Source organism: Paenibacillus phytorum (assembly GCF_013141715.1).
In the GTDB taxonomy this organism is placed as follows: Bacteria; Bacillota; Bacilli; order Paenibacillales; family NBRC-103111; genus Paenibacillus_E; species Paenibacillus_E phytorum.
Genome location: NZ_WHOA01000243.1, coordinates 1 through 57,671, shown reverse-complemented (window position 1 = coordinate 57,671; position 57,671 = coordinate 1). Strand labels below are relative to the sequence as shown.

The 57,671-nt window shown below is 44.9% G+C and carries 57 protein-coding genes and 1 tRNA gene; 18 read left to right on the top strand and 40 right to left on the bottom strand.

Going from position 1 to position 57,671, the window contains the following annotated elements:
• The first annotated feature begins 74 nt into the window (after positions 1-74).
• Entirely contained in the window at positions 75-905 is an 831-nt protein-coding gene (gene dat / locus GC098_RS36330) for a D-amino-acid transaminase (RefSeq protein WP_171649197.1), read from the top strand.
• Positions 906-1,006: 101 nt separating this feature from the next.
• Here dat and lipM read toward each other — a convergent pair whose 3' ends face one another.
• The gene (lipM, locus tag GC098_RS36325) at positions 1,007-1,846 is read right to left on the bottom strand and encodes an octanoyltransferase LipM (protein WP_171649196.1); all 840 of its coding nucleotides are present in this window, start codon (positions 1,844-1,846) and stop codon (positions 1,007-1,009) included.
• A gap of 567 nt (positions 1,847-2,413) precedes the next feature.
• Here lipM and GC098_RS36320 point away from each other — a divergent pair.
• The 3 genes from GC098_RS36320 to GC098_RS36310 all read left to right on the top strand — a co-directional run bounded on the left by GC098_RS36320 (position 2,414) and on the right by GC098_RS36310 (position 6,280).
• Entirely contained in the window at positions 2,414-4,204 is a 1,791-nt protein-coding gene (locus GC098_RS36320) for a DEAD/DEAH box helicase (protein ID WP_171649195.1), read from the top strand.
• Positions 4,201-5,205: a YqhG family protein gene (locus tag GC098_RS36315; RefSeq protein WP_171649194.1), complete on the top strand. Its 1,005-nt coding sequence runs from the start codon at positions 4,201-4,203 to the stop codon at positions 5,203-5,205. Before GC098_RS36320 ends, GC098_RS36315 begins: the two co-directional genes overlap by 4 nt.
• Before the next feature lie 124 nt (positions 5,206-5,329).
• Complete coding sequence (locus GC098_RS36310; protein ID WP_171649193.1) at positions 5,330-6,280, top strand: hypothetical protein; 951 nt, start codon at positions 5,330-5,332, stop codon at positions 6,278-6,280.
• Positions 6,281-6,316: 36 nt separating this feature from the next.
• Here the strand turns inward: GC098_RS36310 and GC098_RS36305 are convergent, their stop codons facing one another.
• The 3 genes from GC098_RS36305 to GC098_RS36295 form a co-directional block, all read right to left on the bottom strand.
• Positions 6,317-6,967 (bottom strand): SGNH/GDSL hydrolase family protein, encoded by a 651-nt coding sequence (locus GC098_RS36305; RefSeq protein WP_171649192.1) that lies wholly within the window; start codon positions 6,965-6,967, stop codon positions 6,317-6,319.
• A gap of 129 nt (positions 6,968-7,096) precedes the next feature.
• Complete coding sequence (locus tag GC098_RS36300; protein WP_171649191.1) at positions 7,097-7,294, bottom strand: YqzE family protein; 198 nt, start codon at positions 7,292-7,294, stop codon at positions 7,097-7,099.
• Between the two features lie 79 nt (positions 7,295-7,373).
• The gene (locus tag GC098_RS36295; RefSeq protein ID WP_171649190.1) at positions 7,374-7,655 is read right to left on the bottom strand and encodes a hypothetical protein; all 282 of its coding nucleotides are present in this window, start codon (positions 7,653-7,655) and stop codon (positions 7,374-7,376) included.
• 164 nt (positions 7,656-7,819) lie between these two features.
• On the opposite strand from GC098_RS36295, the gene GC098_RS36290 reads away from it, so the two are divergent.
• Positions 7,820-8,062, top strand: a complete 243-nt coding sequence (locus GC098_RS36290) for a hypothetical protein (RefSeq protein WP_171649189.1) — start codon at positions 7,820-7,822, stop codon at positions 8,060-8,062.
• Positions 8,063-8,141: 79 nt separating this feature from the next.
• On the opposite strand, the gene GC098_RS36285 is transcribed toward GC098_RS36290, so the two are convergent.
• The 3 genes from GC098_RS36285 to GC098_RS36275 all read right to left on the bottom strand — a co-directional run bounded on the left by GC098_RS36285 (position 8,142) and on the right by GC098_RS36275 (position 10,879).
• The gene (locus GC098_RS36285; protein WP_171649188.1) at positions 8,142-8,795 is read right to left on the bottom strand and encodes a Bax inhibitor-1/YccA family protein; all 654 of its coding nucleotides are present in this window, start codon (positions 8,793-8,795) and stop codon (positions 8,142-8,144) included.
• 77 nt (positions 8,796-8,872) lie between these two features.
• Positions 8,873-10,645, bottom strand: a complete 1,773-nt coding sequence (locus tag GC098_RS36280) for an eCIS core domain-containing protein (protein WP_216625550.1) — start codon at positions 10,643-10,645, stop codon at positions 8,873-8,875.
• A gap of 150 nt (positions 10,646-10,795) precedes the next feature.
• Positions 10,796-10,879, bottom strand: a tRNA-Leu gene (locus tag GC098_RS36275).
• A 149-nt stretch (positions 10,880-11,028) separates the two neighbouring features.
• Between GC098_RS36275 and GC098_RS36270 the strand changes: the two genes are divergently transcribed.
• Positions 11,029-11,208 carry a hypothetical protein gene (locus tag GC098_RS36270; RefSeq protein WP_171649186.1) on the top strand — a complete coding sequence of 60 codons (180 nt, stop codon included), beginning with the start codon at positions 11,029-11,031 and terminating at the stop codon, positions 11,206-11,208.
• Between the two features lie 28 nt (positions 11,209-11,236).
• Here GC098_RS36270 and GC098_RS36265 read toward each other — a convergent pair whose 3' ends face one another.
• Together GC098_RS36265 and GC098_RS36260 are read right to left on the bottom strand one after the other, a co-directional pair.
• Entirely contained in the window at positions 11,237-12,007 is a 771-nt protein-coding gene (locus tag GC098_RS36265; RefSeq protein WP_246359157.1) for an adenosylcobinamide amidohydrolase, read from the bottom strand.
• On the bottom strand, positions 11,997-12,260 hold the full coding sequence (locus GC098_RS36260) for a hypothetical protein (protein ID WP_376774060.1): 264 nt from the start codon (positions 12,258-12,260) through the stop codon (positions 11,997-11,999). Before GC098_RS36260 ends, GC098_RS36265 begins: the two co-directional genes overlap by 11 nt.
• A gap of 153 nt (positions 12,261-12,413) precedes the next feature.
• Here GC098_RS36260 and GC098_RS36255 point away from each other — a divergent pair, with 153 nt between their 5' ends.
• Complete coding sequence (locus tag GC098_RS36255; protein ID WP_171649184.1) at positions 12,414-12,731, top strand: hypothetical protein; 318 nt, start codon at positions 12,414-12,416, stop codon at positions 12,729-12,731.
• 100 nt (positions 12,732-12,831) lie between these two features.
• Here GC098_RS36255 and GC098_RS36250 read toward each other — a convergent pair whose 3' ends face one another.
• Positions 12,832-13,158, bottom strand: coding sequence for a hypothetical protein (locus GC098_RS36250; RefSeq protein WP_171649183.1), 327 nt, complete (start codon positions 13,156-13,158; stop codon positions 12,832-12,834).
• Positions 13,159-13,238: 80 nt separating this feature from the next.
• Positions 13,239-13,808: a xanthine phosphoribosyltransferase gene (locus GC098_RS36245; protein WP_057306883.1), complete on the bottom strand. Its 570-nt coding sequence runs from the start codon at positions 13,806-13,808 to the stop codon at positions 13,239-13,241.
• A gap of 268 nt (positions 13,809-14,076) precedes the next feature.
• Here GC098_RS36245 and GC098_RS36240 point away from each other — a divergent pair, with 268 nt between their 5' ends.
• Positions 14,077-14,793 carry a hypothetical protein gene (locus GC098_RS36240; RefSeq protein ID WP_171649182.1) on the top strand — a complete coding sequence of 239 codons (717 nt, stop codon included), beginning with the start codon at positions 14,077-14,079 and terminating at the stop codon, positions 14,791-14,793.
• Between the two features lie 81 nt (positions 14,794-14,874).
• On the opposite strand, the gene GC098_RS36235 is transcribed toward GC098_RS36240, so the two are convergent.
• Positions 14,875-15,480: a DedA family protein gene (locus tag GC098_RS36235; protein ID WP_171649181.1), complete on the bottom strand. Its 606-nt coding sequence runs from the start codon at positions 15,478-15,480 to the stop codon at positions 14,875-14,877.
• A gap of 141 nt (positions 15,481-15,621) precedes the next feature.
• On the opposite strand from GC098_RS36235, the gene GC098_RS36230 reads away from it, so the two are divergent.
• A complete protein-coding gene (locus tag GC098_RS36230; RefSeq protein WP_171649180.1) occupies positions 15,622-16,662 on the top strand; it encodes a YkvI family membrane protein in 1,041 nt (346 codons plus the stop codon).
• Here GC098_RS36230 and GC098_RS36225 read toward each other — a convergent pair.
• The 5 genes from GC098_RS36225 to GC098_RS36205 are packed head-to-tail and all read right to left on the bottom strand — an operon-like array spanning position 16,594 to position 23,069.
• Positions 16,594-17,031: a hypothetical protein gene (locus GC098_RS36225; RefSeq protein ID WP_171649179.1), complete on the bottom strand. Its 438-nt coding sequence runs from the start codon at positions 17,029-17,031 to the stop codon at positions 16,594-16,596. The genes GC098_RS36230 and GC098_RS36225 overlap by 69 nt on opposite strands.
• A 36-nt stretch (positions 17,032-17,067) precedes the next feature.
• Positions 17,068-17,346 carry a hypothetical protein gene (locus GC098_RS36220; RefSeq protein ID WP_171649178.1) on the bottom strand — a complete coding sequence of 93 codons (279 nt, stop codon included), beginning with the start codon at positions 17,344-17,346 and terminating at the stop codon, positions 17,068-17,070.
• A 26-nt stretch (positions 17,347-17,372) separates the two neighbouring features.
• Complete coding sequence (locus GC098_RS36215) at positions 17,373-20,606, bottom strand: AAA family ATPase (RefSeq protein WP_171649177.1); 3,234 nt, start codon at positions 20,604-20,606, stop codon at positions 17,373-17,375.
• Positions 20,603-21,880 carry a metallophosphoesterase family protein gene (locus tag GC098_RS36210; protein ID WP_171649176.1) on the bottom strand — a complete coding sequence of 426 codons (1,278 nt, stop codon included), beginning with the start codon at positions 21,878-21,880 and terminating at the stop codon, positions 20,603-20,605. Before GC098_RS36210 ends, GC098_RS36215 begins: the two co-directional genes overlap by 4 nt.
• 19 nt (positions 21,881-21,899) lie before the next feature.
• Positions 21,900-23,069 carry a glycosyltransferase family 4 protein gene (locus GC098_RS36205; RefSeq protein WP_171649175.1) on the bottom strand — a complete coding sequence of 390 codons (1,170 nt, stop codon included), beginning with the start codon at positions 23,067-23,069 and terminating at the stop codon, positions 21,900-21,902.
• Between the two features lie 172 nt (positions 23,070-23,241).
• On the opposite strand from GC098_RS36205, the gene GC098_RS36200 reads away from it, so the two are divergent.
• Positions 23,242-24,378 (top strand): GGDEF domain-containing protein, encoded by a 1,137-nt coding sequence (locus tag GC098_RS36200; protein ID WP_171649174.1) that lies wholly within the window; start codon positions 23,242-23,244, stop codon positions 24,376-24,378.
• 109 nt (positions 24,379-24,487) lie between these two features.
• Here the strand turns inward: GC098_RS36200 and GC098_RS36195 are convergent, their stop codons facing one another.
• Positions 24,488-24,841, bottom strand: coding sequence for a DUF1304 domain-containing protein (locus tag GC098_RS36195; RefSeq protein WP_171649173.1), 354 nt, complete (start codon positions 24,839-24,841; stop codon positions 24,488-24,490).
• A 228-nt stretch (positions 24,842-25,069) separates the two neighbouring features.
• Here GC098_RS36195 and GC098_RS36190 point away from each other — a divergent pair, with 228 nt between their 5' ends.
• Complete coding sequence (locus GC098_RS36190) at positions 25,070-26,011, top strand: aldo/keto reductase family protein (protein ID WP_171649172.1); 942 nt, start codon at positions 25,070-25,072, stop codon at positions 26,009-26,011.
• Positions 26,012-26,278: 267 nt separating this feature from the next.
• On the opposite strand, the gene GC098_RS36185 is transcribed toward GC098_RS36190, so the two are convergent.
• The 7 genes from GC098_RS36185 to GC098_RS36155 all read right to left on the bottom strand — a co-directional run bounded on the left by GC098_RS36185 (position 26,279) and on the right by GC098_RS36155 (position 35,080).
• Positions 26,279-26,575 (bottom strand): DUF6509 family protein, encoded by a 297-nt coding sequence (locus tag GC098_RS36185; protein ID WP_171649171.1) that lies wholly within the window; start codon positions 26,573-26,575, stop codon positions 26,279-26,281.
• Positions 26,576-26,658: 83 nt separating this feature from the next.
• On the bottom strand, positions 26,659-26,910 hold the full coding sequence (locus tag GC098_RS36180) for a transporter suffix domain-containing protein (RefSeq protein WP_246321092.1): 252 nt from the start codon (positions 26,908-26,910) through the stop codon (positions 26,659-26,661).
• 753 nt (positions 26,911-27,663) lie between these two features.
• Entirely contained in the window at positions 27,664-28,227 is a 564-nt protein-coding gene (locus tag GC098_RS40565) for a polysaccharide lyase domain-containing protein (protein WP_246359156.1), read from the bottom strand.
• 87 nt (positions 28,228-28,314) lie between these two features.
• Positions 28,315-29,952, bottom strand: coding sequence for a discoidin domain-containing protein (locus GC098_RS40560; RefSeq protein ID WP_246359155.1), 1,638 nt, complete (start codon positions 29,950-29,952; stop codon positions 28,315-28,317).
• A 262-nt stretch (positions 29,953-30,214) separates the two neighbouring features.
• Positions 30,215-31,336 (bottom strand): alginate lyase family protein, encoded by a 1,122-nt coding sequence (locus GC098_RS36165; protein WP_246359154.1) that lies wholly within the window; start codon positions 31,334-31,336, stop codon positions 30,215-30,217.
• A 110-nt stretch (positions 31,337-31,446) separates the two neighbouring features.
• Entirely contained in the window at positions 31,447-32,556 is a 1,110-nt protein-coding gene (locus GC098_RS36160; protein WP_171649203.1) for a glycoside hydrolase family 88 protein, read from the bottom strand.
• A 70-nt stretch (positions 32,557-32,626) separates the two neighbouring features.
• Positions 32,627-35,080 (bottom strand): glycoside hydrolase family 2 TIM barrel-domain containing protein, encoded by a 2,454-nt coding sequence (locus GC098_RS36155; RefSeq protein WP_312880564.1) that lies wholly within the window; start codon positions 35,078-35,080, stop codon positions 32,627-32,629.
• A gap of 198 nt (positions 35,081-35,278) precedes the next feature.
• Between GC098_RS36155 and GC098_RS36150 the strand changes: the two genes are divergently transcribed.
• Positions 35,279-36,148, top strand: coding sequence for a helix-turn-helix domain-containing protein (locus tag GC098_RS36150; protein ID WP_246359153.1), 870 nt, complete (start codon positions 35,279-35,281; stop codon positions 36,146-36,148).
• A 63-nt stretch (positions 36,149-36,211) separates the two neighbouring features.
• Here GC098_RS36150 and GC098_RS36145 read toward each other — a convergent pair whose 3' ends face one another.
• From GC098_RS36145 to GC098_RS36135, 3 genes are all read right to left on the bottom strand, one after another.
• Complete coding sequence (locus GC098_RS36145; RefSeq protein WP_171649168.1) at positions 36,212-37,135, bottom strand: spermine/spermidine synthase domain-containing protein; 924 nt, start codon at positions 37,133-37,135, stop codon at positions 36,212-36,214.
• A 207-nt stretch (positions 37,136-37,342) separates the two neighbouring features.
• A complete protein-coding gene (gene cdaS / locus GC098_RS36140; protein WP_171649167.1) occupies positions 37,343-37,966 on the bottom strand; it encodes a sporulation-specific diadenylate cyclase CdaS in 624 nt (207 codons plus the stop codon).
• 222 nt (positions 37,967-38,188) lie between these two features.
• Positions 38,189-38,404 (bottom strand): helix-turn-helix domain-containing protein, encoded by a 216-nt coding sequence (locus GC098_RS36135; RefSeq protein ID WP_216625547.1) that lies wholly within the window; start codon positions 38,402-38,404, stop codon positions 38,189-38,191.
• A gap of 232 nt (positions 38,405-38,636) precedes the next feature.
• Between GC098_RS36135 and GC098_RS36130 the strand changes: the two genes are divergently transcribed.
• Positions 38,637-38,999 (top strand): helix-turn-helix domain-containing protein, encoded by a 363-nt coding sequence (locus tag GC098_RS36130; RefSeq protein WP_246359152.1) that lies wholly within the window; start codon positions 38,637-38,639, stop codon positions 38,997-38,999.
• A 7-nt stretch (positions 39,000-39,006) separates the two neighbouring features.
• Here the strand turns inward: GC098_RS36130 and GC098_RS36125 are convergent, their stop codons facing one another.
• The 5 genes from GC098_RS36125 to GC098_RS36105 all read right to left on the bottom strand — a co-directional run bounded on the left by GC098_RS36125 (position 39,007) and on the right by GC098_RS36105 (position 42,938).
• Positions 39,007-39,729, bottom strand: a complete 723-nt coding sequence (locus GC098_RS36125) for a metallophosphoesterase family protein (RefSeq protein ID WP_171649165.1) — start codon at positions 39,727-39,729, stop codon at positions 39,007-39,009.
• Between the two features lie 23 nt (positions 39,730-39,752).
• Positions 39,753-40,061: a Dabb family protein gene (locus GC098_RS36120; RefSeq protein WP_246359151.1), complete on the bottom strand. Its 309-nt coding sequence runs from the start codon at positions 40,059-40,061 to the stop codon at positions 39,753-39,755.
• Positions 40,062-40,088: 27 nt separating this feature from the next.
• Positions 40,089-40,778, bottom strand: coding sequence for a metal-dependent hydrolase (locus GC098_RS36115; RefSeq protein WP_171649164.1), 690 nt, complete (start codon positions 40,776-40,778; stop codon positions 40,089-40,091).
• Between the two features lie 92 nt (positions 40,779-40,870).
• The gene (locus tag GC098_RS36110; protein ID WP_246359150.1) at positions 40,871-41,752 is read right to left on the bottom strand and encodes an ATP-dependent DNA ligase; all 882 of its coding nucleotides are present in this window, start codon (positions 41,750-41,752) and stop codon (positions 40,871-40,873) included.
• A gap of 79 nt (positions 41,753-41,831) precedes the next feature.
• A complete protein-coding gene (locus tag GC098_RS36105; protein WP_171649162.1) occupies positions 41,832-42,938 on the bottom strand; it encodes a threonine aldolase family protein in 1,107 nt (368 codons plus the stop codon).
• 90 nt (positions 42,939-43,028) lie between these two features.
• Here GC098_RS36105 and GC098_RS36100 point away from each other — a divergent pair, with 90 nt between their 5' ends.
• Together GC098_RS36100 and GC098_RS36095 are read left to right on the top strand one after the other, a co-directional pair.
• Positions 43,029-43,322: a Rieske (2Fe-2S) protein gene (locus GC098_RS36100; RefSeq protein WP_171649161.1), complete on the top strand. Its 294-nt coding sequence runs from the start codon at positions 43,029-43,031 to the stop codon at positions 43,320-43,322.
• Positions 43,323-43,398: 76 nt separating this feature from the next.
• Positions 43,399-44,796 carry an amino acid permease gene (locus GC098_RS36095; RefSeq protein ID WP_171649160.1) on the top strand — a complete coding sequence of 466 codons (1,398 nt, stop codon included), beginning with the start codon at positions 43,399-43,401 and terminating at the stop codon, positions 44,794-44,796.
• A 2-nt stretch (positions 44,797-44,798) separates the two neighbouring features.
• On the opposite strand, the gene GC098_RS36090 is transcribed toward GC098_RS36095, so the two are convergent.
• Complete coding sequence (locus tag GC098_RS36090) at positions 44,799-45,437, bottom strand: LysE family transporter (RefSeq protein WP_246359149.1); 639 nt, start codon at positions 45,435-45,437, stop codon at positions 44,799-44,801.
• Between the two features lie 147 nt (positions 45,438-45,584).
• Here GC098_RS36090 and GC098_RS36085 point away from each other — a divergent pair, with 147 nt between their 5' ends.
• On the top strand, positions 45,585-46,349 hold the full coding sequence (locus tag GC098_RS36085; RefSeq protein ID WP_171649159.1) for a MerR family transcriptional regulator: 765 nt from the start codon (positions 45,585-45,587) through the stop codon (positions 46,347-46,349).
• Positions 46,350-46,526: 177 nt separating this feature from the next.
• Here the strand turns inward: GC098_RS36085 and GC098_RS36080 are convergent, their stop codons facing one another.
• Positions 46,527-47,894 (bottom strand): MATE family efflux transporter, encoded by a 1,368-nt coding sequence (locus tag GC098_RS36080; RefSeq protein ID WP_171649158.1) that lies wholly within the window; start codon positions 47,892-47,894, stop codon positions 46,527-46,529.
• Between the two features lie 164 nt (positions 47,895-48,058).
• Here GC098_RS36080 and GC098_RS41035 point away from each other — a divergent pair, with 164 nt between their 5' ends.
• Positions 48,059-48,181, top strand: coding sequence for a hypothetical protein (locus GC098_RS41035; RefSeq protein ID WP_281367174.1), 123 nt, complete (start codon positions 48,059-48,061; stop codon positions 48,179-48,181).
• A gap of 244 nt (positions 48,182-48,425) precedes the next feature.
• On the opposite strand, the gene GC098_RS36075 is transcribed toward GC098_RS41035, so the two are convergent.
• Both GC098_RS36075 and GC098_RS36070 read right to left on the bottom strand, forming a co-directional pair.
• Complete coding sequence (locus GC098_RS36075) at positions 48,426-49,445, bottom strand: Gfo/Idh/MocA family protein (RefSeq protein ID WP_171649157.1); 1,020 nt, start codon at positions 49,443-49,445, stop codon at positions 48,426-48,428.
• Between the two features lie 5 nt (positions 49,446-49,450).
• On the bottom strand, positions 49,451-50,293 hold the full coding sequence (locus GC098_RS36070; protein ID WP_171649156.1) for a sugar phosphate isomerase/epimerase family protein: 843 nt from the start codon (positions 50,291-50,293) through the stop codon (positions 49,451-49,453).
• Positions 50,294-50,452: 159 nt separating this feature from the next.
• Between GC098_RS36070 and GC098_RS36065 the strand changes: the two genes are divergently transcribed.
• On the top strand, positions 50,453-51,352 hold the full coding sequence (locus GC098_RS36065; protein ID WP_171649155.1) for an AraC family transcriptional regulator: 900 nt from the start codon (positions 50,453-50,455) through the stop codon (positions 51,350-51,352).
• Between the two features lie 59 nt (positions 51,353-51,411).
• Here GC098_RS36065 and GC098_RS36060 read toward each other — a convergent pair whose 3' ends face one another.
• From GC098_RS36060 to GC098_RS36050, 3 genes are read right to left on the bottom strand one after another with little or no spacing between them, the layout of a single operon-like run.
• Positions 51,412-53,124, bottom strand: coding sequence for a hypothetical protein (locus GC098_RS36060; RefSeq protein ID WP_171649154.1), 1,713 nt, complete (start codon positions 53,122-53,124; stop codon positions 51,412-51,414).
• 36 nt (positions 53,125-53,160) lie between these two features.
• A complete protein-coding gene (locus GC098_RS36055) occupies positions 53,161-54,459 on the bottom strand; it encodes an efflux RND transporter periplasmic adaptor subunit (protein ID WP_171649153.1) in 1,299 nt (432 codons plus the stop codon).
• 12 nt (positions 54,460-54,471) lie between these two features.
• Complete coding sequence (locus tag GC098_RS36050) at positions 54,472-57,585, bottom strand: efflux RND transporter permease subunit (RefSeq protein WP_171649152.1); 3,114 nt, start codon at positions 57,583-57,585, stop codon at positions 54,472-54,474.
• Positions 57,586-57,671 lie beyond the last annotated feature (86 nt).

The window sequence follows — 57,671 nt, the reverse complement described above, 5'->3', positions numbered from 1 at the left end:
GATAATTTTTCAATGGTCAAGTAAAAGCTTTTAATGCTAGTTTTCATAAGAAAACACTTGAGGAGATGTTGGATATGTATTTCTTTAAAAATGAATTCGTCAACAAGAAGGACGTTCTTCTTTCACCAGATGATCGTGGATACTATTTTGGAGATGGGATATATGAAGTATTCCGAGTATATAACGGGAAAATTTACGAGCAAGCTGCTCACATGCAGAGACTCCAAAGAACCGCTAGTGAAGTACGGATGGAACTACCTTTTACTATTGAAAAAATGGGTCATATTCTCACACAGCTTATTGAAAAGAATGGTCTTAATGAGGGTACTGTTTATATGCAAATCACCAGGGGCGAAGCTCCCCGGGCACATCCGTTCCCTGCTCAAGTCGAGCCCATTCTGCTAGCCTACTGCACAGAGGTGCGCAGACCCATCGCTACGATACATAATGGCATTAACGCAATCACGTTGGAGGATATCCGCTGGCTGAGATGTGATCTCAAAACGCTCAATCTTCTCCCAAATGTCATGGCTAAACAAGCAGCACTCGATCATGGGGTGCAAGAAGTCGTGCTGCATCGTAGTGGCACTGTCACAGAATGCAGCGCCTCTAACTTGATGATGATCAAGGATACCGTGCTTTACACGCACCCTGCTAACAATTTGATTCTTCATGGTATTACTCGGGCTGTCGTTTTGAGATTAGCTCACTCACATGAAATCACAGTTAAAGAAGAACCCTTTACGGCAGAGCAGCTTCTGCTGGCTGATGAAGCTTTTATCACGGGAACTACCGTGGAAATTACACCTATCTTACAAATTGATGGCAAAGCAATTGGAACTGGCGCGCCGGGTCCGATTACTCGCAGTCTGCAGAGTGAGTTTGAACGTACTTTTGCCCAATAATGTTTGAATGAATATATGATGTCCCAAATGCCTAAACAAAAAAAGCACGATCCTTTCTTAGAAAGGTCTGTGCTTTTTTGCACTTTCACGCGCACTTTCGCTTAACGACGCAAATTCCACTCATCCGTGCCATATTTCTCACGCACAAGTTGCTCAGAAAGCTCAATTTCATAAGGAGTTAGCGATTCCTCAACAAGCTCCACGCCAAGCCCCAGCGCGATCTCACGACGAAACGCTTCCTCCACTTGTCTGAGTGTTACCGCTTCTTTCCCTTGCGCCCGAAGCAGCTCATTAATCGCAACAGCTTTCTTCAAAAAGCTCGTCTTCATCCGATCCGCAACCTTCTCGTTGGAGAAACGCAGCATCCGAAATAGCTGATCGGTATCCATGTCGAGCAGGATGGATCCGTGCTGCAGCACGACATTTTTTTGCCGAACCTGCGCACTGCCGGCGACTTTACGTCCCTCAACAACCAGCTCATACCATGAGGGGGAATCGAAGCAGGCCGCTGATCCGGCGGATGCATACTTCTCCTTCTCCTCATCACTCGCGAGCTGCACCATTTCTGCGCCCAGCCCAAGCGCCCGAAATCCTTGCAAAAGCCCCTCGCTCAGCACGCGATAGGCTTCTGTCACATTACGCGGAATGCCTGGATAATCCTCGGCAACGATAATGCTATACGTCAATTCCTTATCGTGCAGCACGGCTCTCCCACCGGTTGGGCGCCGCACGAAGCCAATTCCCTCCTTTGCTACCGCTTCCTGATCGACTTCCGATGCCTTTTGGAAGTAGCCAATCGACAGCGTTGCCGGATTCCACCCGTAGAAACGCACTGTTGGAGGAACGATTCCTTCACTGTGGGCGGTCAATATTGCTTCATCTAATGCCATATTTTCAGCAGGAGAACGATCTCCTGTATGTATGAATCGCCATGTCGTCATCTCTTTCTGCACCCTTTCCCACTTTGCTATCCGAAGACAACCTATATCATATCATAAAATCATACATACTTACGATGTTAGTGTCGGTGGAGTGCCAAGCTGTTTGATAATGATATCCGAAACAAGTACATATAACTCCAAATGCATAAAGCTAGCTACTCAGAGTAATCAAACCTCCACACGTGGAGCTATAATTAGACGTTTTGTGCAGCAAATATCCGAGTTCCAACGCGAAATGAGCAGTAATTGCCAGATTAGCCGTATTTGCAGCATTTCTTTCAAATACGCTGCTACAGGCTGAATTTGATGTACTTTTTACATCATTTCAGGTTTCACGCCACTTAGTGGACTTGTATCTGCGATACAGTTCACATCAACTTCCAAGGAAAAGTTATGAAAGCGCCTCTTCTGGACATACTAACACGTATTCGACGTAAAACTAGTGAACTTGGAGCTATTTTCCTGCTCTGAAACACAGTATTGTTTTACTCTCAATTTTTTAACGTAAACTCAGCTCATTCTTACGAAGATAGTTTTCCTACGCAAAACTTTAAGGAGGGCACATCGATGCGTCAACATGAACAGCAAGAGAACATTCGCCCCATTCATAATCAGCTTGATATGCACTTTGAGAGGGACTGGTTTACTGAGCTGGATAATCGTGTGCGCGGCGGTGGTCCTTGGGACGACTGGACACTGTACCAGCTAGCCTACGAATCGGAAGAATCGGGGCTTATTTCTACGTTTGACGAGATGCAGTGCCTCGTTCATCTGGGGCAGCTTGAACCTATGGCTCATCAGATTGATACAGCGAAACGAGTGCTTAACGAGATGCGTGGTCGGGCTATTTTGGCCGATGAAGTTGGGCTTGGGAAAACGATTGAGGCTGGTTTGATTTTAAAAGAATACATGATCCGCGGCTTGGTCCGCAAAACGCTCATCCTCGTACCCGCTTCCCTTGTGCTGCAATGGGTCCGGGAATTGAATAGCAAATTCGGCATTCCAGCTGTTGCTCATAAAAAAGCCTATATGTGGAAGCAAAGCGACGTCATAGTTGCCTCCATGGACACCGCCAAACGTGATCCGCATCGCGAAATTGTCATGGGTCTTGAATATGACATGCTGATCGTCGACGAGGCGCACAAGCTCAAAAATAAGAAAACGACCAATTACACCTTCGTGAACGAGCTGCGAAAAAAATATTGCCTACTGCTCACCGCCACACCGGTGCAGAACGACCTGAAAGAGCTTTTCAATCTCATCACTCTGCTCAAACCAGGTCAACTTGGGATTCATAGCAGCTTCAAAACCAATTATGTGGTTGGCAAAAGGATCCCGAAAAACGAGGGTCAGCTTCAACAGGAGCTATCCAAGGTTATGATTCGCAACCGTCGCGGCGACGGCGGTGTTCATTATACGAAAAGGGTTGTTCGGAATATTCCTCTCACGCTCTCGAATGATGAACAGGCACTCTACGATGGGGTAACGAATTTCGTTCGAACCAGGTACCAAGAGAGTGCTGGTGATCTCAGCAGTATGCTCTCGCTTATCACTCTGCAGCGCGAAGTTTGCAGTTCTCGGGATGCCGTATTCATTACGCTCGTCAATTTGTTCAAGAAAACAGCTGAGGACTCGCCGCAACGCGCCAAAATATGGGAGCTTGTTGAGCTGATTCGCAGTATTAAAGCGAACACCAAAGCAGAGACCACGATGAAGCTTGTACAAGATATTAATGATAAAGTCATCATTTTCACCGAATACCGCGCTTCCCAAGAATATCTTCTCAATTATTTGAAGGAGCATAAAATAACAGCCGTCCCTTATCGAGGCGGTATGAATCGCGGTAAAAAAGATTGGATGATGGATTTATTCCGCAATCGTGTACAAGTCCTTGTGGCAACTGAGGCTGGCGGCGAGGGGATTAATCTACAATTTTGTCATAACATGATTAATTTCGATCTACCTTGGAATCCCATGCGGGTTGAACAGCGAATTGGCCGTGTACATCGACTCGGACAAACGCATGATGTCAACATCTATAACCTATCAACCAGAAACACGATTGAAGAGCATATTCTTTCTTTGCTGCACGAGAAAATCAATATGTTTGAGCTGGTTATCGGCCAACTCGATACCATCCTTGAGAAAATCGAGAAAAAAGGCTCACTCGAAACATCGTTGTTCCGCATGGTCATGGAGGCAGGCTCAAGCGAAGATATACGCAGAAAGATCGATGAGCTAGGTCATTCGTTTACCGAGGTCAAATCGGAAATTGAACAAAATCCAGTATACGGGGCAGCTTTCCAAGGCATTCTTGATGCTGTTGGCGGCACGCAAAACATTGAGGTAAGGCCATGAACAAACGCAACATTCACACGTTCGTCATGCGTTTTCTTGAAGCTTATAACTGCACGATTTTAGAGAAATCACCAACATACGTCACCGCAAAGCTTTCTCCTGAAGCAGACAGAGAGATGACAGGTCGCCCTTACTATTGGAGCTTCGTCGAACGAACAGGGGCTGCTGCCGAAACGATGACCTATAAGTTCATCTTCGATCCTGAACAGATGAAGCTAGAGACTAAAGCGAAGACCACGGCAACAGCTGTCAAAAGCCCACCTAATGTGGGGGCGCCTAGTCAGGGCCAGGGCCAGAGTCAAGCTCCCCAGCCACCTGACGGAAACTCAGACAGCATTCTCGGCCGCTATTTCGGCTTCGTACCTACAACAGTCATCTCCCAGCGGCTTCCACAGGACGAAGTGACCTTCGGCAGTAGACGTTTGGAGCAAATGTTCACTATTGTCCGTGAGCGCGGTCGATTCGTTCATTTGTTTGAGGAACCATTCCCAATGAGTGCTACCTATCATGCCCCACTTGTCTATGACACCTGGTTCTGCGTGAATTACAAGGTAGAGCTTGCTTGCGACCGCAAACGGAGCGAGATTCATTCTCTCGCTATTCATCTGAATAGCGGCGAAGTTCGGGAACATTTTCATAAACATATGCTTACCAAGAGCCTCTCTCCTAAGCTTCCTGCGAATAGTCACATTTTACCTGACACGATTTCACTGCCGAAAGCCATTAACGCCCTAGAAATGATGCTCGAGCGTAAAGTTAGTGCATATGATCATACTTGGGCCGATGAAGCTAACGAGCAGCACCGCAGCGAAATCGATCGTGTGGAAGCTTATTACAACGGTCTCCTGCTGAGCGCAGAGCCTGACAAAAGAGACGAAATCGAAACCCAATGCCGCAACCGCCTGCAAGAGATTGACTGGCAGCACAAACCACGTATTGTCGTATCTGTCATCAATTGCGGTTTGTTTCATTTGAACGCTGGACGAACACCCAGGAACTGACTTCAGTCGCTAAAACATCGCAAAATTAACACTACAGGTTCTAACAATCTTTTTAAGGCATAAGAATTACAATAGGTTAATAGGTTCATACCACTAGAGGTTAACGATAGGTAGGTGAACGAGGATGAAGCTGTGGACAACATGGACGGCGGCCTGCTTCATTAGTGTGGGCAGTTTATTATTCATACCGCTCCAAACCTCTGCAGGTGACTCCGTAGAACGGACAAGCTATACGCAGACGGCAAGGGAAACAATAGCTATTAACACAGAGACAAAGCCATTACCAGATTTGCGGAGCGAATCCTCTTTGACCGCTACGATCAACACATGGCGAACAACTCTCGCTCGAGAATCTGGTTTCGAAAGCTGGCAGACGGCAGTCTGGAACAGTTATCCACTCGGGCCAGGCACACATGGCTGGGTGGTTATCCTCACCGATCATGGACAGGATGTTGGCTACATGATCGTACATGCCACTGAGAACGGGTCCTTCCGATTAACCGAATACGGAACAGGGAACAATCCGCTATTCAGCTTGACCACGCTGTACCGTTCTTTGGTACAGCAGGAACTCATTCCAACTACTACTTCTTACTCTGATTTTGTTCAAAATGAAACGATTATTTTAGACCGACTTTATATGGACCAACTAACCGCTGTGTGGAAAATAATTCTCCAAGACCAAACCTATTATTTGGATGCCAAATCAGGGGAGCTGCTCCCGCTCAAAGAGGACCCTATCCCGAGGATAACTGAGGATCACCCAGAAGCAACCGATCTGTCGAGCAAAGCTCAAACGGCGTTATATCCCGCCTTTGATCCTTATGATCGACTCCCATGGGTCCAAGGAAAACCGCTTCCGGTGACCAAACTAAGTGAACTCCAAAAGGTTTTGAACCCTCAAGCAAAGTTAACTTATGTCACAGAGCTCTATGATGGTCAAGTCACGCTGCCGCTGGCCATTCTGGGTTATCAACAATGGGTATCTGGGGATACCTACCTGACCTTAGATCATGTTGGACCACGTTATGTGCTGCTGGAGAATGCTTTAAAGTTAGGACATATTTTTCCGTAAAAAAAGCCTTAGACCGCTGGTCTAAGGCTTTCCGCATTATTTCCAAGTAAAATCAATAGCTTTAAGAAAAGCTTTAGCTAAAATGGTATGACCAACGTTATTCGGATGGACACGATCCCAAGCGATGTAGGCAGGGTAGTATGCCTGAAGAACAGGTTCGAAAGCCGCTTGTGTATCCACGAAAAGGGAGCCCGTTTCTTCGGCTATCTGTTTCACGATTGCCCCGTATTGATCCATCTTGGAACGCATGGCATCTTGAGGATTCGGCTCTATGTAAAAGGGTGTCATCAATACAAGCCCTTTGACAAGAGGACGTGTCTGTTCGACTAGCTCCCTTAACGTCTTTTCATAAATTTCAATGCCCACATGCCTTTCCTTTTGATGCGGTACGTCAAAATGCCTCCATACATCATTAATACCGATCATGATAGATAACCAGTCCGGCTTCAAATCGATGACATCCGTTTGCCATCTGGCTTTAAGATCAGGTACGGTATTGCCGCTGGTACCCACGTTAACGGTACGAATTTGAAGCTCTGGATACGTTGCATTGATCAGCCCGTCCACGATAGAAACATAGCCTTTACCTAAAGCTCCGAATAATCCTTCGCCAATCGGTCTTGATCGTTCGCAATCCGTAACGGAATCACCAATCATGACAAGCTTATTGTTTTTTTCAAGTTTCATTATGACTTCTTCCCCCAATTTTTGGTAGTACGTTCGTCCCCTGACTATATTCGATATACAAACAAAAAAACCTCTCGCACCAATCATCAGGATGAAGTAAATCTCCCGATTATAGGTGAAGAGGCTTTGTTATTTTACCTTTTTGGGTTTTGCCTGATCAATCAGCATACGTGTGGCCAGCGGCAGCATGCCGAACCAGCGTGTTTGCCAGCTTTCCCGCTGTTCCTTGCTTATGGCTTTGACCTGCTGTCGAACTTCCCTTGGTGTTTCTATATACGTGACGACTTGCTGTGTTATGTACTTAACCAGATCATCGCTTTTTGCCATATGTCCACCTGCCTTCTATCCCTATTTTAACCACAGAGATAGGAGCTTAAACTTGCAAAAGACAGGTGGAAATAGGGGATTAACCGAGTTTGCCGCCACTCTCCGCAATAATTTTGTCTGCAAAAGATTTAATCGTGCTGCAACCGAGCAGCATCGGTTTATTATCACACTGCAATAACAAGGTATGAGCGTTTGTATCCCACGCATATTGGAATCCGACATTCATGCCAACCACCGTAATCATGAACTTGCCTTGTGCTGCATTAGGAATCGTAAAGCCCTGCTTTCTGCCGACTTGTTGTAAGGATTTGAATACCGAAGACGAAATCCCTCTATACGTCCATGTGCTGCAAGCCGCCATAGGTCATCTCCTCTCTCCCCTTATAGGATCATTAAATTGTATGAACTGAGAAAGCAAATCGTGCTTGTTTCTTTAAAATCCACTGATCATAGCTTAGTTTTACACTTCTATTCACGTTATCCAAGCATACACTAGAGCAAGTAGAGAGAGAGGTGTTGGCTTGGATGTGGAAACAGATGCTGCTGACGGAGCAGCTAGAGATTCAAATGGACGAATCCAATCATCTACTCGAGGTGAGATTGAGCAGAACCGAGCAGGAGGAGACAGCCATCGTTCGATTGAACCATGCTGAACTCATCCAAATCCTGCATACTCTGCTCGAAATTAATCGAAGCTTCCGCGGAGATATCTCCTATTTTCATTCCGTACAAGATCAGATCAAGCCTGAGCTCGATCTCCTAAGATAGCTTTCAACAAAAAAAGCACCTTCGATTCCCACCCTAGGGTGAGATACGATAGTGCTTTTTGATGTTTCAGACGATCTGTTTAATCCCTGTTTAACCCTACAATTGAGGCTAGGAACTTCAAGATATACAAGAAGAGATTAATGAAATCTAGATAAATATTTAATGCTGCGAGTGGAACCTCTTCTGCGGATACACCGTTTCGGTATTGAGCCACATCGTAGAGAACCCAACCACTGAATATCAAGATTCCGATCATCGACCATACTAGATTCATCGCGGAACCAAAGTTAACGAACATACCGACCACACTCATGAGCACAAGCCCAATCGTTCCTGCAAACAAGAAGCCGCCTAAAAAGCTGAAATCACGCTGCGAACGATGAGCATAGAAAGCAAGTCCGCCGAAAATGGCTGCAGTCGCGAAGAACGCGCCAGATACAGCTTTTGCACCCAGTATACCACCATACGCCATAATAACTGGGTACAGAGTAACCCCTGAAATCGCAGTAAATGCATAAAGAAAGCCGTATCCGATATGTTTGCCGCGAACACGAATGATGATTGCTGCCACCAGCATGACTACCTCAGCAATGATGAAAAGCATAATCATCGACGGTGGAACGACAATTGCACCGATCAATGTCCCTAAGAAGGAAACTAGCAGGGAAATAGCAAACGTTTGAAGCACATGAGCAAAACTACCAGAATGTGTAACTGTAATCGTTCTATCCATGAAACATCAGCCCCTTTGTAATGATGTACAATCTATACTATGTATTATACCTAGTTTTCATGAAAGCCGCTATACACCTATGAATTCAAAACATTAGGCTCAATACCATATCCCAAATTTGAATCTTGGGGAGCAATGGATTTGAGAACAGCGTCCACCGTAAACGCTCCATAAGAGTAGGTTGCCCCAATGGATCCTTGGAAAAATAATTGATTGACAAATTCATTTACATTTTCTGTTATATTTTCATTGTTAATCATATTTCGCAAATTGATTTTTCGGTCTAACAGCAGATTAATCTCTGGCTCCAGCAGCTCAGCACTGATAGCAGTTAGAGGGTCTTCTTTCCAAAAAGTATTAATCGCCTGAACGTCTCCCTTAAAGGTCGGTATATAATGTCGGTCATAAATATGCTCCCAGCACTTAACGGGTATCTTCACCGATACGTAGACATCCATATCTTCCTCGTAGGTATCCTCTCCTTCAATTTGATTCTCATCATTTAATTCCGTATTTTTATCAGAGATTTTAAAATTAGGAAGTTTGAACTCCCACTCAAAATCCGTTTCTGCTAGTGTAGGATATTGACCCTCCTCTTCACCTAAATTATCAGGCTTGGCATCTTTCCATTCCGCCCCAACGCGCTTCACGTATTTATCACTTGCGCCCTCGCCATTGCGGTACCAAATGTCTGGATCATATTTGGGTTTATCCCCATCTTTAATTGCGGCTAGACTCTCCGTAATTGCATCTAGTGTATTGGCAATTTCATCATCCAGCTTTTTATTATAGCTTTCTATACGAACAACCTCATGTTGATAAGGGATAGGGAGTCTCTCCAGCTTACGCGCATTCGTATCCAGCTTCAATAAATGTGCGCTAAGCTCGTTTTGCACCGAGTTTTCTCCATCCATTTCGATTTGAGGATCAAAGCCCGAGCCAGGATTGCCTGTTGTTTCTTGAAATCCTGGCGTAATATTATTTCTCAAATTAAGAAGCATGGTTCTCAAATTACCAGCATGTGTCGCGGCTTCATCCATGTCACCACTTTGAACCATGAATCGGTCATAGGCTTCTTTCGTTTGCGTAAATAAATTTTTGGCAGGTGTCATCGCAAGCTTTAATTTCTGGATATTGGTATCTAGTTTTTTCATCGTATCTTGAGAAACGGAATGATCCAGCTGCATTTTTTGTACGCCCGAAGCTGTACGAGCATCTTTCAATCTATCTTCATTATGCTTGTCCGCAAAAAGCTGTGCAGTCCCGTTAGATGAAGAAGTTGGCGGGGTTAACGGAGTAGCTGCACTTGGTGTTTCACCTGCTTCAGGTATCTCGTTCCTATTCAATTCCGCCAAAGCCCCAATCTCATCAGCTTCTTGTTCCAGATCGGGATTGTCGTTCACATCCGTACCTTTGAATTGTCTAGAGGGCTGCACTCTGCCTTGTTTTTGCTGCACAACGTGCCAAGCTTCATGTGGCAGATGCTTCTCATGTCCAGGCCCGATATGAATATCACTGCCCTGTGCATAAGCTAAAGCATTGAGCTCGGAAGGTTTAGAAGAATTATAGTGCACCTTGACATCGTCCATAGACAGTCCAGCAAGGTTTTCGATACCAGATTTTAAATTTGCTGGCATGCCCGTCTGGTTGCTCCCCGTTGACGGAGGAGTCTCTTTCTTCTGTAGAGGGTCTCGCATCTGCATCATTTGCGCAACAGCGCGATTTCCAATCGTTTTTTGGAGCTGCATCATATAAGAAAGTGTCTTAGGGCCCGCAGGGTTATGCGATGATTTGCCTTGATCCGTGTTATGTATCGAGTTATTCGTAACTTTTGATGGATGATCGTGCATTAGAAAACACTCCTTTATCATTAAATGAATAAATCAATTTATGTAAGGGTTCAAATTATTGTAACATATTATGGAAAAAGACGAACAGGGTTTCTTAAAAACAAACCAACCCCTTCAGACGTATCTGAAAGGGTTGGTTTTTGTTTGGTATGCGATCAAGAGGACTCGAACCTCCACGGGGGTAAGCCCACACGGACCTGAACCGTGCGCGTCTGCCAATTCCGCCATGATCGCGTATACGGCTGCTCTATGAACGAAGTCATATTAGCTGCGACAAAACTTAATATAACATGGGAAATGAGAGCTAGTCAACGATACTTTTTACAATTCGTGAATAATTCCTCCCTTCACTCCTAACCCTATTCGCAAAGGAGGAATGACCTATGAATGAGGAAGAAATCAACGCTTTGGAACCGAAATATACAGGCAATCAAAGGCACCTTACAGAAGGTGAAGCTGAAGCCATTGTGCATGATCCGAACTACAAAAGTGAAGATGAGGATGAATCTGGACTAGGATCCATTGCAACCGCAGCTGCCTACGGAGTTTTCCGTAGAACTTAACTAAAATTGCCCTACTTATCCACACGGATTAGTAGGGCGTTTGTTCATACAATTGACCTGAATACATGATAGCTTCGTATACCGTTCTTCCGATCAAGTAACCTAACGCCGTCGCTGTACCTGCGTAACGGTAGGTCTGGCCGCGGCACGTTGAAGCAATAAGTACGGCATCGGTTGTCGTTCCTGTCGCAGGCTGACCCTCAACGAGGATACCTAATGCTTGTAGAGCTGCAGCTTTGGCCTCAGTTGCCGTAATGACAGCATTAACCATGGCCGCATCGGTTAAGCAACCATTGATAACGACAATCGTGTTAATCGTTCCAGGGTAAAAGGAAGCCGCAGGGAGTTCAGCTCCTGCTCTTGCTTTATTCCCCAACCCCACCGTAACCCACGAGCAAACTTGAAGGGGCTCATGCACTGGCTTCATCGCAAGTTTCTGGCCGAATTCGCTGATATCACCGTCTTCGCCCGTTTCCCAGGTTAAGCTGCTGTAGCCAACGTCCTTTACCTTCGCCGCGGTCAGCATACCCGCTGTTTCTTGGGGATTCAAACCCTCACGCCGGATGAATTCGTCCATCTCACGAAGCGGATCAGCTTCATTATACAGCTTGTCCACCTGCCGATTCATCATCACCTTATGCGTGCCGAATCCACCGCCCCACGGCGAAGAATTCAGCGTACGCAGCGGATTTTCGCTGCAAATCCGCAAGTAAGTACTTTGGTGAGAACTAACCAAGTCCATTCGAATACCAGAGATAGGAACCTCCATGGATCCTATCCATGCATCCTTATTCGTCATCAGAAACGCCATCTGGTTCGATGGGATCCTGTGGAAGCATGAATTCAGGAGGTCTTTCGTTCTCGTATGGTTGATAGATATAATTGCGTGCGAGCTTGACTACTTTGCGGTTTTTTTTGCGAATTAACACGCTCTCATCATCCCAAGCAACTACGATTCCACGCACATCATTCGTTGGGCTGACATCCCGAATAACACGCAATAATGTACTCTCAACTCTATATTGATCAAGCTGTTCTTCAGATATCATCATCGTACCTCCAACATTTCATATGTACTTCTTTAGCATACACCAATTCGCATTTAGATCAAACTTTACATAAAACCGCTTTACTGAGGTTAACTTAACTAATGACGAAACAAAGCTAACACAAAAAAGCAAACTTACTCCATGGGAGGTTCTATAGTGGATAAAAAAACGTACTACATCAACGTTGGCACGGGGGAAGTTCTGGAAGACAAAGGAGCACTTAATTTCGAATTCGAGATCTCAGCAACCGAAGAAGAAATTGATAAGCTTCAAGAGCTTTTCGAGGAAACCGATAACTCCTCACAAGGCAGCTACGCAACTTCATGGCTTCCTTGGAAAGTTTATTACTCCAATGAGGTCAATCAGGAATACGATTATTATTTAACTGAAGTATATCGAACCCTGCACAAGCTCGGTTCTGAACAAACGAAAAGGCATATTGAAAGCATGAACATTTTGGAAAATGGAGTCTGAGTCCAAGCTTAAACCACGAAACCAACATCATTTTATATCATAGAAAAAGGCCAACGAATCCTCTTCGGATCCATTGGCCTTTTCCTTATATGGGCATAAATTAACTAACATGTTCCTTCGAATCATTCGTCTCGTACCAGAAATCAAGGACTTTGCTAGACATTACGCGCTTCTGAATATACTCCACTTGTGCGGCAGAGAAATGTTGTTCCCACTCGATTGTCAGTTCGGTGCAGAGCTTTACAATTGTTAACAACTCGGACCATGCTACATATCGTTTGTACCAGAAAAATTGAGGGTGTTCGATCATATACGGATACAGATCATCAAACTCTGTATGTTTACAATCTAGCGCACGTTCAAAATGTGTTTTGGCTTCCCCAAGCTTTGTCATGAAATATTCAATGGAACCATTATCGATACCCATAGATGTCAGCCTCCTCTCATACCATGTACTCATTATAAAGGATAAATCGGTTTGAGGGAAGACATGAACAAATTGTAAAATCAGTTAAAAGTGATTTGGCCATTCGCCAGTGAGGAAATACGAGCTAAAGATTCCACACGAATTCCACGCTCTCTAATCGAGCTTCCACCAGCTTGGAATGATTTTTCTACCGCAATACCGACACCAACAAGTTCAGCTTCTGCTTTTTCAATGATACGAATTAATCCGCGTGCTGCGTCTCCATTTGCGATAAAATCATCGATCAGCAGAACACGCTCGCCTTTGTGAAGCAGATGAGAGGATACCATAATGTCCGTAACAATCCCTTTGGTAAAGGAAGGTACACGTTCACTATATGTATCTTGATCCATGGTCAACGTCTTCTTCCGACGTGCAAATATCATGGGAACCTCAAGATGTAAAGCTGTCGTATAGGCAATCGGAATACCTGACGATTCTACGGTAAGCACCTTATCAGGCTTCGTTTCTCTAAACAATCTTGCAAATTCTTTCCCCATCTCCATGATGAGCACAGGATCAACCTGATGATTCAGTATGGCATCCAGCTTTAGCACTTGATCCGATACGACTACACCGACCTCTAGGATCCGCTGTTTTAACAATTCCATGATTCTAGCCCCCTAAACCTGTCTATTATGAGTAAGTTACCATATTGATGAAGTAGGTTTCAAGTCCCAATTTGTGATTATCCCTGTTTGAAGTGAAACTTTTACTCTGTATAAGGTGTCTATATGTATATAGGGTTCAGCATTTTGAAATTTGTCTACAATTGCTCACATTTGGGTAACTTGATGCATTGAAATAGAACTAGAAAACAGTATGATTAGTAATGTTGCATTTTTCAAACCAATTATTCGGCAGAAAGGATAGATGACGATGAACAACCTGCTTAGACCTATCATGCTTGGCATTGTGCCAGTAGCATTTGCTTCATTACTGTTAGCTGGATGCCAAGAGTCATCTGCTCCTTCCGGACAGCCTACTATAGATCCAACTAACCATGTACAAAATAGCTTGAGTCCAGTTACCACACCCCCTGCGATCGTAGTATCAACTGCGACGGCAGCACCTTCACCAACACCGGAAGACACGGCCAAGCACGAGGCACAAGTTGCTGGCACGTCCAAAACGGATTTAACCGATATCCCGCAATTATCTACAAGTGCGAAGCCAACGGCCAAGCCGAAGATTAAAGCAGAGGATGCGTATCAACAGGAGAAACCAACGTTGATGGGCTTGAAGCTCGGAACGAGTAAGGACGTTGTACTCGAACGTTTTGGGAAGGCGAAGAAACAATTCGTTATGGATGCAGATGAAGACGCCATTCAAGTCTATGACTTCACGGATTTCTCCGTAGGCTTCAATAAGAAGGATGTTCTTGAGTTCGTTGACGTACATTCCACGGAGATTGATCCAGGTCTTCGCGGATTGCGACTCGGTCAGAAAGTGGAAGATGCAATTGCAATTTTAGGCAAACCGGACACTAATTCAACCTATGTTCTCTCCTACAAGTCGCAAGGAACACTGCTCAAGCTCGATATTGATCCGAATGAGAGCACCATCCAATCGATTAAGCTTTTCGCTAACCATTAATTCACAAAGAATACAAAAATAAGACCATGAATGCTCCTCTTATAGGATGACACTCATGGTCTTATTTCATGTGTCTGGGAATCAAACCGCTCTCCGCTTCCGGAATCGGAAGTAAAGGGCTGTTCCAATAATGGCTATAACCGCTATAGTCATTAAGCTTATTCCCATGTATTTATGTATTAATTGGAATAAACCCTCCAAGTTACTGCCAATAAAATGCCCTAATGTTAAAAAGGTTGTACACCACAGCAGTGCTCCTGTACCCGCGAAGAACAAATACTTATAAAACTTGACCCCGCTTACGCCTGACAAATAACAGGTGAAATGACGAACCCCCGGCACGAAATACCCAAAGAAAACAGTCCAGAGCCCATACTTCTTAAACCAGCCTTCAGCCCGCTCAATCCGGTTCGGTGTTAGTTTGAACCATTTGCCATACCGGTAAAGAAAGGGTTTTCCCACACGATGACCGATTAAATAACTAACAACCATCCCTGTCATCGTGCCTGCGTAAATTACAATTAACGTTGTTCCAAAATCAAAGGGACCTCCAGGTGCCGTTAACGAACCCACAAAAGCCATTAGGGTTTCATCTGGTACGGGTACCCCAACGATTCCGGCAGATAGCAAAATATATAAAGCAATATATCCATAATGACTTATGAAATCATATAGAAATTCCTTCACAAAAAACTCACTCCCGCATTGTACTTCGTCTTATTCATTCCCATTTTAGCAGAAACGACAGCTTGCCCCAAGTTCCAGTCATGCGCATGGGATCACGAACATACCTTGTACTATATCAAACGAAAGAAAGCGGGGCAATCTATGCGAACAGGTTCACAGATCGTCCGTGTTGCCTTTACCTACATTGGAACGGTTGTTGGAGCAGGGTTCGCTTCTGGACAGGAGATCCTGCAATTTTTCACACGTTACGGCTGGCTCGCCACGTTGACGATTGCTTTATCCAGCATACTTTTCATATGGATTGGTATTAAACTCATGCTGATGGCTCATGATCTAAAAGCCGCATCTTATGAGGATTTGAATCGTGCCATTTTTGGCCAAAGAATCGGTAACGCCATTAGCTTGTTTATGATGATCGTTCTATTTGGAATTACAACCGTCATGCTCGCCGGAGGCGGAACGGTATTTGAGGAACAGCTGCACCTCTCTTACCAAACAGGACTCTTCGTGACATTGGTGCTCGCCTATTTCGTATTGTCCCGCGGAATTGGCGCCATTATGACCGTGAATTCAATCGTCGTCCCCATCATGCTGCTCTTCAGCCTAGTCATCGTCATTTATACATGGCATTCGCCATCTTCAGGAAACTGGCTGCGCATTACAAGCGATGATCCACTAGAAAAAATATGGTTCGCACCATTCCTCTATACCGCCTTTAACTTAGCGATGGCCCAAGCCGTGCTCGTTCCGATGGGAGCATCTATTCAAAATCGATCTGTTCTATACTGGGGCGGACTGCTTGGCGGTGCAGGCATTGGTCTGCTTCTATTATCAGCACACTACGCACTCTCTGCACAAATGCCAGGTATTGCACAATTCGAAATCCCAATGGGAAATATTATTACCCGACTTGGGTCCGTGCCGCAAGTTGCTTATTTACTCGTTATATACGGTGAAATTTTCACAACCTTTATTGCTGACGCCTACGGCTTGTCCCAGCAGCTTCAGCAGCGCATGAAACTAAACCCGAAGGTTATCCTGATCAGTATCCTGGCGCTAAGCTACGTGATAAGTCAAATTGGTTTCAAAATACTGCTTTCCGCTTTGTATCCCTTATTCGGCTTTATCAGTGTTGTCTGGCTCGTTCTGATGATCTGGCGCAACCGTAACCGTGCGATGTAAGGCACCTGACTGAATAAAACCAAGAACGACAACCAATCGTACAAACAACAGAAGCATGCCCATAGCAGAAATAATGATTCCTGTGAGCAGGTAGGAGAAATGGAAATTGGCAATAACCGTTTGATCTCGCCAAACAGCAAATAACTCGGCTACCAATAGTAAAAGCCCAATGATAAATAATAAAATGACCGCGTAATCAAAGACCGTCCATTTGGAAAAGTATTTGACGGCAATCTCCACCTGACCTGCTGGTTTTGGGGCTGCCGCCTGCTGTTTCCAAAGCTGATGAACCATCCAAGCTGTATATATAGCAACCCCTGTTACAAAAAGGCCCAGCAGGCCACCTATAATGGCTAATAGCATGTTCATAAAGCTGATCCCCCTTCATTCAATCCTTACTTGCTGCTAGCCATGACGCAACCCATAAATGAGAACAAGCGTTAATAGAAAACAGAAGACGGGAAGCGAATAAAGTAAGGGGAGAAGCAGCCAACTTGGAAGACTCATGGCTGGGAGCCAAAACAGCTGGAGACGCTTTTCTCCATCATGACCCTCATCTTCCATGGATGATTTGACCGCTAAAGCTTCCGATGCCCCTTCATTCCATTCGATCTTCCCTTTCTTCCATCCGACCTGATAAGTGATTTCCCGATGGTCTTTCTTCTTATCGCTTCCTGATTCCACTTTCGATTCCTCCATTGTGCACGCTTCTACAAACGAATTAAGCAATTTCCAGGAATTACTCTCGCTGCCGCATCTCGCACGTGGCCGTGACAGGTAAAGAGCAGAACTTGATGCCTGCTGCTTAAGTCTGCAAGAACACGCAAACAGCTCTCCATCCGTTCCTCATCGAAATTGACGAGAATATCGTCCATCACCAGCGGTAAAATAGCCTTTCCAGCATACTCCTCGACGAGTGCGAAACGCATGGATAAGTAGAGCTGCTCTGCCGTTCCCCGACTAAGCTGACTCGTATCAAGCGACTCTCCATTTGCTCGTATTGCCACTAAACGCTGTTCTCCGAATGGTGCTTTGACATGGGTGAATGCACCGTTCGTCATCTTCGCAAAGTAATCCGATGCTCGCAAAAGCACGCCGGGCTGACGTTCATGCTCATAAACATCGCGGGCTTTCTTCATAAGCAGAGAGGCGAAGGAAGCTACGGCATATTGATCTACTTGCTGTCGTATGGTAGCTCGATAAGCTTCAGCTTGGAGAAGATGATCTGCCTGTTCCGATCCTTGCTCCAGCTTCTCAATTTGTCCCGCTAGCTTGCCAACAACCTCTCGAAGTTCATTCGTTTCATGGGCGGCATCGGTTAATTGTCCTTGGAGAGATGCCATTTGAAGTGCGATATCCTCTTCTCCATGGGTTTCCAAAAGCTCGGTGTAGCTGGCAAGTAATGAGCGGCTAAGTAACGTTTCGAGCGAGGATTCCAGCAATGTTTGTTCTTCTGTCAGTTTTCTGCGTTCTTCTTGCTCTCTCTGATGAATACGCAGTTCTTCACCGTCACAGGCTGACGCTTCCTGTAAAAGCTGGTCCAAACGGCCTTGAGTACGCTGCTCGTTGGTCTGTAGAAGCTGCAGCTCTTGCTCGGTTTCCGAATATAGCTGCTCGCCATGCTTTTTCTCCGCAAGCAGCTTCACCTGTTCTTGCTCCTGTTCTTTCCAGCGTTTGAGCGCGAATACGGGCTCTTGACGTACCGCTGGTGAAAGCCGAAGGAGTGAACCGACTGTTTTGTCGTAGTGATCGATGCTTGTTACTAATGTCTCAAGCTTGGACTCCAGCTTATGAAGCTGACGAAGACTTTCCTGCCCTTGCTCAATCGTCTGGATGGTTTCTAGCAGGGCGTCGGCTGATAACTGTGTACTTAGTCCCAGCGATTGCAGCCAATGACTCCAATCCGACTGGAGCTGATCTGACTCCATCACAAGCTGCTCGAAATATCCACTGCGCTGATCTTCTTGCTGCCGAAGAGATTGCAGCATCTCCTTCGTATCCTGCAGCTTCTCTAGCTTACGAAGCTGCTCGCTGCGTTGTTGTTTATTTTGTTCAGCTTCACGCATCCATGCATCTAGTTGAGGCTGGAGTACCTCAAGAGAAATTGATGCGGAACGGCCCGGCTTCAGAGAATCGATAGCAGATGCTGCCGCAGCTTCAACATAGCCCGTTTGCTGCTGGGCAAAAGGCTGGATTTGTTCTTGCAGGCGGCGCTCCAGCAAGCGAAGTTCATCGCTCAGACTTTCATCCCTGATCGGGGATGAAGTCATCGCTCGTGAAGAGCGACTCTCTGTCTCCGCACGATCAGAAACAAGCAAATAGAGCGCAGCACCAGCAAATAAAAGAAAGGCACAGAGAGCCGCCACCCAGCTGCCCTGCCATAACAGCAATAATGGCGTCAAGACGGCCAATAGGCCGGTAATGACAACGATGCGTTGACGTAGTCTCCGTGAGGCCGTTTTGCCAGCTTTCGCTGCTTCTTCCAGACTAAGCTGGAACTGGTTTTCCACAGCATCGCGTTCTTTTTGATGTGCAAGCTCTCTCACAAGCAGCTGCCACCTGGCATAATCTCTCGCTATTTTCTGCAAGGTGGAAGATGGATCTGCTCCTCCCCAACCGGGAGAGGCTGAACCATCTGTTCTTACCCCGCTTTTATGTAAATCGGATTCCAAGCTCCTTACCGTTTCATGGACACGAATGACCTGCTGCTGCAGACTCTCCAACTCTGTTCTGACGCGCAGCTCACTCTCTTGGCACTTGTGAAACCGTCCCTTGTAAGCTCGTACCTGTTCACGCAGGGAAATCGTTACCGAGAAAGAGGCTAAATCTGTCTCCTCCCAGTGAACATCTATCTGTTTAAGCAGCCTGTCTACCTGCGCGCGTTGGTGCTCCTGTTCCACACGCATTTGATCCACGCTGCGTTTATTCTCTTCATATGTGGCTGCTTGCTCCAGCCAATGATTCAGCTCGATCTGATGCTCGAGCAGATCTGGCACAAGCTCTATGGCGCGCAGTTGGCTCGATAGGCTCTCCTGCCTCAGCAGGAGCCGAGCGCGCTCTGCATGGATGCGCTCCAGCTCTGCCTCGAGCGCATCAAGCCTCGCCGAGGCATGCTCGGGGAAGCCCGCCAGCGCAGGCAGCGCCGCAAGCTCCTGGCCGATCTGGCGCAAGCGGATCCATCCGCTGCGCGCCTTGCCGGCCAGGCCAAGCTTGTGCAGCTCCGCGCGCAGCGACTCCTGCTGCCCCTCCAGGGCAGCAATGCGCTCCTCCGCGGAGCGGCGCTCCGCCAGCAGCCGATCGTAGTCGGCTGCTGGGTCCCGGCTGCGGCGCAGCGACTGCTCCAGACCCTCAAGTTCCTTCAGGAGACGGTTCATCTCCTGATTGCGCCCGCGGGGTCTGTATAGGCCGTCGGCCTGCGCCGTCAGCTTGCGCTCGGCCTCCATGATGGCCGAGCCGCTCACACCAAGCCCAGCGCTATACAGATAGCCGCTGAGCTCGTCGGTCTGCAGGGTGCGCAGCTCCTGCAGCTCGGTTAAACCGAAAGCGAACAAGCTGCGGAAGAGGTCGGCCGATAGGCCGCCCAGCAGCGTGTTCAGCAGGTCTTCGCCCCCGGTGGTGCCATCACCGAGGGTGACCTTAACGAGCCCCGCAGAGGCTCGTTTGCCGCCTGCGGCGGGCGCATCATAGCGCTCGACGCGAATGAGCTGACCCTGCTCATCGAGCAGGGTTAGCGCGCCTCCATGGGCGCCGCCGCCCAGCGGCTCATATCGTTCCAACCGGCTCTGACGAGTCGGAAAGCCGAACAGCACCGCGCGGACGAAGCCCATGAGCGTGCTCTTGCCCGCTTCGTTGGCGCCGTAGAACAGCACCAGCGGGCTGTCCGTATCAAGCTGCCGCTCGCGCAGGCTGCCGAAGCCTTGAACCTGCATGGATACGATTCTCATCCATGTCCCCCCCCATCCGCGGACAGCAGGTCCGCGGCTAATTCTTGTGCGGCGCGCAGCCACTCGCGCAGCCGTTCAGGCTCCGCCGCAGCCGGGTCACCGGCTGCTTGCGGCAAGCTCTGCAGCGCGGCCAATGCCTCGCTTGCAAACAAAGCAAGCGCTTCGTCGTCGACTTGCAGCGCAGCCGAATACCGCAGGAGGTCGCCAAGGAAGCTCTTCTCCTGCTGTAAGGCCTCGAGGTCGAGCTCACTTGCCGTTCGGTCCTCGATCGATTCCACCCAGACGAAGCGGCTCCGCTCGGCTTCATCCTCACGCAGCTCGGCGGTCAGCTCCTGTAGAGCCCGCCCTTTACGCAGCAAGCTATGCACCGCGCTACGCCCTTCCAGAACAAGACGGACGACGGCATCTCTCCCGTCCGCCTCTGTCCGAATCCGCTCAAGCTGCTCTCCGAGCCGGTCTTTCAATTCCTGCTCTGTCTGTATGCCTGCCACAGACAGCCGCTCTAGGAACCAACGAACCTGATCCAACGCATGAAAGGTTAGCTCAGCTCGTCCATCCTCAGACATATCGACGATGTAACACCCGCGTGGTCCTGTTTCCCGAATACTTCGACCCTGCAGGTTCCCTGGGTAAACAATCGCTGGCTGCTGATGAAGCACATTCCTCGTATGTACATGGCCTAACGCCCAGTAGTTCATACCCGCTTCAAGCAAATCTTGCTTGCTGCAAGGGGCATAATTATCATGACCGGGATCACCGTCGACATTCGTATGTAATAGGCCGATCTGACAGACGTTTTCTCGGCCTGCTCTAAATTTAACAGCTAAATTATCCGTTACCGCCGAGCTTCGATACGAAATGCCATGAATCTGGGCAATGACGCCGCGATGCGGCTTTTCCACGTTAATCGTCTCCACTTGATCGCACGCAAAAAAATGGACTGCTGCCGGCCAATCTAGTTTCGCGGCACGTCCATCCTCCGGGTCATGATTACCATGAATAATGTAAGTAGGAATTCCCTGCTCAGCTAATTGCTCCAGTGCTTTCTGGAAGCGAATTTGAGCGCGCAAAGAACGATCGGATAAATCATAAACATCCCCACTAATGAGTACAAAATCTACCTGCTCTTGTATCGCTAAAGCCACGAGTTCCTTGAGCGCTTCAAACGTTGATTCTCGTATTCGCTCACGAACCCGTTCAGGCAGCGCCGACATGCCTTTGAACGGACTGTCCAGATGCAGGTCGGCGGCATGCATAAACCGCAGTCGTTTCATCGCTCTAACGCCTTCCTATTCAGCTTTTTTCACTATCCGCACTATCATCGTCATTTGGTTGTACAGCGACTTGATAACTTTCATACACACTTTTCAGCTGCCGCAGTACGCGATTCAATGAGTAGGTTTTCTTCGCCTTTTCCCAAGCAGTTCGTGCCAAATTGTAGCGGAAAGTCGGATCAATGACAACTTTTTCCAAAGCATGGCTAAGCGCCATCGCATCACCAACCGGCACAAGCAAGCCGTTATGTCCATGTTCGATTTGCTCAGCAATCCCTCCGACGTCGGTTCCGATTAGCGCTAACCAGCATAGTGCTGCCTCCGCAAATACAGAGCCGAATGCCTCTGCTCGCGATGGCAGAACAAATACATCGAAGAACGGCATAAACTCTTCTGGATGCAGCATATAGCCGTAGAAAATCGTTTCTTCATAAATATTATGCTGAATCGCCAGCTTCTCAAGTTCTTCTCGGCTTGGTCCATCACCTATAATATGTAAAACGAAGGGATGACCGCGTTTTTTCAGCTCTCCGCAAGCAATCAGCAGCGTATCGAGCCCTTTGGCAGGCACTAAACGGCAAACGGTTATGAACTGCGTAACTGGATTTTCATGTGAAATCGGACGAAAACGCTTTTCATCAAAACCATTTGGAATAACGCCAATCCGTTCACTATCCTGTACATATTCCGCCATATATTGCTTGAACGAGTTAGAGACCGTGATCATCTGATCGACTCTTGCTTCAAGCTCCCCGTAAATTTGAGTTAGGAATTGATGCTCCACGCCATTCTCCTGAATGCGTCCATTCAAAATAAGCTCTCTCTCAAAACTGGAGTGAATGGTCAAGATGACGGGTGTTTCCGGATAAATCTGCTTCATGGCAAGTGCCGCAATCGGATGGTGGGCATGGATGATATCATACTTCTTGGAAATTCTCAGCTTCGTCCACCAAACATAATCCTTGTACGTCTGAATGTATTTATCAACGATCGGGTTTCCGGCATACTTCCGCCAATCAAAAGTGACGAACTCCACTTCCTCAGTACCCTTGCCACGAATCCGCTTAGGTAGCGAAAATAATTCCATTTCCCAGCCTTTTTTATTAAAACGGTCCAATATATAGGGAACCATGGATGACACCCCACCCGGCTGTTCCGGGGGGAAAAACAATGCTTGCAAGATGTTCATTGCATGAGCCCCTCTCCCAAATCCTTGAGCTTACCTTCTTATTGTAACTTGTGTGTGCCGAATAGAAAAGAGAACACCTTCGAGCCTTTACAATCGATTCTATCCCTCTCTCGTATTTTCCTTTATAATAGAGTCATTACATGTCGAAAAACAGGGGATTTTGGAGGAAAGTATGAACGTTGTTGATCTGCTTTTCGGTGATTTAGCTTCATTATTATCGAATGCCATTATCGTTGTCATTGTTGCCCTTATGTTCGTGATCTCTCTTCGATTATTTCTAGACCGTCGCAAAAAAGGCTACATGTCGATGACCATTTCACTAGTTATCGTAGGCATTCATTACATTCTCCAGTTATATTTAACACTTAGCGGCATAGATACTAGTTTAACCGCCTACATGCTGCTAATGCTTAAAATAATTTCCTTCATCCTTATTAATATGGGGATCTATCAGTTATACAATCGCACGAATCGTAAACAGTACATCTTCTTCTATGGCTTAATGATTATGGGTTTAGTTGTTTCTATCCTTCATTTCAGTGTGCCAAATATGTATAACGGCACCCATGAGCAAGTTAGATTGCTTCAGGATATTGGTCTCGAGCTCTATGTATTTGTCCTGATCTTTCTTTGTTTCTATACGATCCCTCCGTACATTGGCCAACAGGTCAAATATCAAATGGCATTGACGGTTTACTTTTTCATTCAATCCGTCCACCTTGTAAATGCCTATATGTATGGGAATGTTCAACCGTTATTATCCATAGCAGCTAATGTCTTACCAATTATTTATTATTTTTTATTGTTTATGCTGTTATTTGAACGTGTCGTAGAGCTTATGCAGGCCATTTACAATTCATCCATAACGGACGGGCTTACCCGTCTATATAATCGCAAATTTTTCTATAATCGCGTTACCCAATATGTTGGGCGGCATTTGCCCGTGTACATACTGTTTAGCGACATTGATAATTTCAAGAAGCTAAATGATACCCAAGGTCATCAGATGGGTGACGATGTGCTCAAGCAGGTTGCGCTGATTATGAAAGAAGAAGCCGAGGAGTGCGGCATTGCAGGCAGGTACGGTGGAGAAGAGATGGTCGTCATGGTCACAGATCCTAGTGTCAAAATGGATGCGTTTGCAGAACGTGTTCGCAGTCGTATCGAAAAGGAGACGATTGTAACCGCAAGTATCGGCTACAGCAAGTATAAGAACGGCCTGAGTGCCGAGGAGCTCATCAAACAGGCAGATGAAGCCATGTATCGAGCAAAAACGAGCGGCAAAAATAAGGTAGTAAGGTATGCCTAATAAATAAGGGAAGTCCCCGGCAGCTATAGGGACTTCCCTTATTTATGGCTAAAAATCCTTGCTTATGTAAGTCTTGTGGATGACTGTTTGCTTATGTCGTGTTGTAATCTTACAAAAGGACAAAAAGAAGAGCGATAACAGCAGGCAACCCCTGTACCAGTAAAATTGACTTTTTCGCTGTTACCCCGCCATACAAAGCAGCAATAATGACACAGATTAAGAAGAAGATCTCAATGGAACGACCAATAGATGCATCAGGATGAACGAGCCCCCAAATAAGACCAGCAGCAAGAAATCCATTGTATAAGCCTTGATTAGCAGCAAGAGATTTGGTTTCCTGGGCTTGTTCCTTCGTCATGCCGAATGCTTTCAAACCGCGAGGTGTCGTCCATAAAAACATTTCCAAAATTAGAATGTAGATATGCTCTATGGCTACGATACCAACAAATAGGGAAGCTAACATGAATACCTCCTCCTTTCACAGTCATTTTACGTTAAAAGATGGCGCTTGGCTACAGAGCAGATTGTCTTTATCTCCCTTCATTCCCGATCACGTTTATACTTACCTCGAAGTAAGCGTCACACCTCCAGGTAACTAAATCACCTATTTGTCAGTTCTTACATAAACCAGGGAATGTCTTTATACTAATAGATAGTACTTATCCCACATTGCACTAGGAGGTTAACAATCATGCAATATCGCAAACTCGGTAACAGCGGTCTCAAAGTCAGTGAAATCAGTCTTGGCAGTTGGCTCACATACGGCGGTTACGTCGGGGATGATCCTGCCGTCCGTTCGATTGAACAAGCTTATGATTTGGGAGTTAATTTCTTTGATACAGCTAACGTATACGAACGTGGTGAAGCAGAAAAAGTGATGGGCAAAGCACTCTCTTCCTATCCACGGGAATCCTATGTTCTAGCCACAAAAGTTTTTAATACGATGGGCGATGGTCCTAATGATCGCGGTTTATCCCGCAAGCATATTAAAGAACAGGCCGAAGCCAGTCTACGTCGACTGAATGCGGATTACATTGATATTTACTATTGCCACCGTTATGACCCTGAAACTCCGCTAGAAGAAACTTTGCGCGCATTGGACGATTTAGTCACACAAGGCAAGGTGCTCTACATCGGTGTCAGCGAATGGACGCCAGCTCAGATTGTTGAAGCTTACGCAATCGCAGACAAGCTTCTGTTAGATAAGCTCATTGTCAATCAACCGATCTACAACCTATTCAATCGCTACATCGAAAAAGAAATTATCCCACTTGGCGAGGCTAAGGGATTCGGTCAAGTTGTCTTCTCGCCGCTTGCACAGGGGCTTCTTACAGGCAAATATCGTGCAGGACAACCCATCGCAGCTGATAGCCGAGCAAGCAGCAAGAATTGGAGCGACAAGCAATTAAACGAAGCTTCATTGAACAAAGTGGCACAATTATCTGGAATCGCCGATGAGCTTGGCATCAAGGTCTCTCAGCTGGCCATTGCTTGGATTCTCAGACAAAACAATGTAGCAAGTGCCCTCGTTGGCGCTAGCCGCCCTGAGCAAGTCGTTGAAAACTGCGCAGCAAGCGGCATCCGCTTGACGGAAGATGTGCTACAAAAGGTGGAAGAGATCCTTCAAGGATAAGAAGTACACCTGATTAGTTTGATGAAAATCCCTTACTACGTGAGGGGTTTTTCTTTTTATGTTCGGATGCTATTTTGGAAACAATGAGCCCTAAAGATTTGAACGGTGCCATACACACGGCGCTAAACAGATCATTCTGGGTGAATAATAGTTGAACCATTGGGAAAATCTGTTTGAAGAGGTGAAGTTGCCCATGTTGATACTTGATTCAATAGGATGAAAAACAGCCATCCAAGATGCATGCATCTCGAATGGCTGTTCACTTACTTATTCATTTCCTTCATGAACGTGCTCTTTGCAAAACGCTTCTACTGCGGCAACTTCATCATCCTCTAGATCAAAATCTAGATAGAGTTGTGTCGTTTTCTCGTAAAGCTCGGATTTCATAATTCCAGACTTTTCCTCTTCCACGTTATAGATCGCTCTGATATATAATCCGCTTTCCGAGTATAATTCGTCATCTTCCTCAACTTCAATATCAATGAGAAACTCATATCGCTGCCCCGTCAATATCTTAAATGGATCTTTCACTAATTCCACAGTGTAACTTGTCATTGTAAACATTGGACCACCCCTTTTTCATCTGCAGGTTATAGTATACCTGAAAATAAGAAAAAAACTAAACTTTCGCGGAAGTATCTTTTCTTTTATTCTCCATCGTTACTCGACTTATGCTGTTTTCGCGACCAGTTTTTAGGATTTAAGTACCGTCTATATTTTCTCGCCACTTCTTTACCAAGAATGATGCCGCCTGTCCAGAACGCAATCTCGCTAACGATGAGAAGACCAGCTATCCAACGAGCAATCCCACCTCCGGTATGAACGAAGAATGGAATCGTAAATGCCGACAAAAGAGCTATCGCAGAGACGACTAGCATTGCAATACCCAGTTTTTTCAAAAAAACAACCCCCTACTATCAACTTCTACCCTACAACTCTACTTGCCTTTTCCAACATTATCAAGTTTTATTGGAAAAGTACTTAGAGCTGGTAGATAATCAAGATAATGTTCACAGGTGGTTTAACATAGTTGATTGACCTGTCGTAAACCATGTGACGTGCTCTGTTATCGGAGTGTATAGCAGAAAGTTTGGTGCGATGGCAGGTAAATAGAAATCTGTTCAAATACTGGTATACAGCTGGTCGAATCCAACTCTGTGGAGTGATTTCGGACATATAAGCTGCTAATCTGCGGATCATAGGGAACGAGCAGCCGCTATTTCGGTGATTATGCCGACTCTGGGCCGGTAAACGGAACGTGGGGGCGCCATTTTGGCGTTTTACCGGTTTCGAAAGCGGGAAATAGAGGCTCCTCGTTCCGCGAAAATCTGGTGAGACCGTGCGCGGGTTGAATTTGGGATGCTCATAGAAGAACTAAGGGTGCGGCTTGCCTGTGATTGTGCCATGAGATGGACGTGCTCCTTTAACGGTGTTTATTGTAGAAAGTTGAGTGCGAGGGCAGGTAGAAAATCAAAAATATGTTCACAGGTGGGTGAACATTAATTGTTTGGCTACTTGGAGAAGAAGCGGCTATATGGAGAATCAACAGACGGTTGAACGGTTTACGGTTAGGGGACTGGAAAAAAGACCGCACAGCCATAAGCTGATGCGATCTTAATTTAAGCCAGATCGGTAAACGATCTATTCGTTACCTAAGGCGCATTCGGTCCAACCTCTGTTACCACCAACGGATGTTTCCCAAAGGACGTGGTTGAAGACCGTTCATCTGCTCCAATATCAGTGGTGGAGCGTGCTTCCCCATCCATATCCTCTGACACATAGGTGTAGGTTCCCACTGCAGCGTTGATTGCCGGACTGCCTGAAGACAATTTTTGCAACCCGTTTACAGTTGTAAGCAATGGATTTATTCCCCAAATTTGGGCAGCCGTCCTCGAACTATTATTGCTTACTGTACTGCCAAACCCAATATTCCCTTCGAATATGGTGTTGGTCGTCACAACTTCATCATAGAGAGTGCCCGTGGAATTTTTCACGATATTATTAGCCACTCTACTGTCTTGAGTAGCATACGTTTTACTGGAACCAACAACAATTCCCGTCGTGCTGTTAACAATCGTATTGTTGACGACTTGCGCTCTGTAAATTTTCCACTGCGCTCTCAAGTCATCAGCCGTTGGATTGGAGGGATACCCACTCGTACCTCCATCGTAATTACCATTGTCAAGAATAATGGCGTTAGCCGTAAGATTCTCCATGTAATTGTTGTATATCTTATGGTCGTTGCCATAAATACGGATGCCCGCTTCTTCCGTTTCTACACCATCGCCAAGGAAGAAGTTTCCTTAAAATGAGTTGTTATGCCCATGTCTTGATGTTAGTCCTCCTTTGGATGTCTTAAAGGTATTGTAACGAACCGTGTTATTACTGCTTTTCACCGAAACGATCTCGGGTTCGCCATCGCAATTCTCAAATAGATTGTACTGTATGGTATTAAACCCATTAGACAAGGAGATTCCCGATAATCCAAGTCGTATCGTTTCTTTGCCATTAGCAACCCATGGCCCCACATCATGAAAGTAATTATATTCGATGACGTCATACTGAGAAATGTTCCCGTTATTATCGCCTTGATAGGCAATAAGAGGGTCCATGTCGCTCTTGGGACCAAAGTCATTATGGTCGATTCGATTATGATGACTATTGACACCGCTAACCTGAAGCCAGATTAGGGTTCCTCCGGTTGCTTGTAGTGCAAATTGATTTCGAGTAACTCGAATATTATTGGATCCATCTAAGAGAAGAGCTGTATTTCCTAAGTTTGTAAATTTAAGCCCCTCGATAACGACATTGGACGAGTTTTGAATTTGGAGAGACGCCCCGCCAGAAATAATTGCCTGCCCTTGATTAGCCGCCTTGATCGTGATGGGGCTGCTCGCTGTGCCGTTTTTGTTGCTCAAGACGAAGGGGCCTGTTTGTGAGTAGGTCCCATTAGCGAGTATGATTGTCGTACCCGCACTCGCATTGCTTAAAGCCGAAGCTAACTCTCCGGATGTGGAAACAGGGACACCAGGTGTAACTGGAACAGTACCATAGATTTCTACCTCATTATAACTGTTCCATGCGTTGACGGAGTTGCCATGTCCAACAATTCGCACATAACGGACTGGCGTTACATCTGGGAAGTCAAATGTCTGTAAGCTTGTATTCAAACTGCTGGTCACGTTGGACTGAACCGTTGTGAAATTCACGTTATCGGTGGATGTTTGAATATCAAAGCTGGAAGTTCTTGTATCCCCGCTTAAAAATGCGATCTTAATGAAGGCGACCTTGACACTGGAACCCAAATCGTACTTGATCCATTGCCCATTGCCGTTAGCAGACCAGCGTGTGGTTAAGCTTCCATCCACCGTGTTAGCAGGCACATTCCCATCATCCGCGCTAGCGGTCACGGAAGACCCGGGGACGGAGAACTTCGCGTCTACGGAAGCGCTTACAGAAATGTCTCCGTAAATTTCAACCTCTGTGTAACTATTCCATGCGTTGACAGAGTTGCCATGTCCAACAATCCGCACATAACGGACGGGGTCTGCATCCGGAAAATCAAAAATCTGCAGGCTTGTATTCAAACTGCTCGTCACGTTAGCCTGAACCGTTGTAAAAGTAACATTATCCGTAGATACTTGAATATCAAAATTGGATGTTCTCGTATCCCCATTTAGAAAAGCGATTTTAAGGAAAGATACTTTTTTAACGGAGCCCAAATCGAAATTGATCCATTGTCCGTCACCACTTGCAGACCAACGGGTCGTTAAGTTTCCGTCCACCGTATTGGCAGGTACGTTCCCATCATCCGCACTCGCCGTCACGCCAGATGTCGCGACCGACAATTTAGCGTCCGCCGCATAACCTGAAAAAGGGATCATGGCAAGAAACAAACTAACCAATAACATGACAATACCTGCTTTTTTTCTTTTTCCCATTCATACATCTCCTTTGATTTCATTTCCTCATCAATCAATCGCTATTAACCTTTAAACTCCTTTCATTGTCGTCGAGTGCGCACTCTCCCTCAATTTTAAATAAATCATGGAGATAATAAATCTTCATAATCGTAATTTCATCTTTAAAATCGAAACTCCACACCCTCATTACCTAATCTGGCTATTCAAATATGGATGTAAACGTAAAAAAGGGAGTGTCCTCAGTTACCAGACATCCCTTCGCGGCCTTGCCCCCACATTCTTATAACCAAAGCAGCGGTTGTCGGATGGCCATATTTCGACGCACCTCTGAACTCGTCGGGCTTTTATCAAGCTCGTGCCACAGCTTCAGCAAATCATCAGATTCGTAAGCAAGCCCCGCGAATAATAGAAATGATATCCCGACAGGCCACTCTTCAAAGCACTCCACATCATGTCTATAAGGCCATGCAGCTTTATTCATCAAATAGGGTGTCAGAAAATCGATTCCCTTCCGAATTCCCCTTCCATCGGGTAATTGATAATCCCATAGGTTATCGTTCGGAGTCGAAAGAATATGGCAGAGAGTGACCAGATTATCCAATGCGAAGATGGAATAAGCGTAAGGCTTAGTTCGCGCCAATTCCCTCGGCAAACTGCCGTTCTGATCCATTTGTTCAGCCAGCAGGCGGGTCTTGAATTGTTCCCGGCAATAAGCAAGCATTTGTTGATTTCCAGTCATCCTTCCAAATGCCGCTGCTTGCACAAACCAGCAGATCCCATGATTATTGGACGCGTCCCTTTCCTCAATACCTTGATGGTGCGTGCTTATCCAATTCAAATAACTGGAGAACCAATCCACGAGGCCCAACCTTGTCGATTCCTCCACAGATAATGCCGATTGTAAAGCATTTACGGCAACCGTAACGTCGATCAAGTGGAGTGTATCGATAATCCCGATTCCCCTTCCCTCGCATACGCCAGGAATCGCTTGGGCGTACAGCAGATGCGGATTCATTCGGGTCTGTTCATCCAAGAAAAACCCCTTCAAAAGCTGTATCGCTTTTGCCGCATACCGTTCGTCCTCCGTAATCCGATAGGCCGAAGCCAACCTGACCACATGCGACCTCATAAGCCGCAGCGTGCTCCGATGGTGATCGAAATTGCCAGGATTACTTTCACCATCGCGGCGAATATACGGAAGTCCGTCCATCGTATCCGGATTCGGCCACCAGTAGTCTCCATTCGAATAATAATCATGCAAGCCTCCAGGACTTCCAGGAGCAATATGATCTGTTATATGTATCACCGGAGCGTGAAGCGAATCCTCCGCATCATGGAGAATTCTGTCCATATCAAAGTAATCTTTCCATTGTTCCTTGTTTAACTTTAAGATCTCCATCATTAGGCCCCTCCCTGCAAACTAATATCCTTCTACGATGCAACATTTGTAAAAGCAATTGGCCTATGACTTGCTAATTCCATAATGAAATCAGCAGGTCACAGGCCTGTTTGCTAGAAAATACGATTCTTCCAGCCTAGCAGTTTTGCAATAGCCTCAACATAGTAATAGTCTCCATAGATCAAGGAAACATCAATGTTCTGCCCAGCGGGTAAATTGCCAGTTCCGCCACGTAGGATCGCCTCATGCTCCGGTTGATCCCATGTCGCATAGTTCTGGGTCAAGGAAAGCAGAATCCGTTCAGCTGCCCGCCGATAAAGTGCGCCCTCTACGGATGGGAGTGCATCAGCCAGCTCAAGCAAACCAGACGCAGCGCAGGTTGCCGCAGATGTGTCGCGCGGGAGACCCTCCAATGATTCGTCTGCGCGGAAATCCCAATGCGCTACATGATCCTCTGGCAAGCAAGCAAGGAAATAGTGCGCTACGCGTCTAGCCGCATGGAGATATTTGGTATCTCCTGTGTAACGGTACGTGTTGGCCATACCATGCAGCGCCCATGCTTGCCCACGGCTCCAGGAGGATTGAGGTCCTGCCCCCTGCCCGCCAAGAGATTCGATGAGTTCACCCGACCTAGGGTCAAAGCTAAGAATGTGATTCACAGATCCATCTTCTCGGATAAAGTGTTCCACCACCGTATCTGCATGCGCCTTGCCTACATGCTCAAATCGCGGATCAGCAGACTCTTGTGCAGCCCAAAACAATAGAGACAAGTTCATAGACGAATCTACGATAGACCATCCGATTTTTTCTTGATTCCAAGCTCTCAGAAACTGACCTGCCAGATTGAAGCGTCCCGTTAAGAAGTTTGCCGCGAACAGCCCCCGGCGCTTGCCGTCCTGATCGCCTGTCAGCTTGTATTTGATAATCGCCGTGGGCAGGAATTGAAAGCCTACATCATGATGGTAGTTGTTAGCCTCGATCATCTTCTTTTCAAACTTCTCGTCCCAGCTCCAAGCCGCTTTTTTGTAATGCTCCTTGCCGGTCATTTCGTGCATTATCCACAGGATGCCTGGCCAAAAACCGGATGTCCACCAATCGTGCCGCATGTCATCGTAGATACCGTCTTCCTTAGCCACATGCGGAGATTTATCCCCTAGCTGCTCGATCATTCTATCTACTTTTACCTGCAGCGCCTCCCATACGAGTGGTAGTGCCTCCTTCATGCTTGCCGCGTTCTTCCACTTGTCAGCTTGAATCGTTGTCTTGTTTTCCATTCGATTCGCTCCTTTGGTTTTATTGTAAAGTGATAAAAGCAGTTGCCAAACCTTCACACTTCGCGCTAACTACCGAAGTCGGTAGATGAGCTACCTTACCTGCTTTGAAAGCAGCCATGGCTGGTCCGCCCGCAGAGATGAACGCGGTCTCATCGATAGCTGCTGCACTCCCCCCCCGCGGGTCGATATAAATCCCCGCACGTCCAGTTGCCAGCTGTACAAGCCGCGAGCCATGGATCGTGCCAAGACCATCAAGCAGTTTGCCATCGCCGCTAAGTCCGAAACGAATGAAATGAGAAGCATCTGGACAAAAAACACCCTTCTCGTCAAACATACGCGCTTCCACATAGATACGACCATCGTCCTGCTTCACTGACGTAAGCTGAAGCTCCGTCGGCTCCCCCCATGTCTCTGTCTGGTAGTTGAAAGTCAGCTCATCTTTCACGATGATGCCTTCCTTCTCTGCGATGACCTGCACATGGTTCATGCCAGGATTGAAGGCAGTGTTCCAACGCAGACCCGCACATGGAAAATCTTTGGAATCTCGCTGTTTCACGCCTAAACTAACCCCATTAAGGAAAAGCTCCGCCTTAGAGCAGTTGGAATAAACCTTTAGGCACTTCTGCTCATCCTCAGCCCCCCAACGGACTGGCATCGTGTGACCGTAGATACGCACCATAGGTTCTTTAGACCAATAAGATTGGAATACATAAAAAGCTTCCTTCTTCGTCAAATCACGTTCAACGATTCCCTTCATATTCAGATATGGAATCGGTGAATCCGGGCGGACTGGCGTGGCGAAATCCTTGAAGGACCATTGTGCTGCACCTGTCAGCCAATCCATCCCCTCTTGGCATTTTAAATACCAATCGATCATTTCACAGAAGTAGGTCTCCGACCAATCCCCATCACGAGAGACACGCGTTTCGCCTCCTGTCAGTAAATAATCCCCATCTCGCTCTTCGGTAGCTCCGTTTCCGCGAGGGATATACTCGAAACCGGTGTATGTTTTCTCCACATGCCGAGTTGGCAAATTATCAGCCCCCCATTCCATATGGAAAAAGGAGTCTACCTGTTCAAAGGCCATCCTGGAGCTTTTCTCGTAGTCTGTGTATATACCTCGATACCACCCTGCCCAAATGGATGGCGAGTAGACATCAATAATATCTTTGCAAAACTCACATCGCCGTATCGCTATCAGACGCCATGCATCCAACTGGTGTGACAGGTCATGAAGCTCTTTCATAAAGCCACGGATTTCTTCCTGATCAAAATAATCAAAATCGCATTCCCAATCATTTTCATTGCCAAGCCCCCAAAGAATCACGGACGGATGATTGTAATGCTGAGAGATCATCGCGCTTAGCATATCGCGACATTGCTGCCGGTAAGCTTCGCCCCCTAACCCTCCACGGCACCAAGGGATTTCCTCCCAAACCAATATGCCGAGCTCATCGCAAAGATTCAGTACAATTCTCGATTGCTGGTAATGCCCCAGCCGAATAAAGTTAGCGCCCATGCTCTTAATCAATCGCATTTCTTCACGAATCATTTCTTCTGTCATCGCAGGCCCAACACCGGCATGATCCTCATGTCGATGTGTACCGCGAAGCAATAACCGCTCACCATTAAGCTTGAAAGGACCTTGTTTCATGAACTCAAAGAAACGAACTCCGAATTTCTCGTTAACCGTAGTCTCTCCATGGACACTCGAAAGTGTCACCTTACAACCATACAAGACAGGTTGATCCGTCGACCAGAGCTGAGGTGTATCAAGCTCGAACACGGTTAGCTCCTTATCACCTTCCCACGGCATTGAGCTCACATTTGAAACCGCTATCACTTTGCCCGTTGGGTCCGTTAATTGGATCGTCAATTGCAGGTTTTCGTTCAAGCCCTTCGGATTATTTAGCGCAGCGCGAACTTTCACCGTACAGGAGGATATCGAATCCGAGCCGGTTACCATCGACTTTTGCAAGGCTTGCGTGTCGGTCTCTATATGTACTTTCTCTAGCGACATCGCTGGCACATAGACCAGATTCAGATAGCGATATACACCGCCATATAGGTGGAAATCACTAGCATCTGACGGAATCGTCTCAAGCTCACGGCTGTTATCGCACAAGACGGCTACGGGAACTTTACCCTCATAGCGTTCAATTTTCCGCGCTCGTTCGGCTGCTTCCGTTATATCAACCGTGAATTCATCGTAACCCCCAAGGTGTTCTCCCACCTGCTCGGTATAAACAAATACGCTAGAACGCTGTCCAGCTCCTTCGAAGTGCAAGAGCGTTCGACCGTTCGGATACGGATTGTTTACCTCCAGCTTTGTACGATACCAGCCCTGACCTTGATAGTACTTACTGTCTGGGTCCATCGTATCCAAAGCATTGTAAGAATGCGGAAGCTCTACTTGCTTCCATGGGACATTATAGTGATTTTGGAGCTTATCGCCCCGCCATACCTCCCACACGCCTCCTAGACTCCCACAGTAATGCTCCCAATTCTGATTCAACCGTTGACCAAGCAATGTCTATCACTCCCACCGAAATTCTTGCCCTCAGTATAGCAAAAATCAATCGAACAGAGTGTAGTGCTCTTATGATAAAATGTTGTTGTATTATGATTTAACAGATTTGAGAAGAGGGGAGTCATTCGGACCATGAAGGTAATGAATTACTTGAACCTTAATCAACACCCTGCACATCTTCAATTTTACCGAAATCGGACAAATGCATTTGCTGAAATCTATCACGCACATCAAGGTATGGAAATCCTTATCGTCCACGAAGGTACCGGTACAGTCATTGTGGAACAACAAATTTTCGACCTGGCTCCTGGTATGCTCTTTTACTTCAGACCTTTCCAGCTTCATCGGATTCGTATGAACGAACTAACCCACCAAGCGTACATCCGATCTTTTTTCTTATTCGAACCTGCACTGCTTGATGGCTGTTTGGCAGCGTTCCCTTCCACACGTGAATTTTTCCAGAAGTTTTGGAAAGACCCCTTGTCTATTCAAAAGATCAGCGGACTAGACACAGAGGCTCTGCATAACTTGCTTCAAGCGCACCATCAAACAATTGAGCATGCCAAACCGGAACATTTGCTGGAAGAGCAATTGTTCTTCTTGACCAACCTGATGCATCATTTGAAAACTTCCTATCCATTAACCGGCTACAACCTATCCACTGAGCGCAATTCCAAAGTAAAGTCCTCATCCATTGCTGAGAAGGTCATGGAATGGATTGAACTCCATTACATGGAGCCATTTGAGCTTAATCAACTTGCACAGGCCATTCATTTATCGCCAAATCACATATCAGCTGTCTTTAAGCAAATCGTAGGCAGCAGCATTACCGAATATTTGACTGCTAGACGCATTCGTCAAGCCTGCTTATTGCTTAAAACAAGTGACATCTCTATACAGGGAATCGGGCAGGCTGTAGGTCTGGGGAACTTCTCTTATTTTTGCCAAATGTTTAAGAAACACGTGGGATTGACCCCCTATCAGTTTAAAAGTACGTCAGACCAGCCATGAAAGATTCATATATTAAAAACAGCAAGACAAAAGAGGACTATCCCATAGCCCTCTATCTTTTCCTTAGCGCCCTACGGATACTTTTTGATCAAGATGATAATATTTAAATAACCTCAGATTTTTCAAGCTATTTGGTAGGGCTTGATTCCTTGATTCAAGAACTTCTGCCGGCAATTTGAACAATGTTGAAAGGTTTTTGGGGAGTGTTTGGTTGGGGACAGGAACTTTCTTTCTACCTGGGATAAAGTTTTTAAATGAAGCGATCTGGAAGCCCCAATCTCCGAAAGAAGGGACATAAACATTGTAGCTTTTCGTCTTCATACCTATGCTTTTCAACGTATGATGAATGCTCCAATATACTCGCGGCATATCTTCTGTGGAATTGGATTGGATGACAACGATACCGCCTGGAGCAAGCGATTTTACTACACGTTGAAGAAATTCTTTTGTGTACAACTTACTAATCACTTTGTCTGATGGATCGGGAAAATCAACGATAATCACCTGATAGGATTTGGACGTAGGGAAAAATAATTTTGCATCCATTTTATGAACCTTTACACGTTTATCAAATAATGAACGATGATTTAATGTAGATATGGGCTTTCTTTTGGCCATATTGATGATTTTCGGATCCAACTCAACCAGATCAACCGTTTTTACATCCTTGTATTTAAGCACTTCTCGTACTGCGAATCCATCGCCACCGCCTAATATCAAAACATTTCGGCGACTAGGCGACATCGTCATTGCCGGGTGAACAAGTGCCTCGTGATAAAAGCGTTCATCCAATGAACTGAATTGCAGCTGCTTATCCAGATACATCCGTACATCTCTGGCTTCGAGCAAGACTATATTTTGATAACGACTTTTACCTTTATATATGATTTTAGGTTTCCTTTGCAATAAATGCTTTAGTGTGTATTGATCCCATATATCCCCCCGCATTTGATTAGAGTTTGGTTTTTTAGGTATCAACTTTTTCATCCTACTTGGAGTCTTTGTCATTTTTTGCAATGATTTCACCTCACATAATAATTACAATCTCCTATTTTCCAAACAAATTAAAATTATGATATTCCATCATTTTCGAGAAAGTGTGGGCTGCGGTTCTCCTCGAATTGCCTATGACTGGACAGTGGGGCAGTTTTTTTATCAGAAAAGAGTGATTTGAATCTATCGGGCTGTTATCGGCTAGATCATTGGGTCCAAAGAATTAATGGGGTGCAGGATTCCCTTATAGGCAAAGGATGCATTGCCGGTTTCCTCTGAAACGACGAGTACAAGAGCATCGGTTCGCTCTGTCAAGCCTATCGCGGCACGGTGTCTTGTCCCCAGTTTTTTGTCAACCGCTATATTAGATACTGGCAAAACATTCGCAGCCGAAACGATTCGATCGGATTGAATCAATAGGGCTCCATCATGCAGCGGATTGCCAGGGTAAAAGATCGCTTCCAATAACGAGTAAGTCAGCGTTGCTTCTAACCTAATGCCAGAGTGCATAAACATATCCAGCAGATCGTTCCTCTGGATTACGATTAAAGCACCATGCCTACGTTCCGACAGATGCTGAATGCAAATGGACAAGTCTAAATAATGGGATGTGAATGAGGATAAATAACATTGCAAATAAAAGGAAGCAGCTATGGATTCGACTTGTTTGAAGGCTTCGCGAATGTCGTCAAATCGACTTAAAAGACAGTTATTTTCAACATTATCTAAGGTATCCAGGCTGCACTCTATTTCAGCGGAAATGTGGCGTAGTTGTTGCTTCAACTGTTCTTTCATCGGGGATATGTCACAAATTTCTTGCTGCACTCGTTACACCTCAAAACTTCATTATTATATTCACGAAAACGTTAATCAACCTTCCGTATACCTATGAATTAATATGTACATTCTTCCTTATATGTATTACTTTAAATGTAATCGTAACCTGCTTAGATCGGAAACAATCCTAAAAAAAGAGGACCCACAGCAACCTGCTGCGGGTCTTAGTTTACATTTATTTTTCTTCATTACCATTTCATATAAACAACACTACATCTCAATCAGAAACAATTCTTCCAAATCCTTATCTAGCAAATCACTCAATTTCTTAGCTGTGGATGGGCCCACTGATTTAATAGATCGTTCAAGCAGACTGATATATGCATGGCTTAAACCCGAGTGCTTCGCCAACTCTCTCTGGGAGTAACCTTTAATGACTCTCGCTTTAATAAAAACATCGGTCTTCGCCAAGATCTTGATATTCATTCTGCCATAGACCCCCGTTCTCATTTTGTTCCCCTCACAAACATTATACCATCGAGATTTTACTTATGCAACCATTTTTGTTTACATAAGTAACCAAATGTGGATCAATTTTATCCGTTGCTCCAATTGTAATTACATTAGTAAACTGCTACTATTATATCGTTTACTAATGTTTACTTTTGTTAGTGGGGGTGAGTGAGAGTCTATGTATTTCTACGATAAATTAAAAGATATGCGCAAATTAAAAGGCTTCACCATCCGCGAGCTTGCCGACCGTTCAGGAGTCTCAGCAGCTTATATTTCCCAACTAGAGAACGGGAATCGCGGCATACCTTCACCGGAAGTATTAATGAAGCTGTCAGAAGGGCTTAACACTTCCTATTCCGAACTGATGGATATCGCTGGATATCTGGAGTCCTCTCCGTCTGAACAGCAATATCAAAATAATCCCGTTAATTTGCGACGTTTTCTCCGTGAGAATGAGCTTATGTTTGATGGTTTTGTACTTACGGCTGAAGATAAAGAATGGGTCGAGCGCATGCTGACCGTCTTATTTTGGAAAGACCGTCAAACGAATACATCCGACGGTCAATGATTCTTTCTTATTTCACAAGACCGTTTCGAACAATTCTTGTCATCATTTCTGTGTTCGGGTACTGAACTTCTTCATATTGCTTAACCACGTCTTCAATCCGATACGGAACACGTTCAATCGAGGTTCGAATTTGTCCATCTTCAATTTCTACAATGGCATAAGCAGCCTTTGGCATACCGTCAAAAGGCAGACCTACACTTCCGATATTCAATAGTATTTTACCTTCCATATAACGGATAAATGGCCTGTGGATATGAGCATAAATGAATATATCCGCATCCGATGCGGACATTAACTTCGACTTTAGCACCTCATCGCCAGCACCTGGAAGAACTATTTCGAACAAGCTATCTGGCGTCGCATGGAACGCATGAATTGCGATACCTTCTATCTCAAGCTTCATTTCAGTGGGCAGACTCGCCAAATATTCGATATCCTGCCCGTCCAATTGCGCAGCCGTCCACTCCCGTTCCATCCTCATCATCTCAATGACCTGCTCCGGAACTTCCCCTTGATTTATACCGCGCACAACCCATTCATCTGCGTTTCCTTTAATGACCTGCGTATGTAAGGATCGGACCAATGCAAGTGATCGTTTGGGATCCGGTCCTCGGTAGCAAAGATCACCAAGTACATAAACGCGGTCAATCTTATTCTTCCTTATATCCTGCAGAACGGCTTCCAGTGCGATTGAATTCCCATGTATATCCGAAATAAAGGCTAATTTCACTCGGTTTTCCCCCTGTTTATCACTCACTTCACGATTGGGTAGTCAATCACAATAACATTCTCAATAATTCCCTCTAATGATTTCACGAATTGCTGGTGCGCAGGGTGTGGTCCGTATTGTCGCAGAGATTCTTGATCTTCAAAAGTCACACGAAGCCCTAACGTGTATCCTTGCACATTATCTGTTTCTTCTGTCACATTTACGCCTGCTGATAAATCGACGATCCCAGGGATCTTATTTTTAAAAGACAATAAGGTTTCAAGCAATTCCTTTTCCTTCTGTGGATCTAAATTCTCATTAAATCTGAACGAAACCAGGTGCTCAAACATCATGGCTAAAAAGCCTCCTTTATGTTTATTTTAGAATGATAGACTTTGACCAGGTTCTACGACAACACCCTTAATTCCCTCAGTAGCCAAACTCTCAACAAAAGCCTTCGGATCCTGCTTAATGAGAGGAAATGTGTTGTAGTGCATGGGAACGACCATTTTTGCTTGTAAAAATTGTGCAGCGATAACAGCGTCGCGGGGGCCCATGGTATAGTTGTCACCAATTGGAAGGAAGGCAAGATCGATTGTATTTAATTTGCCCAGCAATTGCATATCTCCAAAAAGACCCGTGTCCCCTGCATGGTATATCGTTTTCCCCTCTACTGTAAGGAGGAAACCACTAGCCATCCCTGTATAAATATTTTCTTTGGTTCCGGGAGGGTTATAAGAAGAATCGTGCAGCGCCAGTGTCATTTTCACTTTGCCAAAGGGAAACTGATATTCTCCGCCGATCCCCATTCCGTGGGTTTTTGCCCCTTGGAAAGACAAGTACCTCCCCAAATCATTGGGTGCAATAATCGTGGCTTCGTTGCGCTTTGCAATCTCTAGTGAATCACCTAAATGATCAGCATGACCATGTGTGACGAGTATGTAATCGGCCTTAATATCTTCCGATTTTGCAGTGGCTAGAGGGTTATGGTTCAAGAAGGGATCAATGATGAGCGTATGCTCCTTTAATCGAATCTCAACACAGCTTTGTCCATGAAAAATAATGTTCATAAAATCGCTCCTTTTTATTTAGCTGATTTCAATGAAGAGTTCTTGGTTGGGCCTGAGCCTATTTTAGCATACTTTTTTTACCACTTGCTTCTTTAAGATTCCCAAATACACGCTTCAGGCTTCTTATCCGGCAAAAAACCACGAAACACCGTAGTCCTTAATTGATGCATGTCGGTTCGCTCCAAATATTCAATCCGGCAGCACAAGCGTGGTTCGATCCACTGCGTTTTGTCTTCCATGAACGTGTTCAATTGCTTAGCTAACATTAAAAACATTTGCTTATCTTCTTGCATAAAACCAAACTCAACCACTCCAACTGGCTTATTCTTCACCGTTCTGAAATTCAAGCCGATTACAAGGCCAAATGGATTCGTTCTGTACCCCAAAATAACAACGTCAATCGTTTTAAAATATTTGATTTTCAGCCAATCGTCACTCTTGGTATCCAGTTGGTATTTGGAATTCTTTCGCTTCGCTACAATGCCTTCCATATTTCGTTCTTTCATTAACTCAAATAGCGCCTTACCTTGACCTCCTACGAACATGGTTGGCATGATAACCGGGGTAGAATCGACGATGTCGCCAAGCCGCTGTTTTCGCTGTGTCAACGATTCAGCCAAATGATCTCTATCTGTGTAAAGGACATCAAATACAACAAATGTTACGGGATGCGTGTTTACAGCGCGATTAATCCTTACTGAATTACTCAACCGGCCACGATAAGAAAAATCATCAAATACCGGTCTGCCACCACGTAAAACAATGCCCTCACAGTCAAAAATCGCCGTATGAGCCTTGATTGCCGATGCTGCTTCCTTTAATTCGGGAAATTTACTGGAAATCAACATACCGTTCCGTGTAAAAGCTTCAATGCGATTCCCCTGCTTATGTATGAGGATTCGCCATCCGTCCCATTTGGGTTCAAATATATAATTCTCGTCATCAAAAGCTTCTTTACCGATACTGACAATCATTGGTTTTATTGGCTCAAAGAGCATTTCTAACCACCCCATAACATCAGTGTGGCACTTTCGTATCCGATCTAAACAGCTTTCAGCCGCTCACACCGATTGCTTCTCTCATTTTCGCATCCAGCCTCTGGAATGCTTTCGTAAGCTCATCTTTGGGTATATTCGCAAAGCGATCACCGATATTTACTTCATAACAACAAGTTGTCTCGCTGCTCTCTCTTACATAGTGGGTTAAGCCCACACCCGTCTCCTCATATAAGTCTACTAATATAGGTTCAAGCTTCTCTTTCGGCAGATCAACATGCACATGAAACATGTTAGTCACAGGTTCTAACGGTTTTGTTACAACGCCATGGCATTGATTATAGTATTCAGCAAGCACTTTGGCTTCTTGATAATACTGATTCATTTTAGGCAATCTCCGTTTGAAATAATAGCTGCTACTTAAGATATACGGATAAAGGCTAATTAAATCGCCTCCGTATCGTCTTTTCCATACTTTAGACTCTTTTGTAAAAGCTTCATTACCTGCAAGTATGGCTCCTGCGATCCCGCCAATCCCTTTGTAAAAAGAAATATATACACTATCAAACAGCTCACAAATTTCTGCTGCTGTTCTTTGATAATAAGGTAGGATTTCGTACAATCTAGCTCCGTCTAGATGCAGTTTAATCCCTTTTTCACGACAATAAGTACAAATGGCAACAAGCTCCTCGTAGTCCGGCAACTGTCCGCCAATTTCACGTTGAGGTAGTTCTATCAATAGGCAAGCTATATCGTCCTTCATCTGAAGAACATCTTCCAGTCGGATCAATCTGTCCTTATCCCCAAGCAAAATAGTTTCAATATGATGCAATTCCTTTAAGCCATCTTCTTCATGTATTTCCAAGTGACTCAGCGGATGATAAGCCACTTTCTTACTACCTTTGCTGTCACACCAGATTCTTAAGGCAATTTGTTGTGCCATGGTCCCACTAGGGAAAAATACGGCTGTTTCTTTACCCAAGAAAGCAGCCATTTCTTCTTGAAAATTTTCGATAAGTTTACCTGAACCATAAACATCACTGTCCAGATTCCCATCACTATCATTCAATACCTCTTTCAAAACCTGAATGTTTCTTTTACTATGACTGCCTACTGGATAAATAGCATTATTAAACGCTTCTAATAATGGGTTATTCTTGCTCATTTGTTTGATCCTCCATTGTCATTTTTTCACTTGGTGAAACAACAGCCGTGACTTATAATCAAACTAACCTGGTTGAAAAGGAGAATAACGATGAAAGAATTCATAATCGGAACAAAGGATCAATTCACATCATTTCCGGCAGAGGTTCAAGTAGAGGATAACCTGTACTTCCTTACGGAAATGGAAGGTATTTATACCCTACTGTCTAGTGTTTGCCCTCATGCCGGTTACACCGTTGACCTTGAAGATGGAGAGCTCGTGTGTCCGCTGCATGGATGGACGTTTGAAGTACATACTGGTCGTTGCCATAATGTTCCAGGTGCTAGACTCCACTCGTATGAAGTCATACTAAGAGACGGCACTCTATTAGTTCAGATGGGTTGATCTCTAAGTATATTTTACCAATGGACAAGCTATACTAACAGCTGTAATTTCTAGACGAACAGCATTAGGAGGCTATATGTCCACAAAAGCAAAGAGTGATAAGTCCGGAACTATGAAGTGGTGGCAGCTGTCCTTGCTTGGCGTTGCCTGCACGATTGGTACGGGTTACTTCTTAGGCTCTGGGATTGGTATCAAAATGGGCGGTGGATCCGTCATCTTCATGTTCCTTCTCGCAGCCTTAGGCACTTATATCGTCTTTGATGTTTTGGCCCGAATGACGGGAGCGGATCCGCAGCAAGGATCTTTTAGGGCATATGCCAAGAAAGCATTTGGACGCTGGGCAGGCTTCAGCAGCGGATGGGTCTATTGGAGCTCAGAGCTTTTAATTATGGGGAGTCAATTAACAGCTTTGTCCCTCTTTACTCGATTCTGGTTTCCAGCGGTACCTATGTGGATTTTCGCAACAGTGTACGCCTTGATTGGACTGGGTGTTATCTTACTCGGGACAAAAGCATTCGAGCGCACAGAACATATTTTTGCCATTATCAAAGTATCCGCCATCGTTATGTTTCTCCTTATTGCAAGCGCCGCAGTCCTAGGATTTATCACGGGGGGAGCTCATCAACCGAGATTCCCGGCGGCCAAAGAAACCTTTTTGCCAGCTGGGTTAATGGGCTCTTGGTCCTCTTTTATTTATGCTTTTTACGCCTTTGGCGGTATTGAAATTATGGGCTTAATGGCAACACGATTGAAGCGGCCCGAAGAGGCACCTAAAGCAGGGAACATCATGATTCTACTTTTAACGACGATCTATGTCGCATCTCTTATTCTTGCATTAACCTTGATCCCCTTGAATGCCTTACAAGGAAAGGAAAGCCCGTTTCAGGTTGCTTTGGGAAGTTATAATCTACCTTTTGTCCCACATGCGTTTAACGCGATCCTCATTATTGCTGGATTTTCTACGATGGTTGCTTCTTTATTTGCGGTGACAACGATCCTTATTACGTTAGCCCAAGATCACGATGCCCCCTCGATATTTGCCAGAACAACAACAGGGAAAAGGCAGATGCCTCTATTCGCCATCGGTTTTACGAGTGGGGGTATAACTGTAGCTGTGCTGATGGCACTCTTGCTGCCAGATGAGCTCTTTGAATATGTAACAACAGCCGCCGGGATTATGCTGCTCTTGAACTGGCTCTTCATCCTGCTATCATCTGGTCGTTTATTACAGTTAACCAAATGGGGAAAGATCAAACGATATCTGGGCATGGTTTTAATCCTTACAGCTATCACGGGTACAATCTTTCATGAAACGAGCCGACCCGGATTCTGGATTAGTCTCCTTTTTGTCGGGATCATAGGCTTGCTTACTTTGGGCATGCGAATCAAATGGAATAAGAATGCCCACGAAGCATCTTACAATGCTATGGAGCTGCCAAAGCCCAAACCTGATAATCGCGAAGGAGCGACCTAGCGTTATCCAAAGAGGGCCTCGAAGGCTTTTATCCCAAAATGCAACCCAAAGACGATCAGGGATAGTCCTGATGCGATGGATATGACCGATAGGGAGCGTGAAGTGAGAAATCTTCGAAATGTACTGGCTAACGACGCCATAAAAGCATCCCACAAACAAATCCCTGAGAACAACGCTCCCGTATATAATAATACATGATTTCTATCGAATTCCGCGATCGTTTCTGCTAAAACCGACCCATAGATACCAAGCCAAAAGAGGATGGATAAAGGACTCGTAATAGCCATGATAAAACCGGAGAAAACCGATTTCGTTAGCTTCTCTACGTTCCTATAACCCTCTCCCTTTATTTTCCTTGCACCAATCAAACTTTCGACACCCGAGTAGAGCAAAATGAAACAACCAAATAACCAGAGGAACGTTTTCATAAAAGGTGTTGTCAGAAAATGAACAAGTCCGAAATAAATGAGTATCATTAACAGCGCATCGGCAATCATCGCTCCAACTCCTACTACCCAAGCATGAAGAAAACCTTGCTTAATCCCTTTGTCGAGCATGGCTGCATTTATGGGACCAATAGGTGCCGACAACGATAATCCCAAGAGAAAAAAACTAAGAATCGTATACATTTTCTCACCCATTCATTGGTTTGTATGTACATGCTTCAAGGCCTGTATCATCCTATTCCTAGAATATGGCTTGTATTACCAGCAGAAATAAATTTCAAAAAAGCATTTGACATTCACGCTACGTAAAGCTGTACAGTTATGTTGTCAGGAGGTGAACAGATGGAATATACCGTGCAGCATCTGGGTAAATTGGCTGGGGTCAGCACCAGAACGCTTCGATATTATGATGAAATTGACCTTCTTAAGCCGGCAAGAATCAATTCGTCTGGATACCGAATCTATGGTCAAGCGGAAGTAGACAGGTTACAACAAATTCTGTTCTACAGAGAACTAGGCGTCAGTCTGGACAGTATTAAAGAAATTGTGACTGCCCCTTCCTTTAATGGAGCCAATGCCCTGAAAGAACACCATGAACAACTCCTTGACAAAAGAAAACAATTAGATGTCCTGATTGCAAATGTTGAAAAAACAATTGCTTTTACCGAAGGGAGAATAACCATGACAGATATCGAGAAATTTGAAGGCTTCAAGCAAAAGATGATCGATGAAAACGAGGATAAATACGGGAAAGAAATCCGCGAGAAGTATGGCGATGATACCGTAGATAAGTCCAACCAAAAAATCAAAAACATGACACAAGAACAGAATGACGAGGTAACACGATTGGAAAGTGAAGTCATTGCTGCATTGGCGGAAGCTTTCGAACATGGGGATCCTGCCAGTGATATGGCTCAAGCCGCCGCGGGTTTGCATAAGCAGTGGCTAAGCTATTATTGGAACGAATATAGTAAAGAAGCGCATGCTGGTCTAGCCCAAATGTATGTGGATGACGAACGGTTTAAGGCTTACTATGATGAAAAACAGCCCGGTACGGCCGAGTTTCTGAGAGATGCCATCTACATTTATACAGGCTTCAAGAAATAATCTTTGGAACGGGACACTAGCATTATTTCTACTATATCAGTTAAACGTCCAATTCTTTTACAAGAAACTGAATATACTAGGATTGTACCAGTCGCCAGCTGCTACGCCCATGTCACTCCAACGAAAGAAGCACAGAACCCTCACGGGTCCTGTGCTTCTTTACATTATTTTCGCTTTCTACTTGGCGACTGTTCCTACATTTGGCTTCACGAGTGCCTTACTTTGCCATACACGACTCTTCCACCGTAGATACATGAGCAGACCTCTCACCCATTCATCTACCGCAAATGCGACCCACACACCAAGCAAGCCCATTTTCATCACAATGCCAAGCCAATATGCAAGCGGCACTGCGATCCCCCACATGGATAGAATCCCCATGAACACAGGAAATCTCGCATCTCCAGCAGCACGAAGGGAGTTAATGACAACTAGATTAAATGTCCGACCAGGCTCTAAGATAACGGAGAGTATTAAAATACTAGAACCCATCGCAATAATTTCCGGATTGTCCGTGAATAGCCCTATCAGATCCTTGCGGAAAATAGAAGCAATTCCCACAACTACAAAGGTCACAAGAAGACTAATCCGTAAGCTGCGAATTAACTTATGATAGGCTGCCTTGAATGCCCCAGCACCTACCATATGACCCACAATGATTTCGGTCCCCATTCCTATTGCCATGGCCAGCGCCATAAAATAGTTGGTTATATTCATCATGTAGATATGCGTACTCAACGCCGCTTGACCGATGATATTAATAAAACTGACGATCATCATATGCTGAGACTGCCAAGACAGGTGCTCGCCGGCAGACGGTATGCCAATGCTCATGATTTGCTTCACAATACGGCTATCGAATGTGACATAGTGCTTCAGACGAATCGGTACAGGAATACGGCGATATAAGATAACAATCAGAACAATAAGCCCAATGAGACGGCTTACCACAGTGGATACCGCAGCTCCAGTTACTCCCCACTCGGGAAAACCTAGGTTACCAAAGATAAGAAGGCTGTTACCGGCTACATGGATCAGGTTCACTCCCAACGTAACAAACATGACATCTCTCGTTTGACCGTTGGAACGAAGCACAGATGAAATCGCGTAGGACAACGCCTCAATCCATATAAAAGCACCAATGATATTTAAATACCTTTTGGCGATCTCAATCTGCTCCGGCGCCAAATTCATTAGCCGCATCAGCGATTCACCAAATACAACCAATAAAATGCTAATCATAATTCCAAAGATCAAATTTATCGTAATCGCGAGAGCTGATATGCGGCTGGCTTCTTTCGCCCTACCGGCACCAAGATTTTGTGCGACTGCTACACTCGTTCCAATCCCAACGAAGCCAAACATCATAATGCAGAAAACGATGATTTCATTTGCTAAGCCGACTGCTCCAGTCACTTGATCCGAGATCAGACTGAGCATAAATACATCAGCCGTGCCCAGCATCATCCGCAGGACGGAATCAACGAATATTGGCCATGTGACCGCGAATAGACCAAGCTTTTTCCAAGATGCTACCGATTCCATGTCTTTCAATCCCTACACTTTCTCCATTCAAATGCTATTAGTTTAGGATACGTAAGCGATTGCAGTCAAATGCTACTTACTCCCATTTTAAAATCAATGAATAAGAAGCGTTGGACTGCTCACAATAATGAAGGTTTTAAAATACAATCAAAGGACGTGGGCTAATGTCGAACCAACAAAAAAATCAAAACAATAAACAAAAAGGTCAAAAAGCAAGTGAAGACAACAAAAACAATAATAGTAGCAATAATGGCATTGATGATGCAAATAAACATCCAGGCAAATAATAAACTTACAAATAAGCGCCAAACCGCGCTTACAGCGAGAGCTCTGCGAGCCGAAGCTCGCCCATAGAGTCCGAGAAGTCGGAAATCGACTTCTCAGCAGTTCATCCCGTGCATCATATGCCGATTAAGCTCAGAAAACGCGCTTAATCTGGAGCGCCCGAATAATTAACATATAAATTCTTAAATGTTAACAAAAAAACCTTGGAAATCATAATGATTTCCAAGGTTTTTCATACACTCCAAGCTATTTAACGCTAACCCATGCACCACGGTTGTCCGCAGATTCGATTTCAGCCACAGCAATTTCAATGCTGTCCATTGTACTGGATGGAGTCGCAATTGAAATGCTTTCACCTGAAAGTAACGTCTCAATAAAATATTTAAGCTCGTTATAGTAGCCCATTTCCGGGGATAGTTCCGGACTGAAGCCTGTTCCTTCATTCACATTTACTTGTAAGGAATTATCTTTGAAAACGACATTGCCTTTTTCAAAATTAACTCGGAACTGCATATCGAAGCCATAGTCTCCTTCAAGAGTCCAATCAGCTTGAGCATTGATGACTTTGCCATCTTCATACAGATAGTTGGCAGAAACCACATCATATCCGCTACCGGGAACGACATTTCGTGCCAAACATGATACGGATTCAGGCTTACCGAACAACCAATTAATCATATCAATGTCATGAACATGCATATCTAGCAAGGCTCCGCCGCTTTTCTCCTTCTCAATAAGCCATGGTCCCCAAGTCGGAGTTGCTCCCCCGCGGTAGAAATAACCACCAAGTGCCTGACCAAACGTGTTCTCTTCAACCACCTGCTTCAGGTATACATAGGCCGGCCAGAATCTTAAGCATTGACCTATCATCAGCTGCTTTCCATTCGCTTCGGCTGCCTGAATCATATCTTTACATTCCGCAGCGTTCAGCGCCATCGGTTTTTCACACAAAACATGAAGACCATGATTCAAACATTGAACCGCTATGTCTCTGTGTAGAAAAGTAGGCAGTGCAATATCCACGTAATCTAACTGTTCCTTCTCAAGCATTTCGGTCACACTTGTATATTTATTGTAGCGACCGAAGTCAATGCCAGATGAACCCGTATCGATGTTGCCTGCAGCCGCGCGACCTTCGAGCTTCTCATTGTCAATATCGCACAAAGCCACAACTTGAATGGGAACTCCTTCTGACTCCAGACGAACATAATTCTCCAAATGAGTCCTACCCATAAAGCCTAATCCAATTAATCCGATTCTTAGCATGTTGATTACTTCCTCCCTAAGATGGCGTCCATAGCACCCGATGTATTATAAATAATCTGTTCACCATGATGTGTATAGCCCGGAATCATTTCCGCGATGACATAATCGTCATACCCGATTGTTTGTAGAGCTTTCATAACTTCTGGATAATTAACATCACCGGCTAGAAGATCAACAAAACCATGCAAACCTCCTGCGGCGCGGCGGTAATCTTTGAAATGCACTTTTTTGATACGTTTATTTAAAATGGAAATCCAATGCTCCGGATAACCGCTGTACAGGACATTTCCTACGTCAAAATAAGAACCTACATAAGGGGAATTAACTTTATCGATAAAATCCCTCATTTCAAGCGGCGAAAGTAGAAACTTGTTCCATACATTTTCTATACCAATGGAAACCTTCAATGATTGGGCAACACCGGAAAGCTCACTTATGCCTTCCAATGCGAAGTCATAGGCTTGATCATATGGAACCACTTCAGAATCAGGAATGAAATCAACGCCAACAGCACCTGGCACAACCAGAATTGTATCTACGCCCAGAATAGCAGCGCTCTCCAACTGTTTCTTAACGATATCTTTCGCTTTCTGACGCGTTTGTGCATGTCCGCTTGTTAAAGAATATGACCAGTATAATCCACTGGCTAAACTCGAGAGCGCAATGCCCTGATCTTCTGCAATTTTACGGTATTCCTTGATTTCGCTTTCATTGCTTTCCAAACTTAATTGGCCTGTCTCGTTCAAAGCCAGTTCGATACCGTCGAATCCAGCATCCTTGGCTACTGTGATACATTGCTCTACCTTCATGGAGCCTGGAAATGACCAAATATTAATCCCTTTTTTCATTGTTATCTCCTCCGTCTCTTCCCTTTATTATAAAAGAGCCACGCTCGATAAGATTTATCCAAAAAGCCGATTTATTTGCACTTTTGTAAAAACGGATATGGTAAAATGAGATTAAAAATGACTTTGGAACAAGAACCACCCTAAGAGAGGACGAGCAGCATGGATTTCCCAAGTATACAACTACAGGAATCACTTACCATTCAAACCCTCTTTTCTTTTCATTATTTCGAGTATGCAAAGGGATTTGTATTTGACGGAGAACAACATGACTTCTGGGAAATTCTTTACGTGGACAAAGGGGAAGTTGAAGTTCGAGCCGATGATCACATTCATACCCTACATCAAGGAAATATGATCTTTCATAAACCAGAGGAATTCCATACGGTTAGCGTTAAGCACGAGCATACACCGCCAAACCTTATTGTCATATGCTTCGAATGCACGTCTCCTGCCATGACTATTTTCGAGAAAAAGATTCTGGCATTAGGAGACCGGGAAAGAAATATCCTATCCCTCATTATCCAAGAAGGGTTTCAGGCGTTCCTGCCCCCTTTTGACAAACCGACCGTTCATCACCTGGAAAGAAACCCGCATGCCCCTTTTGCCAGCGAACAAATGATCAAATCCTATTTAGAGGTTTTGTTAATCACACTCATTCGGAATCAAGAGCAGGCTTCCACTCCAGATTCTATGAAATACAAACAATCATCCCTTCAAAAAGAAAAAGCCGAACAACGAATCGTTCAGCAAATCATGGACTATTTGAAAGCCAATCTCTCTCAATCCTTCACGCAAGACCATTTATGCCAAACGTTTCACTTGGGTAAAAGTCGATTAAAAGAGCTTTTCCAATCCCAGATGCAGACCGGCGTCTTGGAAGCCTTCAAGTCCCTCAAAATTGAACAAGCCAAAACTTTTATCAGAGATGGCCGATATAATTTTACAGAGATTGCAGCCATGTTGGGGTACGCCAGCATTCACTATTTTTCAAGAGATTTCAAGAAAACTGTTGGCATGCCGCCTTCCGACTATGCAAAGTCCGTTAAAGCTCGTCTATAGCGTTGAACAGAAAATAAGCACCTTATTGGGTGCTTATTTTCTTATTCAACTGGATGCTTCTATTTGATTACTTTCAATAAGCGTTTAGCTGTTCCATTCTGCGTTTCGATTGTTTCATACACATTGACCGTGAAAGGATAGCTGAATTGATCCGTTGTAATATTCGTAGCATCCAGCAATTGTTTCCCACTGATTAATTTATTTACACCTGTGAAGGAAGCGTCCTTAGAACCGACAACACGTCCGGCGTTATCAACAATTTCAAATCTCAATTTCGAGAAGTTGTTGTCAACCACGACATTTTCTTTCTGTTTAATGTCCAAATCAAGCCGGAACTTGTACGTATACGTCAATTGAGCAGTCGTCTGTGTGCTCACTGTTACATCATTGAACGTCAAATCAAATGGATATAAGGAAATGGTAGAATCCGCTTCTTCCTTCTGTACATCCGTTTGCAGCGCTGCAATCGTTGTTGTAAAAGGTGCAGCAGCCACTGAATCAAGCAGCTTTAATGAGAAAGTGGTGCTCTCTTCGGTTTGCGGCACGATGTAGGAGTAGCTTACCACGTAGCTTAAACCAGGATTTAGCATCGTCGTTACATTCGTTTGACGGGAACCTTGGTAAGTAACGCCCTGTGCATTGACCAATTCCGATAGGAAAGCAGGAGTAGCTGTAGGCGTCGTACTCGTATTCGTTAATTTGAACTTAGCTACAGCCGTTTGGTAGCCTTCACCTGGATTCTCATGGAGATGAAGCTCCATAAGCGACACTTCTGTTGACTTATCAACAACTTTGGTCAAAGCATCAAATGTGATCGGCTGACCAATTGTGTAAGGCGCTGCAGCTGAATTCCCTTGCTCTTTCGGCCATGCGATAGCTAGTTTACCTGTTGCTAGCGTTGTGGCTTGACCTCCACCTTTGGGTACAAATGAATCCGTCGATAGAACGAGAAGGTTAGACAACGTCACACCATTTTCAACTGGAATCGCAAAATGAATGTATTTCTTTTCGCCAGCCTCCAATGTCACCGGGTCTACTTCGGAACGTTTGCCTTCATAGCTCTTCTGCTCCGACTGTGCGTCCATTCGGAAAGCAGGAACCGTTTCCCGCCCCGCTCCAGGATTACTAGCCAACACCGACACAACTGCCACGCGGCCTGATGCCGTATTTTGCATTGAAACTTCGACTGGTGAATACGTCAGTCCTGAATTAACCCCTGGTATAGTGAATGCTTGACCCCATGCTAAGTTTTCGAGGCTCTGCAAAGCCGTATTTCCCGTACCGCCATACCACACAGATTTAGTAGGCATAGCTAGTAGCGTAGTTTCCACCTTTGGATAAGAATAGATATCAACATTGACGAAAGATAACTGCTCAATTTGACCAATTTCCTTGCTATCAACGGTAGTCATATATACAAGTTCGCCGATTTCTTTGGGCTGCAAAGCTTCTTTATTGCTCGCACTTGGTTTCAATGTATACGAAACGCCACTAGCGGTTTGAACACGAAGCTCGTGTTCGGGAACTCTATTCTGTACGGCGCCTCCGTTATATAAGCGAACAGTAACCGCAAGTTGTGAACCTGACGCAGTTGGCGTCACGGCTGCACTTTTAATCGCGGCACGTATATCAGGTGTCAATCCGTAATTGACAGTAGGTGCAGAGATTACAGGTGTCGTTGAGTCGGCCGCCCATACGGCCGTGCCTCCTTGTACGATCATTGCTCCTAGCATGATTGCTGTCAGACTAGATTTCCATGGTTTGTTTTTCATGTAAGTACTCTCCTTATTGTGAAATTTCGCTGATGTCTATTTGGCTGCTGGTGTTGTTGTCGGTTGCGGCTGTGCGCTAGCACTGTCTACTTTTTGTCCGTCTTTCAGCGTGTTCTGTCCGGTAGTAACCAATTTCTCGCCGTCTTTCACGCCATCAATTACTTCTTGATACTCCCCGTTAATGCGTCCTAATTTCACTTTCCGTTTCTGATATTGGTCACCTTGCTGAACAAAGACGATGGTATCTGACTCTTCACGAATGATGCTTAATGTAGGAATAGCAATCACTTGTTCTTCCGTTTCAGTCGTAAGCTGTACCATGAATCGATTCCCAGGCTGCAGCAGATGATCGCTATTTGGAACTTCCAGTTCTAACGTATACGTTTTTGTCGCAGTACTCATAATAGGTGCCAAGTAGCTAATTTTAGCTGTTCCTTTTTTATCAGGCGAATCCGGATTATAGTAAATGAGTTCTTGCTTTCCTTTAACAAGTAGGAAATTCGTTTCCGTAAGCTCGGTTTTGATTTTGATCGGATCAATCTGTTGGACTTGCCCAACTTTCCCTGCAGCGGCAGCTACTGTTTGCCCAACCACGACATTGAAATCCGTTAGAACACCGTTACCTGGTGCTTTAACTTGATAATTTTCTAAAGAGCGAGTCGCATCTTCTAAAGATAGACTTGCGGATTCAGCCTGCGTTTGAATAGAAGAGATAGAATCCGAGTTATCAAAAGCTGAAAGCTTACTCTGTGAAGCATCTAGATTCATCTGAGCGCTATCCAGTGCTTGTTTGGATTGATCCACCTGATGCTGAACGGCAATGCCTGCGTCATATTCATTACGAACTTTGTTATATTCTTGCTCAGCATTCTTGAGTGCCGTTTGCGATCTAGTTACATTGTCCGCCAAGTCCTTGCGGTTATTAACTTTACTATCCTTTGCTTGCTGCAAGGATTCTTGGGCACTTCTTACAGAAAGCTCACTTTTCCTTTTGGCAGATAAGGCATCTTTATTATCAATAACGAAGAGGACATCACCCTTCTCAACATACTCTCCACGTTTTTTCAATACTTCCGTTACTTCCCCATTGGCTTTCGATACAACATCAAGCGTTGTTCCTGCCGCTACATCTGCAACCTGTTCGATTGGATTGCTAATTTTCTGCTTCTTTATGACATCTGTTTTAATCGCTTTTGGTGCTAACTGCACCGTTGCAGCCCCTTTTGCGCCTGGAGCTGAACAGGCTGACGCCAAGACCGCTGCTGCGGTCAATAACACGATCACCCCCATCGAACGGGATTTGAATTTACGTTTCCGCGAACTATCGTTAATCATCTATGTGCCTCCTTATACCTCTAACGTACTTATTGTTGTTTTTTCGTTTCCTTTTTTGCGATTGAACATACGACCTATACGGTTCTTTATACTTTCAATCAATTCGTACACAATCGGTACGACAACTAGAGTCAATAGCGTAGAGGTAATCAAACCACCGATAACGACTACACCCAGTCCTTTACCGATTAATCCGCCTTCTCCAGAAATACCGAGCGCAAGAGGTACCAATGCCATAATTGTAGCTCCAGCAGTCATAATAATGGGACGAAGTCTTACTTTCCCCGCTTCAATTAGAGCATGACGTACCGTGTATCCTTCTTCACGCAGTTGTTGTGCACGATCAATTAGTACAATCGCGTTCGTCACTACGATCCCAATAAGCATGAGGAAACCAATCATAGAGGTTACGGTTAACGGCTCTCTTGCTATGACAAGTCCGAGAAGGCCCCCAATAACAGCTAGCGGTAGAGAGAACAAGATGGCGAATGGCGCACTTGCGTTTCCAAAGGCCAATACCATAATCAAGTAAACCACGAATATGGCGGCAGCCATTGCGACGAACAACTGCATGAAGCTTTCATTCACGTCATCCGAAACACCACTTATTTTTGGTGTCACGCCTTCAGGCAATTCGATATCTTTCATTGCAGCGCTGATTTTGGCGCTCACACCTGTCTTATCTGCAGAATTGATTTTTGCTGTTACTTTCACAAGCTGCTGCTGTTCCTCACGTGCAAGCGAAGCAGCGCCTTTCGTTTCACTGACCTTAGCTACTTCCTTCAGTAAAACCTTTGAACCATTCGATCCGGTCAATGGGATATTACCTAGTTTCTCTAATGTATCTTTGTCCGATTTATCTAACGATACCGTTGTTGTATAAACAATATTATCGAATTTCATATCTCCTAATTTTTGCTTTTGAATCCAGGCACGTGCGGTATCACGTACAGTCGATGGGCTTAAGCCATATGCTCTCGCTTTTTTCTGATCCACAGCAATTTCGACTTCTGTTTTGGCATCACTCAGGTTATCCCCAATTTCACTAAGCTCCGTGAATGTATTTAGCTTCTCTTTAACCAAACCGGCAGCTTTCTCTAATTGAAGCTGGTCCTCCCCTTGCAGGGTATAAGCAAAGTCAGTCGATGAAACACCGAAATCACCTTCCATGGATTTAGGCTGTACTTCAGATCCGCTCGGCAGTTCAGAGAGAATATAAGCTTTCATTTGGTCTTTTACTTGATTCGGATCGACCTTATCATTCACTTGGACAAAAATCTGTGAAGCATACGGCGTCCGTTCGTCATCTTTGCCTGCATAACCTACCAATGCTTCAACGAATTTGAAAACGGGCTCGCCATTAGAATCTTTCGTATCTAGCAAAACAGTTTCAATTTCTTTCGTTTTCGCATCTGTAGCTTCAAAAGAAGTCGCATACGGCATTTTAATCTGGAAGTACATTGTTTTCGCAGGCTTCGAGCTAGGTAAGAACGAAACCGATAGAAACGGTACCGTCGCCGCAATTGTGACTACAAGCATAAGTCCTGAAATTAACAATGTTTTTATCCGATTTTTCAAACTCCACGTCAATGCTTTTTCGTAAAATGTTGTTAGTTTAGTTGGCTTTGATTCATCATGATGCCCTTTACCCGGCTTACTGCGAAGAACGAGCAATTTAGCGAGCATTGGAATAACCGTTAAAGCTACAATTAAGGAAGACAAAAGTGCGCAAGCAATCGTTAAGGCAAAAGGTCTAAAAAAACCTCCAACAACACCCGTTACCAAAGCAAGCGGAGCAAAAACCCCTACAGTTGCCAGAGTTGAGGACGTAATAGCCATCGAAACTTGCTTTGTCGCTAAGGCGATGACGGATTCTTTACGTTCCTGCGCTTTTTCCAATGAAGCATATATGTTCTCGATAACAACAATGGAATCATCAACTACGCGACCTACTGCGATAAAAATACCACCGAGTGTCATCGTATTAAGCGTTAAATTTAACTGCGACATTAATAATAAGGTGATCAAAATGGAAAGTGGAATCGAGACGAGAACAATGAGTGTCATCCGAATGTTCCTCAAGAAAATGAGAATCATTAAGGAAGCCAAAACCGCCCCTACAACTCCTTCACGTACAAGTCCTGTAATGGACTCTTTAATTTGATCTGCACTATCATAAGTATTTTTGAACGTAATGTTGGGCAGTGTTGTTTCCCACTCATGAATTAGCTTCTCAATGGATCCTGAGAAATCAACCGCATTTGCACTGCCTGCTTTGTACAAAATCATACCAATAGCTGGCTTGCCATCCAGTCTACCATTGAAATCAGATTCCGTTATCGCCTTTACCTTGGAGACTTGATCTAATGTTACGATATCTCCTTTAGGTGTGGTGATTTCGACCTTTTCCAATTCGTACAAGCTTGATAAATTACCAGTGACACGAGTCATCTTATTGTTGCCGCTAATTTCTACACTACCGATCGGGCTCTTCGTCGCGGCGGAATTAATCGCATTGCTCACTAGAGCCGGTGATAATCCATATACATCAAGCGCAGCAGCATCAAGCTCAATATCGAGCGATGTACTTCTGGCACCAATAACGTCCATATGGTCGATCCCTTTAATTCCTTCAAGACCTGGCTTGATTTTATCTTTAAAAGACTTGTCGAGCTCTGTTTGGCTTACCCCATCTTTCGCATAAGCAACTAAGTAATTCGAAGGGAATGATGCCGCACCGAATGTGGAGGCTTTAGGCGCACCTGCTGTTGCTGGAAGGGAAACTTCAGCCAGCATGTCTTGAACGGCCTGCTTTTTCTTATCAATATCTACATTTTGCTTAAACATAATGATAATCATGGAGAAATTATCACTCGAAGTTGAAGACATGGAATCTAAGTCTTCAATATTCGCTAGCTTTTCTTCAATCGGAGCCGTAATCTCATCCATGACATCCTTAGGCGCTCCTGTGTATGTAGTTGTTACAGCAACTACTGGAAAAGAAACGTTTGGCATGTTCTCTACTTTAAGCTGCGTGGATGAATAAAATCCGCCTACAAAAAGCATGATCATGATAATGAATAATGCCGAGACATTCTTCATGGAAAACTGTGTTAATCGATTCATTCCTGTACTCCCCTCATCAACTGATTACGTTTAAGATACATTCTGAATATGAACCCAATATGAACAAACAAAAAAACTTGGCATAA

What these genes read in the sequence shown, in the direction of transcription:
- dat (WP_171649197.1), top strand. Translation starts at nt 75, where the DNA reads ATGTATTTCTTTAAAAATGAATTCGTCAACAAGAAGGACGTTCTTCTT.
- lipM (WP_171649196.1), bottom strand. Translation starts at nt 1,846, where the DNA reads ATGACGACATGGCGATTCATACATACAGGAGATCGTTCTCCTGCTGAA.
- GC098_RS36320 (WP_171649195.1), top strand. Translation starts at nt 2,414, where the DNA reads ATGCGTCAACATGAACAGCAAGAGAACATTCGCCCCATTCATAATCAG.
- GC098_RS36315 (WP_171649194.1), top strand. Translation starts at nt 4,201, where the DNA reads ATGAACAAACGCAACATTCACACGTTCGTCATGCGTTTTCTTGAAGCT.
- GC098_RS36310 (WP_171649193.1), top strand. Translation starts at nt 5,330, where the DNA reads ATGAAGCTGTGGACAACATGGACGGCGGCCTGCTTCATTAGTGTGGGC.
- GC098_RS36305 (WP_171649192.1), bottom strand. Translation starts at nt 6,967, where the DNA reads ATGAAACTTGAAAAAAACAATAAGCTTGTCATGATTGGTGATTCCGTT.
- GC098_RS36300 (WP_171649191.1), bottom strand. Translation starts at nt 7,294, where the DNA reads ATGGCAAAAAGCGATGATCTGGTTAAGTACATAACACAGCAAGTCGTC.
- GC098_RS36295 (WP_171649190.1), bottom strand. Translation starts at nt 7,655, where the DNA reads ATGGCGGCTTGCAGCACATGGACGTATAGAGGGATTTCGTCTTCGGTA.
- GC098_RS36290 (WP_171649189.1), top strand. Translation starts at nt 7,820, where the DNA reads ATGTGGAAACAGATGCTGCTGACGGAGCAGCTAGAGATTCAAATGGAC.
- GC098_RS36285 (WP_171649188.1), bottom strand. Translation starts at nt 8,795, where the DNA reads ATGGATAGAACGATTACAGTTACACATTCTGGTAGTTTTGCTCATGTG.
- GC098_RS36280 (WP_216625550.1), bottom strand. Translation starts at nt 10,645, where the DNA reads ATGCACGATCATCCATCAAAAGTTACGAATAACTCGATACATAACACG.
- GC098_RS36270 (WP_171649186.1), top strand. Translation starts at nt 11,029, where the DNA reads ATGAATGAGGAAGAAATCAACGCTTTGGAACCGAAATATACAGGCAAT.
- GC098_RS36265 (WP_246359157.1), bottom strand. Translation starts at nt 12,007, where the DNA reads ATGACGAATAAGGATGCATGGATAGGATCCATGGAGGTTCCTATCTCT.
- GC098_RS36260 (WP_376774060.1), bottom strand. Translation starts at nt 12,260, where the DNA reads ATGATGATATCTGAAGAACAGCTTGATCAATATAGAGTTGAGAGTACA.
- GC098_RS36250 (WP_171649183.1), bottom strand. Translation starts at nt 13,158, where the DNA reads ATGGGTATCGATAATGGTTCCATTGAATATTTCATGACAAAGCTTGGG.
- GC098_RS36245 (WP_057306883.1), bottom strand. Translation starts at nt 13,808, where the DNA reads ATGGAATTGTTAAAACAGCGGATCCTAGAGGTCGGTGTAGTCGTATCG.
- GC098_RS36240 (WP_171649182.1), top strand. Translation starts at nt 14,077, where the DNA reads ATGAACAACCTGCTTAGACCTATCATGCTTGGCATTGTGCCAGTAGCA.
- GC098_RS36230 (WP_171649180.1), top strand. Translation starts at nt 15,622, where the DNA reads ATGCGAACAGGTTCACAGATCGTCCGTGTTGCCTTTACCTACATTGGA.
- GC098_RS36225 (WP_171649179.1), bottom strand. Translation starts at nt 17,031, where the DNA reads ATGAACATGCTATTAGCCATTATAGGTGGCCTGCTGGGCCTTTTTGTA.
- GC098_RS36215 (WP_171649177.1), bottom strand. Translation starts at nt 20,606, where the DNA reads ATGAGAATCGTATCCATGCAGGTTCAAGGCTTCGGCAGCCTGCGCGAG.
- GC098_RS36210 (WP_171649176.1), bottom strand. Translation starts at nt 21,880, where the DNA reads ATGAAACGACTGCGGTTTATGCATGCCGCCGACCTGCATCTGGACAGT.
- GC098_RS36205 (WP_171649175.1), bottom strand. Translation starts at nt 23,069, where the DNA reads ATGAACATCTTGCAAGCATTGTTTTTCCCCCCGGAACAGCCGGGTGGG.
- GC098_RS36200 (WP_171649174.1), top strand. Translation starts at nt 23,242, where the DNA reads ATGAACGTTGTTGATCTGCTTTTCGGTGATTTAGCTTCATTATTATCG.
- GC098_RS36195 (WP_171649173.1), bottom strand. Translation starts at nt 24,841, where the DNA reads ATGTTAGCTTCCCTATTTGTTGGTATCGTAGCCATAGAGCATATCTAC.
- GC098_RS36190 (WP_171649172.1), top strand. Translation starts at nt 25,070, where the DNA reads ATGCAATATCGCAAACTCGGTAACAGCGGTCTCAAAGTCAGTGAAATC.
- GC098_RS36185 (WP_171649171.1), bottom strand. Translation starts at nt 26,575, where the DNA reads ATGTTTACAATGACAAGTTACACTGTGGAATTAGTGAAAGATCCATTT.
- GC098_RS40565 (WP_246359156.1), bottom strand. Translation starts at nt 28,227, where the DNA reads ATGGAGAATCTTACGGCTAACGCCATTATTCTTGACAATGGTAATTAC.
- GC098_RS40560 (WP_246359155.1), bottom strand. Translation starts at nt 29,952, where the DNA reads ATGGGAAAAAGAAAAAAAGCAGGTATTGTCATGTTATTGGTTAGTTTG.
- GC098_RS36165 (WP_246359154.1), bottom strand. Translation starts at nt 31,336, where the DNA reads ATGATGGAGATCTTAAAGTTAAACAAGGAACAATGGAAAGATTACTTT.
- GC098_RS36160 (WP_171649203.1), bottom strand. Translation starts at nt 32,556, where the DNA reads ATGAAGGAGGCACTACCACTCGTATGGGAGGCGCTGCAGGTAAAAGTA.
- GC098_RS36150 (WP_246359153.1), top strand. Translation starts at nt 35,279, where the DNA reads ATGAATTACTTGAACCTTAATCAACACCCTGCACATCTTCAATTTTAC.
- GC098_RS36145 (WP_171649168.1), bottom strand. Translation starts at nt 37,135, where the DNA reads ATGAAAAAGTTGATACCTAAAAAACCAAACTCTAATCAAATGCGGGGG.
- GC098_RS36135 (WP_216625547.1), bottom strand. Translation starts at nt 38,404, where the DNA reads ATGAATATCAAGATCTTGGCGAAGACCGATGTTTTTATTAAAGCGAGA.
- GC098_RS36130 (WP_246359152.1), top strand. Translation starts at nt 38,637, where the DNA reads ATGCGCAAATTAAAAGGCTTCACCATCCGCGAGCTTGCCGACCGTTCA.
- GC098_RS36120 (WP_246359151.1), bottom strand. Translation starts at nt 40,061, where the DNA reads ATGATGTTTGAGCACCTGGTTTCGTTCAGATTTAATGAGAATTTAGAT.
- GC098_RS36115 (WP_171649164.1), bottom strand. Translation starts at nt 40,778, where the DNA reads ATGAACATTATTTTTCATGGACAAAGCTGTGTTGAGATTCGATTAAAG.
- GC098_RS36110 (WP_246359150.1), bottom strand. Translation starts at nt 41,752, where the DNA reads ATGATTGTCAGTATCGGTAAAGAAGCTTTTGATGACGAGAATTATATA.
- GC098_RS36105 (WP_171649162.1), bottom strand. Translation starts at nt 42,938, where the DNA reads ATGAGCAAGAATAACCCATTATTAGAAGCGTTTAATAATGCTATTTAT.
- GC098_RS36100 (WP_171649161.1), top strand. Translation starts at nt 43,029, where the DNA reads ATGAAAGAATTCATAATCGGAACAAAGGATCAATTCACATCATTTCCG.
- GC098_RS36095 (WP_171649160.1), top strand. Translation starts at nt 43,399, where the DNA reads ATGTCCACAAAAGCAAAGAGTGATAAGTCCGGAACTATGAAGTGGTGG.
- GC098_RS36090 (WP_246359149.1), bottom strand. Translation starts at nt 45,437, where the DNA reads ATGGGTGAGAAAATGTATACGATTCTTAGTTTTTTTCTCTTGGGATTA.
- GC098_RS36085 (WP_171649159.1), top strand. Translation starts at nt 45,585, where the DNA reads ATGGAATATACCGTGCAGCATCTGGGTAAATTGGCTGGGGTCAGCACC.
- GC098_RS36080 (WP_171649158.1), bottom strand. Translation starts at nt 47,894, where the DNA reads ATGGAATCGGTAGCATCTTGGAAAAAGCTTGGTCTATTCGCGGTCACA.
- GC098_RS41035 (WP_281367174.1), top strand. Translation starts at nt 48,059, where the DNA reads ATGTCGAACCAACAAAAAAATCAAAACAATAAACAAAAAGGTCAAAAA.
- GC098_RS36075 (WP_171649157.1), bottom strand. Translation starts at nt 49,445, where the DNA reads ATGCTAAGAATCGGATTAATTGGATTAGGCTTTATGGGTAGGACTCAT.
- GC098_RS36070 (WP_171649156.1), bottom strand. Translation starts at nt 50,293, where the DNA reads ATGAAAAAAGGGATTAATATTTGGTCATTTCCAGGCTCCATGAAGGTA.
- GC098_RS36065 (WP_171649155.1), top strand. Translation starts at nt 50,453, where the DNA reads ATGGATTTCCCAAGTATACAACTACAGGAATCACTTACCATTCAAACC.
- GC098_RS36060 (WP_171649154.1), bottom strand. Translation starts at nt 53,124, where the DNA reads ATGAAAAACAAACCATGGAAATCTAGTCTGACAGCAATCATGCTAGGA.
- GC098_RS36055 (WP_171649153.1), bottom strand. Translation starts at nt 54,459, where the DNA reads ATGATTAACGATAGTTCGCGGAAACGTAAATTCAAATCCCGTTCGATG.
- GC098_RS36050 (WP_171649152.1), bottom strand. Translation starts at nt 57,585, where the DNA reads ATGAATCGATTAACACAGTTTTCCATGAAGAATGTCTCGGCATTATTC.